Genomic DNA, 57,671 nt, shown 5'->3' on the forward strand with positions numbered 1-57,671 from the left:
TGCAAGATATCCTGCACCAGAACACTGTGATACAGGGGCGTATTTTCCAACGCTCGCACCGACTCGATCGCCCGATCCCATTCCCCGGCTCTATAGGCAACGATCGTCCGTTCCAATAACACTGCCTGTTGTCCCCACCGTTCCCGTAGACTGGTGGCGCGATCGGATTGATCACAGGTGGAAGGAATGCTTTGAAGAATGGTTAAGGCACCGACCAAATCCGCTTGCTGATAGAGCTTGGTCGCCTGTTGCAACAACTCCTGCGACCAGTCATTTTGCAACTGTTGCGCTAACTCATAATGCTGACTGTTCTTAGGAACGCCGGAAACTAGGGTGACGGCCTCTGTAAAGTCTCCCTCCTCTGCGGCAGACTGCGCTTGCTTTAACCGATCCCGATACATCATCTCCATGGAACGCGGTAGACGATCGGTGGCATTACGGCTCCATTGGCGATCAAAGGAAAGAAGCTCCAATGTATGACTAATAACCGGAATGCGATGAATACCCTGTTTATCACGACTACGAGACGAATCCGAGAATTCTGACGGATTTGATCCCGCAGCTTGATTTCCTTCCTCTAAATCATCTATTTGCACAAAAGAAGGATTCCAACTATACAGTGTTACAGCGGAAGTCACGATCGCTCCGCTTCCCAGTATCCATCGGTTCATATTAGCGTCTCACAAAGGAACAATAGAGCGGTAGGTCAGGAGTGAGGAGTTAAGGAGTCAGGAGTGAGGAGTGAGGAGTGAGGAGTGAGGAGTGAGGAGTGAGGAGTGAGGAGTTAAGGAGTCAGGAGTCAGGAGTTAAGGAGTCAGGAGCCGGAAGAATTTTGTGGGGTGGGCATCGCCCGCAATGATTCAACTCAGCTCTTGTACCGGGTTATCTCACCTACCCTGCAATAAATTGCGGGCTAATGGCTCAAACCCATTCAAATGGTTTGAAAACCTTCTTTGCTTACGCCTCTCCCTCTCTCCTCTCTCCTCTCTCCTCTCTCCTCTCTCTCTCCTCTCTCTCTCCTCTCTCCTCTCTCCTCACTTCCTAACCAACACTAAAATCAGCCGCAGTATAATTGGCTAATCCTGCCAGTCCGGCATCCCCTCGTTGATTGTCGAGGTTCGCTAACACACTGATATCGCCACCATTGGCTAAGTCATTGGAATAAACCAGGCGATTCACCCCTAAGGTGCTATTGAAGTAAACAAATACGCCTTCGCGGGTGGTGATGCTGTCGTTATTGGCGATCGCCCGGGCCGCACCTCCAGCGGCAGCAAAGGGATCGGTCAGGATAATGATATTACCATCGGCAATATCTGCGGCAGTGCCTTTTTGGAACCGAACTTCGTTTAGTCTGGAACTGACGCGATCGAACACAAACTGATCCTCGCCGTTGGTGAAATCGCTGATCGTATCGGGCTGGTTCAGGACATTAATATTTGGAGCCGCGGCCAGAGTGGGAATACCGTTGGCAAACAAATCTCCGTTGTAAACAAATTGATCGCGGCCAGCGCCACCAATCAAAGTATCCACACCAGCACCACCCACCAGCACATCATCACCATTACCGCCGAGGAGGAGATCGTTGCCCAATCCACCATTAAGAGTATCATTCCCATTGCCTCCCCTCAGCACATCATCTCCTGCACCGCCCAGGAGCACATCATCCCCGCGTCCTCCAATCAGCGTGTCATTTCCATCGCCACCGATCAAAATGTCATTCCCGCCGCCGCCGCGCAGATCATTATTTCCAGCCCTGGCAACGATAATGTCATCTCCGCCCCGACCTTCAATTTGGTTATCGCGACGGTTGCCAAAAATAACGTCACTTCGTCCGGTACCGCGAAACCGTTGTCCTCTGACCCTCTGAGCAGCCCGGTTCTCTTCTAAGGTCTGAAGAATAGAATCGATCGCATTTTCTGTGATGAAAGACATAGCAAAATCCTTGTCATGAGAATAAGCTGCAATGCGGTTGTGAATCTGGCTTCTACCTCAATTCAGCCTCTGCCAAACCGCAGGATTGACCTTGAATAGAGCAATGGGTAGGCGGAGATACCACAGAATTTGTATACCCCTACTGGGGCATTTAGAACGACATTCGGAATGCCGTTGCAATGGGTATGCTTAACCCGCAGAAAATTGCTGTAAAACCTGAGAACAAGCCGATCGCTTCAAAGCCGATTTAACGCTGGAATAGAGTTTGGCTTTTGCACCCACAGAATAGCGATGGCTAAATTGACCGCTAGATTCACAACTTGGTTGGTCGAAACCAGGTTAGTCGAATATTGTCCCTACACGCGCACTGCTTCAAGTGCAGGTTTTCCATTCACAAAGATAGTTGAGAAAAATTCATTTCGCCAACCTGAATAATGCAGAAAAAAAATCGTTCGTTTGCCACTTTTTATACTTTCTTCTCTCAAAGCAGAAATATTGTTTCCAGGAATAGGCGAATTTGGCTCAAGTATTCAGGTGAGAGGAACCAATTTAAAGCGGAAATGAATGCAAATATAAGACAAAGACAGGTTTCAATTCTGTATTTCCGTACATCACTAGTTATATATGTCACTTAAAATAGCGATCGAGTGATTGAAATCACGAAATTATCCGACCTTATTTTCAGAGCAATTAGAACAGTTTTATCTTTTTGGTTCTAATTATCTAATTCATTGAAAACTTTATGGTATAGTGTGCAGTAGCTCGATCGTGATATGAGTATTTCGTGTGTTTCTGGATATTTCTAGATGTTTCTAGATGTTTCTAGATGTTTCTAGATATTTTTGGGCGATCGGTGATAGGAATCACAGCCTACGTAGCGGGATGTGATTAGAGATTAAAGAATCGGGTGTCAAGGAATCAGGGATTGAAAGAAATTCAGCCGGAGCAGCAGGCGAAAGACCTGGCTGAAGGACAAAATTTGTTCTAAGGTTTGACCCTGGGATGAGGCACGAACAGTTCTGCGCCTCACGCTCAGTCGGTTGCTGCCGCCAGAAATTACCCTTACCATGACTGCTTCTAAATCCACAATGTTCCTGAACGGTTCTAATTAAGGCAGTATGTAGTGGGAGACTGTTCTACCAGCGTTCTACCATCTTGTGATGCAGAAGCATTGCAACTCAGATCTTCTGGTGCATGATTTAGGAAAGTCACCATGAACAATTGCTTGAAAATTGGTAATCGCCTTTTAGATGGCGATCAGATCATCTCTGCCTTAGTCAAGTACAAACTTCTAGAACCATTAGTGGGTCAAATACTACTAGATGAGATGATTAAGAATGTTCCGCTCTCAAAACAAGAGCTATTTCAACGATTAGTCGGTGCGGCTAATGCTCCCTTACCGGACGATTTCAACCAATTCTTAATCCAGTGGTGTCAGCATCAGGGCGTAACCCCCACCTATTTTGAAAATGTTCTATTACGAGATTTACGCATTGAGAAATTCAAGCAAGTTCGGTTTGCCAACCAGGTAGAATCTGAGTTTCTGCGTCACAAGTCGGATTTTGATCAGATTGAATACTCCTTGATTCAGCTCACGGATTTAGCCCTAGCCCAAGAACTGTACTTCCAGCTTCGAGATGATGATGCTGATTTTGCTCGTTTAGCACAGCAGTTTTCGATCGGTCATGAACGACAAACAGGCGGGTGGATTGGTCCAGTCTCCTTATCTACGCTGCCGATCGAAGCGGCAACGCTATTGCGCAGTGGGGGGGCTGGTGTCATTTATGGCCCAATTCCAGTGGCCGATCGCTTCTGGTTAATCCGCCTGGAGCGGTTGATGATGGCTCGTTTAACCAGTGCAACCCGTGCCAACCTGATTGACCGTTTATATCACCAATGGCTGCAAACTCAAGTCAAAGCGTTTATCGCCAGCCCTCAAAGTATTGCCGTACAGTCCGCTCTGCCCGCTAGCTCCCCTGCTCAAGCTCCTGCCCCGCCGCAAATCAGTCCTCAACCTACGGAAATTGCCCCTTAAGGATTTGCCACCATGACCTATGTTGACACCCAACTGCATTCATATCTGGCAGACTTTTTTGAAGCATGGCCCTTTGACCGCTTACCCACTTCACTACGGAGTCAAATCACCCCTAAGTTAAAGCTTTGCTCGTTTCGTCCAGGAGAGTTGATTTATCCTGCCAGGGAGTTACCTTCTGTGATTCATTGTGTCGTACAGGAACAGGTGCGGCTGCTGGGCCCAACGTCCTATCAAAGTCCGACTTTGGCAGTGGTCGGCAAAGGTTCAGTGATTGGCTGGGATAGCTTAGTGCGGCGGGTGGCGGTGGGTTCAGTCCGAGCCACGTTTACAACCATTACCGATCAGCAGGAAGTATTGACGCTTTCCCTCCCTGCGGATGAGTTTGAGGCGATCGCCTTGCAGCATTTAATGCCTGTATTAGCGGAACGAGTCAGCCTGTCCGAGTTGTTTGATGCGCTGTCTCGATTTCTTTCAGCCATGTCCACTCCGTTTGTGGATTTGAACCTGAAGGATCTGGTGCAATACATTGTGCAGGAAGGTTTGGCAGTAGTCGAACACTGGACTCCCAACTCCAGCAAATTCCACGATCCGTCACTACAGCTATCTTCCGATCGCATTTGGTTGGTCAGTGGAGGGGAGTATTTGAACCTGACGATCGGGACTCCAGTGGGTTCCGTCAGTCAGCTTAAACCCGTTCGCCCCTCCAAATTTCCGGTACGGTTAATTGGAATTGATCGAGCGTTTCTGTCATCGGCCCTCCTGAGTGGAGGGATTCCTGCGGGGGCTAGCGATAGGTCTATCAGCCCCGTTGATTCCCATTTCCATCCCGAAGCCCTCGCATTAGATAGCTCCCCTGCCCTGGCCGTTCCAGAACCTTCCCCCCCTACCAATCATTTCCCCATCTGGAAATCCCCCTCTGCTGACCCTGTAGAAGACCTGGTCGCCTGCTTTGGGATGATTTGCGATCGGTTCCAGGTTCCCTACCGTCCAGATGCACTTCGTCGTCGGTTACAGCGATCGATTCACGACTTTGATCGGTTAGATTTATGTATCCGCATTGCAGAGGCGATCGGGCTAAGTGCTCAACGGGTCAAATTCACGCCTACCGCCGGAGGAATTAACCGTCTGGCTACCCCGGCCCTGATCCCATTTCGAGATGTACTGGCGGTACTCCATGATGCCACTGCCAGCATGACGGTAGTGGGTTCCCCTCGAACAGGGCTATTGCGGCTCTCCCCCGATGAACTGGCGGCCCGTCTGGTGTCCAGTACCCCTCCTGGCCGGGAGCAGCCTTCTGCCGATTGTTATGCGATCGTTTTAGAGCGTCTTCCTCAAACGCCCCTGAAACGATTTGGCTTTAGTTGGTTCATTCCCGTTTTAGCCAAGCAGCGCGGCATCCTCACTCAGGTTTTACTGGCTTCCATGTTTGTGCAAATTTTGGGGTTGGCAAATCCCTTATTAGTGCAGCAGGTCATTGACAAGGTAATTGTCAGTGGAAATCTCAGTGCTATGACCATGTTTGGTATTTTGATGGTCATGTTTGCTTGCCTGGAGGGAGTTCTAACGGTTCTCCGAATGTACCTTTTTGCCAGCACAACCCATCGTATTGATCTACGGTTGGGGAGTGAAATCATTCGCCACTTGTTGCAACTTCCCCTGAACTTTTTTGAGAAGCGTCCAGTCGGAGAGTTGTCCTCACGGCTATCTGAACTGGAGAATATTCGCCAGTTTTTAACGGGAACTGCTGTCACGGCTGTTTTGGATGCAGTCTTCTCCTTGTTCTATATCGGTGTGATGGTGCTCTATAGCCCTCGCCTGACTTTGTGTGTTCTGGCAACTATTCCGATCGTTATTCTCTCGACGTTATTTGTTTCTACGATTCAGCGGAAGCTAATTCGGACAAAAGCAGATTACGGTGCAAAGGTGCAGTCCTATCTGATTGAAATCCTGGGAGGGGTCTTTACCGTCAAAGCCCAGCATATGGAATCGTTGGTGGAAGCAACCTGGCGAGAACGGTATGTCCAGTATCTCAGCAGTGGTTTTACCACTTCAACGGTGAATACCATGTTTTCTTCCTTCAGCCAGTTTTTGAACACCATGAGCAACTTGCTGGTGCTGTGGATGGGAGCAGGATTGGTGTTGGAAGGCGAATTAACCCTGGGGGGATTGATCGCCTTTCGGATTTTGACAGGGTATGTGACTGGGCCACTGCTGCGTCTGTCTCGATTGTGGCAACGGTTTCAGGAAACTTCCCTATCAATGGAGCTGCTAGCGGATATTGTCGATTTTCCGGCTGAAGAAATATCCACTGCAACCCCACTACAACTGCCGCTCATCACGGGAAATGTTCAGTATCAGGAGGTTAGTTTTGGGTTTAAGGAAGGGCAACTGCAACTCACTAATGTCAATCTCGATGTGACTGCTGGCTCATTTGTTGGAATTGTCGGTCAGAGTGGTTCGGGAAAAAGTACTTTGCTCAAGTTATTGCCGCGCCTGTACCAACCGAAAGCAGGCAGCATTCTGATCGACGGTTACGACATCAGCAAAGTTGACTTAAATTCCCTTCGATCGCAGCTCGGGATCGTACCTCAGGATGCAGTGTTGTTTGAGGGTACAATCCGGGATAATATCGCCTTGTTTGGTAGCCTTTCGGACGATGAGGTGATTGCGGCTGCGAAGGTGGCAGAAGCCCACGACTTCATCATGCAGCTACCGGAAGGTTACAGTACCCAGGTCGGAGAACGAGGTACATCCCTGTCAGGAGGACAAAGACAGCGAATTGCGATCGCCCGTGTGGTAGCCCGGAGTCCCCGGTTGTTAATCTTTGACGAAGCTACTAGCGCATTAGATTACGAAACCGAACGACGAGTCTGTGAAAATCTAATGGAACGCTTTGGCGATCGAACTGTGTTCTTCATTACGCACCGATTGAATACGATCGCCCGAGCAGACTGGATTTTGTTTATGCAGTCTGGCGTGATTGTGGAGCAGGGCAGCCATGCCGATCTGATGGCTCGTCGTCAGCTTTATTACTGTTTGTATACCCAGCAGGCACGGTTGTAGGAAACCAAACTTTCACATCTATTTTCAATTCTAGGAGGAGCGATGCGTCCACAACGTTTTCTTAATCCACTACAAGCTTTACAGCGCAAGACCTTGGAGCAAATTGAGCAGGATTCGACTGCCTCTGCAATTAATTTACCTCAGCCTGCAATCTGGACTCGGCGGTTAACGCAGGTGATTGTGGTCGGAATGACGGTGGGAATTGGCTGGTCGATTTTTGCGCGAGTTGATGTGGTGATTGCTTCACGGGGTAAATTAGAACCCATTTCTCAGTCCCAGGCGGTGCAGTCCAGGGTTGGGGGAGTCGTGACGACTGTGTTGGTGCGTGAGGGGGAGCAGGTCGAGCAGGGACAGGTCTTGGTGCAGTTGGATAAGACAGAACTGCTGAATCAGCTTCAGGCGCTTTTACTCCAGCAGGATCAGTTGGTGAAGGAAGTAGCCGTACTGCGAATGGCGCGGCAGGGAACTTCGGCAGAAACCCTGTATCAGGAGGTGGCGAACGTTTCACCGGAGTTAATGAATCGGGTTCAGACTCGAATGCTGCTAGTGGCGCAGATCTCTAGAGATCCATCTCCCTTACCTCCAGAACAACGGCAGCGATACGAACTGTTTGAACGTCAGTTAGCCGATCGCCTGTCAATTAATCAGCTCCAGGGTTCCAGTTTAGGGACGCAAATTACTGAACTGGAAACGCAGCTAGATGAAACAGGATTTCAACTGGGTGTCGAGCAAGAGCTTTTGACGCAGTTGCAGCCTTTGATGGATCAAGGAGCCATTTCACGCACCGACTTTTTGCGTCGAGCGGTGGATGTGAACACGCTGCAAAGCCAGATGAACCAAAATCAGTTGCAGCAACGTCAGCTTCAACTGGCCCAGCTCCAGTCACAGGTGGAAGGTAATCGAGTTGTAACGGAAACCTATCAAGACTTACAACGACAGTTGGCTGTCCTGGATTCAGAATTTGATGCCACGATCGCAGCCAACCAACGCCAGATGATTCAGGTTTCCTCTCAACTAAATCAGGTAGAATTAGACCTCAAAAATCAAGATCTCCGTGCGCCGGTGGATGGGGTGGTGTTTAACCTGGGACCAAAGTTGCCGGGTGTGGTTGCGCAACCCGGAGAAGCCTTACTGCAAGTTGTACCCAATGAGTCCCTCATTGCCAGAGTTCAGGTGGCCAATGCGGATATTGCCAATATTCAGGTGGGAATGTCTGTAGATGTTCGCTTAGATGCCTATCCCTTTACAGAGTATGGTTCAGTCAAAGGCACTGTTTCGAGAGTGGGGAGTGAGGCCTTAACAGATCCGACCACTGGACAAACGGCATTTCCAGTTGAGGTTCGCTTAGACCAGCAGTTTCTGGAGCGTAATAACGAACGCTTTGCAATTCTGCCAGGTATGACGTTAGTAGCAAATATTCGAGTCCGAGAGCGGGCCCCATCAGCTATGTTGCAGATGAGCTAATTAAGGCGATCGATGGGTTACGTTCTGTTCGCTAAGGTGTTTTGAAAGATTCAATGTAAGAGTAGGAGAATTTACCATGCAAAAAATATTACTGGCTGGCACACTGGCAGTTTGCGGTTTAACGATCGAACCAGCACTGCATTCATCTTCTTTAATTGCTCACCAGCAGCATCAGGCAGTTCCTTCTGATTCCAGCGGTATCAGCGTCATGATTCACCTTGACCCGGATGATACGCCCCATGCTGGACATGCCAGTGAAACCTGGTTCATGCTGATGCAGTCGGATGGCAGCGTCATTTCCCCATCGGACTGCGATTGTGGAGCCAGGGTTTACGACACTCAAGGAGAAATGGTTTTTCACCATCTGCCGTTATCCAGCACCTGGGTCAATGGATACGAGGCGATCGGCACCAGCATTACATTTCCAACTCCGGGAGCCTATACGGTCGTGCTATCGGGGGAATCGGTCAATAATAGCTTTGAGCCATTTGAAATCGAATTCCCAGTTACAGCAGTTGTTCCGCCTACAAGTGATTAACTGCGATCAATTAACGCGAATTCTCTTCTGAATCAAGTTTAGATTGGCGATCGAACGATCTATAGGCTTTAATGGAATAGTGAAAGCAGTTCATCGCTCAAGAATCAGGGGCATTACCCTTTCCAAACATCTCTTCATTTCATCTGGTAATTGCCCAATGTCGCTACAGCTTCAACAAAACCTAAAGTCTTACGAGAGTGAATTTTCCAAAGCAGAAACTAATCCCAAAGCCCAGATTCGTAAAGAGATCGGACGACGAATTTACGAATTACTCAAAACCGCAAGGGATTTACCGCCACAGGATTGCTTAAATGAAGTCAGAAATACGTTATCCGAAATCCAAAAAACCTGTCTTTCGATTGATAAATCCTTCATTTTCGTAGAAAAAAGAATTACCTGTGCGAATTATCAGTTGGGGGGATCATCCGAAGATCCAGCCATCTTATTTCGCGGGCCTAGGGAAGATGCATCTGTCGCAATTTGCGTTACGGATAAAGGCTCGTTACTCCATCGCAACGGAAGCCCCTGGATCGTGTACCGAGATGCAGGAGATGTATTGAAAGGTAATTATCAGGGAGAGGAGGAGAAGGAAGGGCTTGGACAAAATTAGGTGAGATACCTATTCGAGTGATTGTGAATGCAATACTCCCGTGCAATGCTTCACTCCTCATTCCTTAATCCTCACCCCTCACTCCTCACCCCTCACTCCTCACTCCTCACTCCTCACTCCTCACTCCTACAGCGTTAAATTGTCTGCATAAACTAGCCGAGTCGCCGATCGCAGTTCAAACAGTAAATACTCTTCCATGACGCTCCAGAAGAAGGCCCGGAGCGTTTTTTGGCGTGATTCAGCGGGGATGGTGTATTCAAAGGGGGAATCGCAGGGTTTGAGCTTTGCCAGGTGGCTTTCACAGCCGCAACCATGTTCAATGAAATATCCATGCCGACTGGAAATGCTGTCGATTAACCGCCGCAGCATAGTCACATACCCACCATGCAGAATTGCATCAAACTGCCGCGCAACGGCCAGATCCTGTTCGCTAAAACGGAACGATCGCACTTCAAACAAATCGTTTCGCTGAAGGGGATGCAGGAACGTCCAATAGAACGTCGCTGGGACATCGTACTGAAGTTCAGCAAACAAGTCACTGACCACGTTAATCAACGCAAGGCGATCGGCTTTTTTAGCAACGGGCTGATTACCACTGGATTCCTCCCTGGTTTCCGGCGTAGATTCTACCTGACAACGAATGTTCTCCAAATCTGGATAATGTTCGGGTAAAAACATCTCGCCATAGTGGGAGACTGCTTCCCAGGCCAGTTGCCCATTTCCCTGACGATAGGCATCTCTTAAATGCCCTGTGTTCGATCGCTCCAGGAACAAGAAATGCCCCCCTTGATTCTTCGCCAAAAAGACCTGCGCCAGGGCAGCATAAACACGCGGTTCACTCATCCAACTTCCCTGGGCAACACGCTGCCAGCTAGTCGGCATGGCTTCCAGGGGAACGGCTGGCTCCCCATTGATAGAAATCAGCCTGGAGGCAGTAGTGAAGGTTGATGTCATGGGTTGAAATTTCTCCTTGATGTGGATACTCTTTTCGAGTCAGCAAACATTAAATCTTTCTAGATTTTGATTTGGCTAACACACGAGTTCACTGGTTTTTTCTCAACCGATCATTTTATTGAAGGTTTCCCCGCTCTGCACCAGTCATAAGCAAAGCCTATCAGGATGGATGGATTAACCAGAGGGTACAGGGTGGGAATCGATGCGCTCTCAAGCAGTCTCAGTAGATCGAAAATGGATTGCATTCACGGCAACGCCTGCTTTTGATCCCCCTAAATCCCCCTTAAAAAGGGGGACTTCAAACCTTTTTCGGCTCGGTTCCCCCTTTTTTAAGGGGGGCTAGGGGGGATCTAAACTGGGTTTGCGATCTACTGAGTCTAAATTAATTTCGTGATTGGCTCCAATTGGCTCCATAGGAAAAACCTGCTGAGGAGCCTTGTATCCCCAACAGGTCATCAACTCTGATCTCTTGACTCAAAAAGGCAAATCTAACAATGTTTTCGCTGCATTTCCTCCTTTCACTATCAACTGCTTGAACTCTGCGGCACAGCCGCTCTACACGAATTTAGCGGTGTTAAATTCGACCCGATTCTCACCCACTGGATGGATCGTGGAGTGGAGGTTGCCGTAAAGCACATTCCCCAGCAGAGCCGCCTGTAATTCGGGTTCCAGTTTAAATTCACCCGTCACCTGTCCCGACTTTTCATCGGTTGGATTCACAGTGAAGTACCGCTCTACGGTGGCATCCGCAAATCCTTCTGCACTGTAGTGGATGTGGAATCCGCTGAGAGGGTTACCCTCTGCATCCTCTGGAACTCTCAAGAAGCCTTCAATTAAGGCTTGAGGATCGGCTCCGTTGGGGATCACCGCCTTGGGATCGACTTCGGTTGCTCCATCGCTGAAGAGGGGCAATCCTTCAAAGTCCTTATAAGAACCCTCAACCCGCAAAATGCCGTCTTTTAGCTCCAAATTCATCTCGGTCAAGCCCGGACTGTCGTTAGGGAAGGGGAATTCTCCCGGCCAGTACCGATCGCCGTATCAAATTTAATCCCATCATCACCCACATAGAGGAAATCATCGCCATTCCCTCCGGTGAGCCGATCGCGTCCTCGGGTTCCAGTTAGCTGTTCTCCGCCATCGCCTGCCTGTTGAACAGATGCAAAGCTATTGCCTTTATCGAAGTTCCGCAGAGCATCAGATGTGACTTGAACAAAATTGCTGGCTGACAGTTCACTGGCATTAACAAAGGTCAGGGCCGCCAGGATATGCTCTGTAGATTTATCAATGACGAGTGCGTTATTCTCGCTATCAAACGGTTGCTGCACACCTGCTTTAGTTGGGTTCTTGCCTTGAGCGATAACAATGTCATCCATTGATAAGTTATCGGCAATGGCGAGAATATCTTTGCTGGGATCAAAGTCAAAAATCCGGTTAGTGGTTTCCTTGCCTAAGATCACCATATCTTTGCCAGAGCCTGTGGTGATGGTATTTACCCCACCCCCGGTTCCAACGACAATGTCATTACCGCTGGAACCAATCACAGTGTTATTGCCGCCACCGGGTTCTAACAAATCACCGTTTCCGCCCAGATGGCCGCGCAGATTTGATTTGGTTTGAATGCCACCTAAATCCAGCGATCGCACATCTACTGCATCTAATGAAACATGCAGCGGATTGTCGATCGAATCTGGTCTGGCATGATTATGGAAATCATTCACGTCGAAGCCATCTGAATCAGATGAACCGTGGCTATGTCCCTGATCGTTGTGAGAGCTGGAATGACCGTGATCCTGTTGGCTACTTTCCTTTTCCAGGGAAGAATCGAGTGCCTCTTCAAAGGTTGATTCTTGTACTGAAGTACCGTTTGAACCACCTGAATGATGATCAGATTCATAACCAGAAGCGGAAAAATCACCCGTCTGAGTCAAGTCATGATCATGCAACTCTGTATGATTGTCGAATCCTTCCATGATTACTCCTTGTAACTTGAGCGAAATGACAAACATCATGCAGCAACGACTGCTCAAGAGCAAAGCAATCAACGCTGACTGGTTGTCAACGCAGAGAGAAGCTCTCCAGTTAAAATGCCTGAATTTTAGAAAATGTCAGGTAATACTCGATCGACAACGACGATCCAGGAATGCCCTTATAAAAATCGGAAAAGAATGGTAAATGCGTAGAGATGATCGGGGCAACGATGCCAGGAATGGCAAGCCGTATCGATCTAGACTAAAACTTTTAAGGGCTGCTGTTTTGTCAGAGATTTCTCAGAGATTTCTCAGAGATTTCTCAGAGAACAGCTTTAACCTGGATAACAGCCGATGTCAGGGAACAGCCGTTGCTTGTCTCTATGAACTATAGCAAACTCGATCGAGCAATTGCAACCACAAAATAAAATAATTAGAACTGATTTTGAAATTTGGTTCCAGTTAGGTTTCACCTGGAGCCTCTCCCACCCCAAAATTGAGGCAGAGTGAAGGGGTTCAGAGTATTCATACCTCGATTCAGCAACGCCAATCCGCAATGCCAGGTTTCCATAAAAAATGGGGCGATTCTCTCGGCCCCGTCATAATCCCGCAAATTTTAACTTAAGTCGTTCCATCAATGATTGGTCAAATCACTGAGGAACCAACCTCTAAACTAATCTCAGCTCTGGATACCCAACTAATACATCTTCAGCAGAGAGGGTATCTCCTTCCGCCTGCGGAGTCCAGAGAACTTCCATTGCCAGCAGACGATCGCTAGATACTGCGCCAAGTTGGGAAATTGCTTTACGAAGATCCTGTGAGTCTTTCACATCAGGCAGTTCCAATTTGCCCTGAGTTGCTACCAGTAAAGTAACGACGATATACTCACTGGGATTTTCTGGCATTGCCAACTCTCCCGATGCTGCCAACGCTTTTCTCTTTTCAGCCTCTTGCAGCAGATTGTTGACGTTGGAAAGGGTTTCTTCAGAGAACTTGCTCCGCTCCGCCAGAGTCAACCGATTGAACTGCGCTTCGGCAGATTCCAGTCGAGCTTGTTGAGACTCACTCCCCCCATAGATCCAATACTCCGGATGACGAAGCAGGGAAAGCGTTGTTTCTTGCAGCACCTGGGCTAACCCTTCAGAGGAACTGGTGTCTGCTCTTTGGGCAATGCGATTGAGATCGGTTTGAAGTTCACGAGCTTGAGCCAGCAAACCCACCTGCAACTTCGCTACGGAAACTTTTGGAGAAGTGGTTGTGTAACCATACTCATCGGAACTGGATGCAGCTCGAAAACTCCGAACGATGAAAGAGGCCAGAGCCATAAACAGCAGAAGCGTGAATAGACCGCCGCCACCAAAGCCGAAGATCGGCACAATGAAGGGGAAGCCAAAACCGCCGCCACCAGGGTAATAGCCGCCACCACCGGGAGGAGCATACGTCCGAGGAGCCGGAGCTGTCCGCGTTGGAACCCTAAAGCTACCGCCACCAATCCGACCACCACTTCTGGCAGCCAGAGCAGAGTCCGCTTGACCCAATACCAGCGTGATCACCAGGAATGAAACGAGTAAGGGCTTTAAAAGGGGCTTAATCCATGCAAATAGTCTTTTGTGCATATGCCGTACCTGTCAAATTGACGAGCAACCTTGTCGGCTTTGGATAGGCTGGGGGGCAACATCAGCCCACCGGATTCACCAAACGTTACAGTTTACCAAACGTTACAAATTGTCTACATTTCTAGTCTACCGCCTTACTGTTTGGGTAATGGTGCGGCTTAAGGGGGATTTTAGGGATGGGAGATGGGGGATTACCGTAATGGGGAAGAGGGAGGAGGGAAGAGGGAAGAAACCAGAATCTTTAGCCACCACCAACGATCGTGACAATCTCCAGGCGATCGCCCTCCTGAATCTGAGTACTGTCCCAAAATTGGCGATGCAGAATTTCGCCATTGTATTCAACAGCTACTAAGCGCGGATTCATACCCAATTGCAGGAGTAAATCGGGCATTGCCGTTTGAGGAGGGCACTGCTGGACTTCGCCATTGACGTAAAGGGTGATAGTTTGAGTAGATTCCATGAGTTTAAGGTTTATGGCTTTCTAGACAGTACAGTCGTTTCCAAAATCGTTGCAGCGAGTCATGTTAGGGATATGGGGAAAAATAATATATCCGGTAGGGGGCGCACTGCTGTGCGCCTCTTATGCACCCTCACAACAGCTTCCTTAGTTAATGCTTTCATTCGATCGAAACCGTGTGTGGATTGAATGGAGGGTTTGTTGGCGGTTCAGTTGGGAGATAAAGAACTGAGTCGCCAGAGTGGGCTGTTCCGACTGCATGATGGCGCGCACAACCGCAATGCGCTCTGCCCCTGCTGAGAGCACTTCGTGGAGATTTTCCAGATCAATCCCGCCGATCGCAAACCAGGGAAGGGTAGCATGGTTGACCGCATGACGAACATAATCCAATCCAGCCGCCGCTCGGCCTGCTTTCGTGGGAGTCTCATAAACGGGGCCAACCCCCACATAATCGACTCCTTCCCGCATCGCTCGATCGAGATCGTCTGGTGAGTGGGTCGATCGCCCAACAATTTTTTGGGAACCCAGCAATTGCCGCGCCAGAGCCACCGGAACATCCTGCTGCCCTAAGTGAACTCCGTCTGCATCAACCGCGATCGCCAGATCAATGCGATCGTTAATCACAAACAGCGCATCGTAACGATGGCAAAGCTCCTTGAGGGCCTTAGCGGTATGCAGGCGCGTTAGATCATCCGCCGTTTTATCCCGATATTGCACCAACGTCACTCCCCCCTGAAGGGATGCTTCCACCACATCCAGCAAATTCTCCACCGGGGATGTGATCAGATACAGCCGAGACTGTAATAGCTTTTGCAACCGACGATGGCTGGATAAATGCTCGGTTAACTGACTTTCTAAGCTGTAAACCCGATAACGGATTTGCTTACAGGCTTCTCCCATCTCTGGTGACACAATCTTGCCGTACTCCTCCAACACCCGCAGAGCTTCCTGAACCCGACAAAAGTTTGCCTGTAGGACTTGAGCGACACTCGATCGCACTTGCTCCTGAGGATGGGTGAGATCGGTACCTGGATCCTGCGGCGTATTGCGAGCTGCCCGAATCTCATCGCTGTGCCATTGAGCAATCAACTGACGCAGTTGCTTACATTCCTCCGTCAGGGCACGCTGGTTTAGCCCAAATCGACACCATTCTTCAATAATTCGTAACCCTTCCCGCGATCGATCTAAATTTGCATCTAAAATTCGCAAGACCGCAGGTTGGGAAGCAAAGCCTTGCCCGATCGAGCGTTGGTAATCCGTTTCAGCCATTTCGTTTCCCCCTCTATTTTTCATCCTAACAGGCTGGGTCAAGCGTTGTTGGAGCAGCACTGGGAAAATTATCTGATTAAGTAAAATTTATTCACAAATGCGCTACATATAGAGAATAAATAACTCTTTCGTGGCAAAATAAACCACATATAGCGTTGAGCAACCTGTAGCTGTCCAGTGTCAGGAGAATTTCTATGCGTTTGCGTCCTCCCTCCCATCGTTTCCATTGCTCTGCTCAATCTGTCTTGTTTTTCAGTATTGGGGTTCCCTGGTGGTTCAAAGTTTTTTCAACAACGATCGGCTTGGGGGTTTTTCTTATCCTGGTATCCGGCAGCGAACAGCAAGCGATCGCCCAAACAACGCCTTCTGCGCCTGAATCTTCAACCCAGTCCACCGCTTCCCACCTTTTGTTTGTCAATCCGATCGTCGGCAACAATGCGAGTGGAGATGGCAGTCAGCGATCGCCGTTTCGCACCATCACCCATGCCCTGCAAGTTGCCCAGCCCAATACCGTCATCATGTTAACTCCAGGAACTTATAGTGCGGAAACCGGAGAAGTTTTTCCGCTCGTAATGCAGCCCCATGTGACGATCCAGGGGGATCCGAGCCAGTATGGCCGGGGAATTGTGATTCGCGGTGGAGGCACCTTTCTGAGTCCTACTTCAGCGGGACAGAATATTACCCTGCTGGGGGCCGATCAGGCGCAGCTACTAGGGGTTACAGTCACTAACCCAAATCCACGCGGCTATGGTCTGTGGGTGGAATCGAGTCATCCGATCGTGCGCGGCAATACCTTTACCGGAAATACCCATGATGGTATCTCCACCGTCGGCAACAGTGCGCCGCTGATTCAAAACAATCGGTTTACCCAAAACGGTGCCAATGGAATTACGATTTTTGGGCGATCGCAGCCAGAAGTCCGGCAGAATGCCTTTGAGCGAACGGGCTTTGGGATTAATGTGGCTGAACAGGCGACTCCTCTGGTCGTTGACAATCAGGTGAGTCAAAACCGGATTGGCGTTTTGGTTCAGGGTGATGCCCAGCCCGTGCTGCGGGGAAATCGCATTGAGGCAAACCGAGAAGATGGACTAACCGCCATCAGCAATGCGCAACCCAATCTAGGGACTGCCAGCGATCCGGGACATAATGTGTTTGCCAATAATCCAGTTGATTTGAATGCCAATGCCACAAGCCAGACGATTCCGGCACACGGCAATCAGCTCACAGGCGATCGACTCCAGGGTGAAGTCGATCTGGCTGGAACAACGCCCCTCGCCAGCCCTCCCACTCCCCCAGCTAATCGCTTTGCTGCCCCGGCTGCCAATTCCTCAGAATCTATTACGGAATTACCCCCTCCTGCGGCTTCAAATGTTCAACCTGCCATCACAGAACTTCCCCCCACTCCAGTGGTCTCAGTGAACGCTCCGCCTCCTGCCCCGGCTACGACTGCCACGATCGAGGTTGCCGTTCCGCCTCCTACCCCACCCGTCCCAAGACCCGCCCTCTCACCTGCCCCAAGACCCACCGTTTCCACCTCATCCAACCTGCGACCCGTTGCAGTGCGTCGTCCTCGCTCTACCCATCCCTCGGATATCATCCATGCCGCCAATCGGATCGCTCCCACTGAACCGATCGCCCTGGAAATTCCGGCTTCTCCACCCAGTCAGCTCGTATCAGCAACCCAAGCCCCTCCTCTGCCAACTCCATCTCCCCAATCGCGATCGAGCTTCAATACTCCGATCGATATTCCGGTTCCTGCTCCCGAATCCAGCCCAAGCGCACCCGCGGCCGTCGCCAGTCGGAATCTGCCAACGCCTCCTCCCCAAATGCCCCAATCCGATGTACTTCCGGTTCCAGAAGCTGACATTCCCGTTGGCAATATCGGCAGTTTGCCCACCGTCAATGTTTCTCGCAACGTCGCCTTTCGGGCAGGAGGAGGGGGAGGAAACACGGTGAGTCGGGCTGGATTACGCTATCGCGTTGTCGTAGAAACCAGTGATGAACGGGATCAAACCCACGTTCAATCGATCGTTCCCTCCGCCTTCCGAACTTCCATCAACGGTCGATCGCTGATTCAGGTGGGAGCCTTTAGCAGTCGCGCCAATGCGGAACAAACCGTGCAAACCCTGAGCCAGAGCGGCTTGAGGGCTGTGATTCAGGAGATTGAGTAATAGAGCTAAATTGAGATTGAGTATGTAGAGCTAAATTGAGTAATAGAGTGGGAAAGCCCTGGCATCCTTTGGTTTAACATAAACTCGCTGCTGCGGTCGAAGCTTCAATTGATCAAATCGATCGCGGCTTAGATGGGCCGTGACCACCTGTCCATCATCCAGTACCAGTTCCGCCTGAATTTCCCAGCCCAGATGGATTAAACGATTCACCCGTGCTGGAACCGTTGTGCCATTGGGCTGAACATCCACCATCACATCATGGGGACGCAGGAACACTTCGGGATGGGGCGAATCAAAGCCATTTCCCTGGAAGATGTGCGAACTGCTGGGTAGAACGTTAACTGGGCCGATAAAGCTCATCACAAATGCCGTTGCCGGATTGTCATAAATCTCGGCTGGACTGCCCACCTGCTCCACCTTGCCCTCATTCATCACCACAATCTCATCCGACACTTCCATCGCCTCTTCCTGATCGTGGGTAACAAATACCGTTGTCACATGAACCTCATCGTGGAGCCGCCGCAGCCAGGCTCTCAAATCTTTCCGCACCTTGGCATCCAATGCCCCAAACGGTTCATCCAGCAACAAGACTTTTGGTTCTACCGCCAATGCCCGCGCCAGGGCCACCCGCTGCCGTTGCCCTCCCGAAAGCTGAGATGGATAGCGATCGCCCAATCCTCCTAGCTGCACCAGTTCCAGCAGCTCTTCCACTCGTCGCTGAATCTTCGCCCTGGGCATCTTGCGAATGTCCATCCCAAAGGCAATATTTTTCCGCACCGTCATATGCTTAAACAGGGCATAGTGCTGAAACACAAAGCCAATGTTGCGTTCCTGCACACTTTCGTAGGTGGCATCGCGTCCAGTTAAGAAGATTCGACCTGCATCAGGAACCTCTAATCCTGCAATTAGCCTCAGCAGGGTAGACTTTCCAGACCCCGATGGCCCCAACAGCGCAACCAACGAGCCGGTTTTGATTTCCAGATTCACCTGATCCACTGCCTGAAACTCATCAAACCGTTTGGATACATTTTCAATGACGATGCCCACGATGCAGTTCCTCTTTAGAATGGAAAGTTAGGTTTGGAACGGAGAGAAGGGGAGTAAGATCGGGACTCAGCGACAGTGAATCATCCTTAAATCCCTAGTTAATCGATGTGGTTACTGTAGTTTTTATAGCACACTCTTTCCCGGTTTAATATTTAATCTGAAAACTCTAGATTTTAGACTCAAGCGGTCGTCATACAGATAGCAGCATACAGATAGCAGCCCGCCCCTACTCAGTTAGGTTGCTTCTCCGTAATCCCCTAAATTTGACCTGTGGCACTGGATCCGGGTTGACAGATTCAGTCGATTTGGGATGGCACAAGATCAAACTGCCCTGGACTGAATCTCTTGATTGAACTGCACGGAAGTCCCCTACGGTTGTATGATGCTTTTCAACTTTGCGATCGGATCAACCCAACCATTCAACCCAACCATGCCGGATTTATACGTTTCCTGGTCAGAGTATCACCAAAAAATTACTCAGCTTGCTGCCAAAATTTACGAATCCCAATGGGAGTTTAACCAAATTATCTGCCTGGCTAGAGGCGGGCTGCGCGTCGGAGATATTTTGTCTCGCATTTTTGACAAACCGATGGCGATTCTAGCTACCTCGTCCTATGGCGGTGCAGAGGGAAAAGAACGGGGTTCTATCACCTTTGCCCGTGACTTAACCATGACCACAGCCAATTTAGGCAGCCATATCCTGTTGGTAGATGATCTGGTGGATTCTGGGGTGAGCCTGGAACGTACGCTGGTTTGGCTCGATCGAAAATATGGCTTTTATATTGATGAGGTACGTTCTGCGGTGTTGTGGTACAAGTCCTCATCATCGATCGCCCCAGATTATTACGTAGACTACCTGGCGGATAATCCGTGGATTCATCAGCCCTTTGAAGAGTTTGAAACCATGAATCCGTCTGATTTGGGCAAAGTGCATTCTCCAGCATCATAGAATGCGAATTTCAGACTTTGACTCTTGTGGGGTGGGCATCTTGCCCGCCCAGTTAGCAAAGTAACCTGTCGTGCTGTCCCCGTTTAGAATCTGCTGGAAGCATGCCTATAGGGTGGGCACTCCCCACCAAGCTGTAGTTTCGTCGATCAAACTGCTGTAAGTCCGCACAGCAGTACACCCCCTAACGGGTACATTATTTTTCCGCATTGCCCTAACGGCCGTTTCAATCAGCTTCTGCTCTCCGACCGTGGGAAGTTTGTAGAACTGAAGACTTATAGACGGAAAGGTACTCCGCTAAAAATTTTCGGGCATCCGCTTCTGACGTTAGGCGGTACTTCAGCATATATAAAAAGGGTTTCACCCGCACATCGTTACGTTCGGCAGGCTCCCAAATTCTTAAGAGTACACCCCCTGCAACAGGAGTGATGTTGTATTTAAGCAGATGAGGGACACTAGGGGGATGCATAGATGGTCACTGAGGACGCGGGCAATTCTTCAAAGGAGAAGGCTACATTAAGACTCCTAAAATCACGAAGTCCCTCGAATGATACCCTGCCCAGTATAGGCTTTGGTTTACTGTCATCGAAAACCAGGGAAACACACAGACAGAACCTGAAAGATCAGGAAGTGAACCAGGATGAGACGGTTGATAGCCACCGAGGGCTGCTAACTCATAAATAGTAAATCATTGCTGCTCCTCAGCGAATCATCATCCCAACTGAAACTGTATATACCTGTATAAAAATAACCGATCGCTCAGACTACTCAGATCACTGACGATCGTTCAAGCGCACTCTAATATTCTAAACGGATAGATAAATCAATCGGTAATGGTTGAGAGAATCTTCATTGTGGAGGGGAGTGGAAATTTGTGCAAGCGTTTGACAGGCCTAACTAAGCATTAAACACCAAACAGGCTCCGATCCCTATCTGAATCGCAGAAATGGCGCAGAGATCTCCGCCAAATTACCCAACTGTCTACCCTTGATTAGTCAGTATGCTGGAAGTTACTTCAGAATAATTACTGCTATCAAACGTCTTATTGACTACCTATGAGAGAAACATACCTAGTGGATTTTTACCTGGGTTGGCTAATTGAAGTGTCTCAATCGGGAGAGCAGTTTAAGAGTGTGTGCTACTCTCCCTGCCGCGAAACCTTCAGCCTCCCCAAAGCCTATAGTTCTGAATTTGCTGCAATCTCTGCGGCCAAGCAAATTATCGATCGCTACAAAGCCTGTCATACACTGACTCAAATCCTCAGAGATCTATACGAAAATAATCAGCTCACCTTTGAAGACTGGCGATCGCTGCAACAATCCCTGACTGAAGCAACCAAGATTTTTTAGGTAGGAATGGTTTGTTCAATGCTTAACTTCCATCAGGATTAGCTTAAGAATTTTTTAGATACTGAGGGCAATTGGGGTTTTATGGTGTTGGATGGTTCCCATCTCTGCATCTTCACCCCAAACAACCTGATGGATACAACTCTGCTGCAAAACCGCGACTATACCCTGATCATTGCCAAGACAACGCTGGATGAAGCGAACAAGCCACCTGGATTTGCAGAACGCTGGAATGCAGCGCAAGGGGCGATCGTGTCTCTGGCACAGGCCTGCGAAGCTCATGATCCGGACGGGATTACGTTATATGTCTCCTGTTTGGATCCTCAGGAGTCGTGTCAGTTTAAGAAATATGAGCACGTTACCAGCGATCGCCTGACTCAACTGATTCAAGAAAACATACCGCCGCACCAGATTAACCTGCGGGAAGTGCTGGAATTGGCTTTAGAAGATTACTTTGCTCGGAAAACGGCGGGAACGACGAAGCTCAATGGTGAAATCATGATCGTATTACTCGATGGTGAACCAAGCGATCGGATGGCCGTTGCTAGAGCGATCAAAACGGCAACCCAAAAGATGGAGGTGAATGAAGAGTTAGGCATTGGGTTTGTGCAGATTGGGGAAGATTTGCTGGCGAAGGGATTCTTAACCGCTCTCGATGATCACCTTCAGTCCGTCGGCGCAAAGTTTGACATTGTTCACACCAAATCGCTGGATACCATCAGCCCTGATTCATTGATGGCATTTCTGATGGATACCTTATTTGATTAAAGTGAAACGATCGATTTATTGAGGGTTGTCTTGCAACACGGTTTTGGAAACAATCCGGGTTTTCTTGCGATCGGCTTCTGATAAGTCTTCTCCAGACTGCAGCCGGGTAGCATTTTCCTGAAGTACCGTTGCTGCACCCTGATCACCCATCTGTAAGGCTGTTTTGGCCGCTGATTGCAGCATGGTGGCCGCTCCGACGCGATCGCCCTGCTGTAGTTTGGTTTCTGCAATTTTGGTTTGCCGATATTTTGCCAGTGCCAGAAGGTGTTGCTGGACTTGCGGATTGGGAGCCGCCTGAAACACTCGCTGAATGTCTGCTTCCACCGGAATACGTTCGGAAAGTGAATTTTCCTGTCCTGAAATGGGGTCATCGTAGCGCACCTGAACACTGGCGATCGGCTGGATACCTTCCGGTAGTTGCCCGACGTATAGATTCGCCAATACCACCCGTGGCCCATCCATCATCAAGTCACCCAGCCGAATGGTGCACTGTCCCGCTTCCTGAATGACGGGTAATTCGATCGTATCGGGTACAACCTGCGCAACGGGTTTGAGTTCGGCTAACCGCACATTGTCCGCCAAATTGATTAAAAGATGAGCATTGGTCAGTCCAACCGACTGAATCCGGTTAAACAGCCGACTAAACTCACTCACCGCCGCTTCAGGCCGTTCGATGTAGGACAGCGTTCCACCGCCAGCATCAGCAATTTTTTCCAGCACATCCTGGTTCCAATTGCTCCCAAACCCCAACGTATTTAGAGTAATGCTATACCCAGCCGCCAATTCAGCCAATTTCAGACAGCGATCGTTGTCTCCATGCTCGTTTTCTCCATCGGTCAGTAAGAAAGCTTGGGAGATGGATTCCTTGCGACCTTTGGCCAACTCCTCAATGGCCAACCGCATTCCTTCATCGATCGCGGTGCCGCCACTGGGTTGCAGTCGGTTAATCTGCTGCTTGATGCTTTGAGGGTTGCCAACCATTTGATTGGGCACTAGCACCTTCGCCTTGTGATCAAACACCACGATGGAAAGGCGATCGTCGGGAGACAGGCTATCGACAATCCGATGGGCGGCCTGCTTCACCGTTTCCAGGGGTCGTCCCTTCATAGAACCACTGTGATCCAAAATCAAACACAAATTAAGCGGCGCATTACGTCCTTCAGCGGCAGGATTGGCAGACAGCGAAATGGCGAGTTGCCTCTGGCTACTGGACTGGTTCGCATCCAGGTGAGCATCACTCAGCGCGACTTGCAAACTAACTCTCATAACAACGAAACTCCTGAATGAGGGTGTGAGGACGAACGAATAGAGGTTTGTATAAGGCTTAAAGCTATACGAAGGGTAACTTCAATAACTTCAGTCTCTAATTCTGAATTACGGACTGTACGGATTTCCCTAATTTTCGTTTCAAAGTCCTTGCGCTTCCCCCAGTAATCCCACGGGTTCAGCCGTCCTCCTGCATCAGAAGCTTTCAGTATCACGTTACTATGGTAGAAATGATGCCATTTTTCTAGGCAACTGTGCGATATGAGTACTGTTAAGGCTGTTCAAACCAATTACTACTACGGGGACTCAGGGTATCGGACTCCCCCTCCGGATTTACCCTCCCTGCTGCTCAAGGAGCGGATTGTATACCTGGGGCTACCCCTGTTTTCCGCAGATGACCTGAAGCGTCAGGTGGGGGTCGATGTCACCAAGCTGATTATTGCCCAGTTGCTTTACCTCCAGTTTGACGACCCAGATAAGCCGATCTTCTTCTACATCAACTCAATGGGGACGCTATATGGGGCTGGGTTTGAAACCGAAGCCTTCGCCATTTGCGACACGATCAACTACATCAAGCCGCCCGTTCATACCATTTGTATTGGGCAAGCAATGGGAACCGCAGCCATGATTCTTTCCTCAGGTGCGAAGGGTTTCCGGGCCAGTCTTCCCCATGCCACGATCGTCCTGAATCAGTCCCGTTCCCGCGCTCAAGGTCAGGCGACTGACATTCAAATTGGGCCAAAGAGGTACTGGTCAACAAAGCCGCAATGCTGGATATCCTGGCGAAAAATACAGGGCAAACGGTGGAAAAGATCGCCAAGGACACCGATCGCATGTTCTACATGACCCCCCCAGAGGCGAAGGAATATGGACTGATCGATCGCGTTTTGGAAAGCACCAAAGATCTACCCAAGCAAATCCCTGCTCTGACCTAAATCGTTGCGTCTTCTTCGTGTGGATCACATTGCACTATGCCCTTTAACTCCAACCGTCGCGTTCCCTATAATATGCCCGGTACTCAGTACTGGTCGTGGATCAGCGTCTATGGGCGCATGAGCCGGGAACGAATTTTGTTTGTGAACCAACCCCTGACGGATAGCTTCGCCAACGAAATGATTTCGGCTCTGCTGTATCTGGACTCAGACGATCAGACGAAGCCGATCTATTTCTATATCAACTCCCTGGGCGATCCGGTCGCGGCCGGAATGGGATCGGTGATGTACGGCATGATGTCCATTACGGCAGGTCTCGCCATTTACGACACCATGCGGCATATCAAGTCTGAAATCGTCACCATTTGTCTGGGGCAGTCGATGGGGATGGCAACTTTATTGCTGTCTTCTGGCACTCCCGGTAAACGAGCCAGTCTCCCCCATTCCACGATCGCCCTCAACCATCCCAAGGTGGGAGCATCCGGGCAAGCCACCGATATTCAAATCAATGCCAAGGAAGTGTTAAGCAAGAAGGATTTAGTTCTAGAAATTCTTTCCCAAAACACAGGACAAAGCATTGAAAAAATCACCAAAGACACCGATCGGATGTTCTATATGTCTCCCCAGGAAGCGAAGGAGTACGGACTGATCGATCGCGTGATCGAAAGTTCCAAACTGCGGCAACCGGAAGCCGTTTTGACTTAGGACAAGGAGACTTAGGATAAGAAGACTTAGGACAAGGAGTATTAGTGGATCATTGCGCCTGTCGGACTGGACGGGCAAGATGCCCACTCCACAAGAGTGTTTCTTCCCTCAATCCTTAGTCCAACGGGCTCCGCGCTCACTCCTCACTCCTCACTCATTTACCGTCCCTTACCACCTCTTTTAGACCTATGCCAATTGGTGAACCCAAAGTCCCCTATCGCCTTCCCGGTAGCACCTACGAACAGTGGATTGATCTTGAAGATCGGCTGTTTCGGGAACGGATTATTTTCTTGACCCAGGAAGTAGACGACATGATCGCCAATGCCCTGGTCGCCTATATGCTCTACCTGGATTCCGAAGATCAGACCAAGCCCATCTATCTATACATCAACTCGCCCGGTGGTTCGGTTACGGCTGGGTTAGCCATCTACGACACAATCCAGCACATTAAGTCGGAAGTCGTGACGATTTGCCTGGGACTGGCCGCTTCCATGGGAGCCTTCCTGTTGGCGGCGGGTGCAAAGGGCAAACGATTGGCTCTGCCCCACTCCCGGATCATGATCCACCAGGTTCTGACGGGTTTCCGAGGCCAGGCCACGGATATCGAGATTGAAGCCCGCCGGACGCTGCAAATTCGGCAGCAGTTGGATGAAATGCTGGCCCTCCACACGGGTAAATCCCTGGAGCAGATTCGTAAAGACACCGATCGAGACTACTTTATGTCGGCGGAAGAAGCCAAGGAGTATGGATTGATCGATCGCGTCATTGTGGATCAAAACTAGCGACGGCAAAAGGTGAAAGGCGGAAGGCAAAAGGCGAACCGTAAGAAATAGACAGATTCAGGTCTTTTTTCGGAATTCTTTAGGTTTTTTGCCCAGAGTGTTTCACCTTTTGGCTGAGTTAATGGCAGAATTTGGATAATCCTTGCCATGAATAAACGTTGATGGAGATTGTAGATTGCTATCGGCTATTAGGGTTAAGAACTGGCGCGAGCTATGAGGATATCAAAGCTTCGTACCGTAGGCTGGCGCGAATTTATCATCCCGATGCCAATCCTGACAATCAGCAGCAGGCAAAGGAACGATTCATTCAATTAACGGATGCTTACCGGCGGTTGACAAGCATTGTCAAACCTTCACCATCTAGAACCGCAGGGACGAAACCCGCCAATTCCACACCAAACCCTCGATCGGCAAGTTCCGATGAGCGGAATTTGAATCGATCGGTGCAATCAACTACACCTCCCGCCGCCTCTCCTCGAAAATCGTCATCCCCCAGATCATCTCCCAGATCATCCCCTGCCAAACCACCTCCATCCCCGCCGAATACTCCCTCAGTGCAATTCGCGCCGGATCTCTCTAGCATCGATCGCCGCCTTAAGCAAAATACCTACGAGCAATTGCAGCAAGCCCTGCGGGAACAGCGGTTTCCCAGGGCTATTACCCTGGTGGAGGGGTTAGCCCAGCGGATGCCCAACGATACAGAAGTCCGGCAGTGGCAAGCCATCACCTATCAACGGTTTGGGCGGTATTTGATCAAACACAATCAGCAGGAAAAAGCCAAACTCTATCTCCGCAAAGCCCTGCGCACCGATCCCAATAACCGATCGCTCTGGTACGAGGTGGAGCGAGACTTGCAGCGGATTGAGCAGGTAGAAATCCTTTAAACTGAATTCCCTGTGGGATCAAAAACCTGCGATCGGCTAACCTTAGGTATTCCCGATCAAACTGCACTGTGACTATCCCCCTCTCAGTTCATTACTCAGACATTGAAGCTGCATCCATCAGGCTGCACCATCAGGCAAACTTGACTCCTGTGATCACCTCTCGCACCGTAAACGATCGCACCGGATGTCAGGTGTTCTTTAAGTGCGAAAACTTGCAGCGATCGGGATCGTTCAAGTTCCGGGGCGCGTTCAATGCTCTGTCCAGCCTGTCAGAGGCCCAACGGCAGCGAGGCGTGTTGACCTATTCCTCAGGAAATCATGCCCAGGCAGTGGCATTGGCTGGCAAGCTGCTCAATCTGCCTACCACGATCGTGATGCCCCAGGATGCTCCAGCCGTTAAGCGCGCCGCGACCCAGGGGTATGGTGCCGAGGTGATTTTATACGATCGGGCAGAAACCCGCCGGGAAGTATTGACTCAACAAATTGCCCAGGAGCGAGGGGCGATCGTCGTTCCCCCCTACGACTATCCGCCTGTGATTGCCGGGCAGGGAACCGCTGCAAAGGAATTATTTGAGAGCGTGGGTGAACTCGATTGGCTATTGGTCTGCTGTGGGGGTGGCGGATTGCTCTCTGGCTGTGCCATTGCTGCCCATGCGCTTTCTCCTAACTGTCGAGTAGTGGGTGTGGAACCAGAAACTGGCGATGATGCGACCCGATCGTTTCACACGAAAACCCTGCAAACGGTTCACAATCCAGACACGATCGCCGATGGAGCCAGAACTCCCTGCCTGGGTGACTATACTTTTCCCCTCGTTCTCCATTACGTCCACGATATGGTGACGGTTTCCGATCGATCCCTGTTGCAAACCCTGTTCTTTTTGTGGGAACGGCTCAAGCTAGTGATAGAACCCACCGGAGCCTTGGCTGCTACGGCTCTATTGGAGAAAAAAATTAATCCTGCACCGGATTCGCGGGTAGGGGTGATTCTTAGCGGGGGAAATGTAGATATCCGTCACATCCTGACTTTAAGTGAGGCATTATGACGGATGATCAAACAACACATCCGCCTGCTGCCGGATCGCACTGAGATTCAGCACCAGTCCCCGCTGTAATCGCCGCTCAATCATCCCAACGGGCATCATCCGAGGGGGCAGAATTGAGACTGTGTAGCAAAGTTCCGTCGCTGTACCGTCAGGAGAAGCAGGTTGTAGTGTCCAGCTTCCGGTAAAGGTCTTGAAATCGCCCTCTACCATATTGAAATCAAGGCGATGGGGAAAATGTTCCACCATATCCAGCACCACACGGGCACAGAATTTCAGCTTCAGTAACGACTCCGTTCCGACTTGCTCAATCCGGATCCCGCCCTGGGGATGCTCAATGCGCTGGCTCTTGGTCAAATTAGGAATGAACTCTGCCAGCCGATCGTAATCCGTCAAAATTTGCCAGACTTGCTCGATCGCATAGGGAATTTGAATCTTTGCAGAAATTTGCCGCTGTCGTCCATCGGCCTTGCTGGTTGCCACCTCTACTTCCTCAAAGGGCAAATCACCATACTCATCAGTCAATTCGTCCACCTCACTGTCGTGTAATTCAGTGGATGAAAAAGCTGCTTCAGTTGTGAGATCTTCAAACTCAGAATTCATAGCTACGTAACCTATCAACGCATTTCTAATAGATCTACGAATTGACTGGAACCATTGATACAAATGGAAACCATCGAACAAGATGCACGGCTTTTGTCCTAGATTATCTGAACGTCAGGCAGTCTGTCGCCCCTTGTTCACCAAATCTGACAAATTTCCATCTCTGGACGCACTCTAGACTAAATCAAGTCATGCCCTGCATCAACCCCTCCGGACATTGGGGTAAGGTGACGGTAAAGCAAGTTTGCCAGGATGAACTCTGTTCGAGGGGCTGACTGGATGCTCCGATCGTCCCCCCCAGGTACTCTACCAACCGCTTTACCAGAGCCAGCCCTAATCCGGTTCCCTGAATTGCCTGCTGAGTCACCCCTCGTCCCCGGCGAAACTTATCAAAAATATAGGGGAGTTCATCGGGCAAAATTCCTGCACCAATGTTCCGTAAGGCAATCACCACCTGATTCATCGGCTGGGTCGGATCATAAGATACCTGGAGCTGAATCACACTATCAGAATCTGCATATTTTCTAGCATTCGTCAGTAGCTCCATTAAAATTCGACTGAGGCTGTCAGGTTCAGTGTACAAATTCAATGGCTTTGTGGGTAAGTCAAGCTCCAGGCTCAGGTTTCGCTCTGCCAGGGTTTCGGCGATCGATTGGGCTGTATTGCGAATTAAATAGCGAATATCCAACTTTTGCAAGGGGGCTGTCGTTGTAGTGGACTCCAGTTTTCGCAGATCCAGCAGATCATTAATTAATTGAGTTTCCTGAACACATTGCTGTTCCAGAATGTCCAGATAGCGGGTACGCCGTTCAACGGATAGATCCGCCTGCCGCAGCATCCGAATGGCCAGAGTCATGCTGGTCAACGGAGTGCGCAATTCATGGCTCACTGTGCTGAGAAACTCTTCACGCTCCTCATGCAGTCGTCGGAGTTGCTCAACTTGCTGGCGGGTTTTTTCGTAGAGCTTGGCCTGAACATCCAGACTGCGCTGAAGTTGGGCAGTTCGTTCCTGCACCAATGCCTGAACATGCTGGAGAGTACGAACTTGAATAATTGCCGTACTCAATTGGGCTGCAACCAGTTTGACAAAGGCAATTTCTTCAGGTTCCCAGATCCGATGCTGATGATGTTGAAGCACAAGACAGCCTAAAACCGTTCCCTGATTTTCCAGGGGAGCCAACAGGAGAGCTGGAAATCGATCGAGGGCAAAGAAGGGGGCTGGAGTTTTCCCTTCAATTTCTCTATTGTCCCAGTCCATGTAGGACGTAATAGCGATCGGTTCGCTGCTGGTCAAAACCTGACGACAGAGGCAACAAGTTGAAGCCCAAATAGTTCGATCGCCCAATGGCTCAGTCTGCATCTGCAACCGTTCAGGGAATGGTTCAAACCAGTCAGCCACCACATTGACTTTTGCCTCTGGGATGCCGCGCGACCGGCTTTTGTACATTGGATCGGAATACTTCAGTAGGAATACCAGACCACGACTGCACTGTAACGCCGAAGTTGCCCCTTCAACGGCCAGTTGAAAAATCTGTTCCAACTCCCAACTATTCCGGATAGCTGCCGTCAACTGGTTGACCAGGTTTTGGTATCGGGCTTGCTGCTCCATCTGCCGTTCAAGCTGGTTCTGGGACAGGGCAACTGCAACATGAGGCGAAAGTGACTGGAGTTGCTGCACATCTGTCTCCTTCCAATCATAGGGTTGCGATCGAATTAAAATCACGGTTCCATTGATCCGCCCCTGGTATTGGGTGTTCTGAATTAAAACGGAGCGAACTTGAGATGGAATGGCAGAGGGGGGAGGGGAACTGTTACCAGGCGCTTGCCTGGATTGGGCGGTTGGGGGACTGGCTCCCTTATCTGAGGATTGGCGGAATGAAGCTGTTAATTGGCTGAGGGCTTGCAAATCATCAACAGCGATTGTTTCTGTCGTGGGCAAATTTGCTTGAATCCGGGGATGGCTGAAGAGGGTCAGTAGCTGCTCGGAGTACTGAAATGGCGAGACAATATAGCTATATACCTGTTGGAAAGTTTGCTCGATCGCCTGGGGTGTTCCTCGATCCTGGGGTAGAATCAGGCAGCAGTCTACAGCAAAGGCTTCTCCAATTAATTGAGCAAAATTGAATAGTGCTTCTTGGGTATTCCGATTGGCCAAAAGAGCTTGCGTCAGGGATCGCTCAAGGGCAACGAGACTCACAGGCAGATCTGTAATTTGATGCGCTCCAGTGTGCTGGTTTTCTGAAGGGGACAACAGGGATTGGGGAGAAGTAGGAGGGACTGGATCAATCCACTCGATCGGTTTTTCTGTATCGAGGGATTGGACATCCCTTTCCGTCTTTGAGCGAGATTGACAGTCCATTTTCATCGTTTTTAGAAGGATGGTGATGCCGCGTGCGCTACATCAGAGCTACTTCACCAACACCTGTTGTAGCACACAGGTAGAACTGACCCTCAATAGCAAAATGATAAAGCGCAAAATGATAAAGATAAGGTCAAGTTGAAGTAAGCTGGGTTGGTTCAATAAAGTACAGGCAAGGTAAGCTTAAAACTTGCGATGAAAATGCCAGTCTGTCTATCATGAATGTCCAGGGTAAATATTTCGTTGTGAATATTCCAATCTTTCAGCAATACCAACTCAACTGACCTTAGATTACACGCTCTAATCGCTAACGGTATCCGTGATTTCCTCACGTTTGTCGAAACCTGGAATGCTGATCCTCAGCTAACCCTCGTATTTATCCGAATCTAGCTGTATTCTTCTTTAACTTCCATCTTTCGCGCTCTGATGACTATGGCTTCAGTAAACTCTTCCGTTTTTCTTAACACAATTGGCACAGTAAAGGGACCTGGTGAAAACGGCAATCAGTACGTATTCATTACGGCGGATAATCGTCATGTGAAAATTGGCGAATTTGTCTACTACAGTGCGCAGAAGGTAGAAACAGACGATTCACTTCCCAAAACGCTGCAAATTTTAGGGAAAATATCTGCCCGAAGACTGATTGACCATTTACCCGATCGCATCTTTGCCGATACCGAAATCAGCCCGGAAACGATCGCCGCTCTGGTGGGCTTCGTCCATCCCAATCCTGAACTTTATGAAGTGACGGTGGATGTGATTGGTCACTTCCATCCCATACTGGGTTTCATGAATCCCCGCATTACTCCGGATCCAGGGGCAAAGGTGTACCTGGCGGAGGATGAGATGCTGCGGCAAGTGCTGAATAAGAAGCAGCCAGAGGAGGTAGGTGGAGCATACATTGGATCGCTGCTGCTACGAGATTTGGGATCTGTGCCAATCGCGTTGGATGTGAAGGAGTTGGTCAGTACCCATATGGCAATCCTGGCCGGAACAGGATCGGGAAAGTCTTATACGGCTGGTGTGTTAGTCGAAGAATTGTTGTTACCTAAAAACCGGGCGGCTGTATTAATTTTTGATCCACACGGCGAGTATGACACACTGGCCCAGATGCGGGGGCATCATGCCTTTACTGATTCCAATGGCTATGCACCAAAGGTAAAGATTCTCCGTCCTGATGATGTACGAATCCGCATCTCTTCACTGGACTATTATGATATTTTAGGTTTACTCCCGGAAATGAGCGATCGGCAGCAGTCGGTTCTCCGTAAAGCATTCGATTTAGTACGTCGCCATCGTAAAGGAGATTATCGCTGGAATATTCAAGATCTCATCGCTGCGGTACGAGAAGTAGACAGTCAAGAAACCGATGATGGAGATATCAAACTCGGTTCTTCGGCTCCGGCCCTGGAATGGAAACTCGATCGACTGGATCGATCGCCCTATTTCCACGCCTTTGAGCATCTTTCCCCCAAGGACTTGTTTGAACCGGGTCAAGTAACCGTTCTGCAAATGAACGAGATTAGTCAGGATGAACAGCAGGTGATTTGCGCGGCCGTCCTGCGGCAGTCCAACCATGCCCGCATGAATACTCAAAAGGAGTTAATTGAACCCGGAGATGAGAACTATTTGCCCTATCCCGTGTTCATTCTGTTAGAGGAAGCCCATCGCTTTGCCCCTGCCCACGAACCCTCCCGCTGTAAAGCAGTGATCCGAACCATCTTGAGTGAGGGACGGAAGTTTGGTTTAGGAGTTGGATTAATTACGCAACGGCCTGGAAAGCTGGATTCAGATGTGCTGTCCCAGTGTATGAGTCAGTTCATCATGCGGATTGTCAATCCCGTCGATCAGGATAGCCTGAAGTACGGTGTAGAGGCAGCCGGGCGAGACTTACTCAAGGAACTGCCTGCGCTCACGAAAGGACAGGTGATCATCTCTGGAGCCTGCGTCAATACCCCGGTTCTCTGCCAGGTACGGCAACGACTGACCAAACACGGAGGTGAAACCCTGGATGCACCCCAAGAATGGCAGAAGTATTTCCAAACCCATCAGGTACAGGCACGGGCGATCGAACAGGCTCCGGTGATGAGTCGGAGTCAGGCAGATACGTTTGAGGGAATTAGTATTGAGTGAGGAGTGAGGAGTGAGGAGGGTAGGGGCGATTTGCGTTCGCCCAGAATAAAGGTAGGGGGTATGCGGAAAAATAGCGTCCCCGGTAGGGGCGCACTGCGGTGCGCCCTTACAACCGCCCAGAATAAGGGTAGGGGCGATTTGCGAATCGCCCAGATTTTATTTACCCAGGAGATGATTAGCCCATGACAAAGTTGCGAACCTGAAGGGTGTCGGCCGATCGGTTTCTGAGAACCGCGATCGAGGTGAATGCTGTGCCTTCGCCATTGCCGTCGGCATCAATCCGTACTTCGGTGTTGCTGCCCACCTGCTCCAGTTGAACAAACTTGCGGAACTGAGCAAAGCGGTTTTCGGCAGTGTAGATCGGGTTGGCAAAAATGCGGCGCAGGTCGATCAGGTCTTCGTTGGGATTGAAATCCGTGATTAGATCAACTCCTTCATCTAAGCGATGGAAGACAAACATATCCCGACCTTTACCCCCGGTGAGGGTATCGTTACCTTTACCCCCAATTAAAATATCGTGTCCCTGGCCGCCCACCAGCCGATCGTTGCCCTCGCCCCCAATCAGCAAGTCCCGACCTTTACCACCATAGAGGGTATCATTTCCCTTACCCCCATCCAGGGAATCGTTGCCGTTACCGCCATCCAGGAGATCGTTGCCCTTGCCCCCGTAGAGGCGATCGTGTCCAAATCCAGGCTTACCCCGACCGCCAATCAACGTGTCATTTCCATCCCCACCATAGATCACATCATTACGCCAGTTGCCCCGAATCAGCTCAGGTTTGCTTGTCCCGCGGGTTAGAATTCCATTTTTTTCCTTTCTAAACTTAATTTCAGGTATTGCGTTGCCTGTGCGTCCGGTGATCCAGGTACTGCTGATAGATTCGGTGAGTAAATTGCCAGCTAAATCGGTAATCGTTCCGGTTTTCAGCGTCAGTTGATAAATGCCCTCCATTTCCGTCACGCTGGTCAGGTTGCTGACTGTCCAGGTAATGCGATCGGTTGTCGTGAGAACGGCTCCTTCCAGGGAAATGGGTTGCCCATCCAGCGTCAAATTTAGATCACGGAGGGTAAAGTTAGTGATGGCTTCGTTGAACTGAATCGTGATGACATCCAGACTCGTTTCCCGAAGATTGGGCAGAATCTCAAAAATTGCTCCCGATGAAATCGTTTTGTCAATATAGATAACATGACTTGTGATGCTAGAAGGGGTGGCATTGACCGGATTGCCCATTTTCACAATCAAGGTTTCATCAGATTGATCCTGATTGGACTTCAGCAAGTTCACCGTCATACTGGCACTGGTTTTGCCTGCTGGAATTAAGATGGAATTGCTGCTAATTGCGTAGTCTTTGCCGCTGGTTGCTGTACCTGATAGTGAGAGGGGAACGGTAACATCGACCCCTGCTACCGCTGAGAGTTGTGCTGTGATCAACAGTCGATCGCCTTCTTTGCCAATTTGTTTGTCAGTCGTGAAGGAGACTGTAGGGGGGCGATCGTCGTTGCGGATTGTTCCTGTTGCCAGATTTGCCTGCGGATCAATCACTGCATTGGTAGCCTGATTCAGCTTCACCTGAAAGGTTTCATCCAGTTCAAACCTGTTGTCTCCCTGACCCAGGACAGTAATCGTTTTTGTAGTTTCACCCGCCCGAAAGGTGAGCGTTCCACTACTGCGAAGATAATCCCCATCAGCAACGGTGGCGGTTCCGTCTTGAGTGCTGTAGCTGACTGTGACTGAATTCGCACTGGGATTAGACAGGCTGACGGTAAAGGTGTAAGGGGTTGTGCCACTGTTCCCTTCCAGGAACGTTGCCTGGGCAGGTGCGATCGTCACGACGGGAATGCCGTCATCGTTGAGGATTGTGCCAATGCCAGTGGCCGTTTCAAGCGTGGCGTTTGTGGGATTGCTCAACACCAGATTGAAGGTTTCGTCTGCTTCCCGTTTGGTGTCGCTATTGATGGTAATGGCGATCGTCTGGCTGGTTTCACCCGGAGCAAAGGTGAGTTGTCCGGTTTGGCTTAAGTAATCTCCATCGGCAACGGTGGCGGTTCCATCCTGGGTCGCGTAGTTGACGGTGATGGATTGGTAGCTGGGATTGGACAGACTGACCGTGAAGGTGGCGATCGTGGTGCCGGAATCCCCTTCCAGAACCGAAACATTATCGATGCTGAGGCTGGGGATTGGATCATCGTTGAAGATGACCCCGACTCCCACTGCACTGGCTGAATTGATATTGGCATTTATGGCATCGTTCAGACGCACGGTAAAGGTTTCAGCTTGTTCGTAGGTGGTATCTCCCTTCACCAGGACGGTGATGGTTTGAGTCAGGGGATCGCCGGGATTAAAGGTGAGCGTACCGTCGTTAGCGATGTAATCATGATCGGCAACCGTTGCTGTACCGTCATTGGTTGAGTAGGAAATGGTGATGGGTCTGTCGCTGGGATTGGACAGGCTGACGGTGAAAACATAGGCAACCGTATCGCTGTCGCCTTCCTGATGGCTGACAATGGCTGGACTGATTGACACCGTGGGTATCGGGTCATCGTTCAGAATGATTCCTGTGGCCTGCTGAAATTCTGGATTAATCGTAGCGTTGGTTGAATTGTCGAGCCGAACCAAGAAAGTCTCATCGTCTTCATAGATATTATCGCCATTGACCAGAACCGCAATCGTCTGGCTCAAGGCTGCCCCCGGATTAAAGGTCAACGTCCCACTGGCAGCAATGTAATCTTCGCCTGCGATCGCCGTTCCATCCTGAGTGCTGTAGTTAACGGTAATGACTTCACTACTGGCATTGGACAGGCTGACGGTGAAGGTATAGGCGATCGAAGCACCATTGCCTTCTACACGGGAAACCTCAATCGGGTTAATGGAGATAGCTGGGCGTGAGTCGTCATTTAGAATGGTGACAATGCTGGTCGATTCGGTTGCGCTAACAGTGGCATTGGTTGCGCTGATGAGCTGGACTTCAAATGTTTCATCTGGCTCAAATTTCGTATCGCCGTTGATGTCTACTGTAACGACTTGGCTGAGGGGTTGTCCGGGGTTAAAAATGAGGTTATCAAAAATCTCGTCATAGTCTAAATCGAATGCCCTGCCCGTCCCATCTATGGTCGCGTAGGCAATCTCAATGACTTCATCGCTGGGGTTAGATAGCGTCACGGTGAAGGTGAGGGTTGTTTTTCCGCTATCTCCTTCGTTGACTGCGATCGTGGCTGGACTGATGGATACGATCGGTTGTCCGTCGTCGTTCAAAATTGTGCCGGTTCCGATCGCAGCATCAGGATTAATTGTGGCATTATTTGCTGCACTCAGCTTGACCTGGAAGGTTTCATTCGCTTCGTGTTTATTATCTCCGTTGATGATGACATTAATCGTTTTACTGGTTTCACCAGGAGCAAAAGTCAATGTTGTGGCAGGGATACCTACATAATCCCCATCTGCCGTGGTGGCTGTCCCATCTTCAGTCGCGTAGGTGACAGTAACCGCCTGGCTGGTGGCGTGGGAGAGAGTAACTGTGAAGGATGCCGTGGTCGTTCCCGTGTTGCCTTCTGTAACGCTAGCATTGCTGATACTGATTACCGGAATTGCTCCAGCAGAGTTTGCCGCTTTTGGCGTACCGTAAATTGGATCTGCTGCTGCGTCAATTCCCTCACGAGTTAGCCCATCATTGGTGCGCCAGTTGGAATCAATTCCGGCGATCGTTGGGTCGATCCGCTCCATCGTGAAGCGTCCCGTTGCTGCGTTCACCCCAGCCGCCCAGGCTCCCCCATCTTCATTGACGATATCAACAACTCGACCATCAGCGGCTATCAGCCTTAATGTTTCCCCGCTATTGCTGAGTTCGCCCGTATAGATTTGATCTGCAATGATGTCACTAACGCTTGTATCTCCACGTTCTAGGAGAAAGTAACCCCCTACGGCGATCGTCCCACTTAAGGCGATATTGATATCATTTCCGTCAGTTAATGTCCACCCGGTCAAGTCGATCGCGCTGCCGGTGGGATTGTATAACTCAAGCCACTCGTGGGCTGCATCAGCCTGGGTTCCCATCCAGGCAATCTCATTGATGACAACGCTCAGGAATGGGAGGGTGCTGCCGACGGACACTCCTGCTGAAAATTCTGAGGTATTATTTGCCGAATCCGTTGCGGTGGTTGTAATGAACTGACCAATGGAGATTGAAGTGGGGAAACTGTGAGTAAAGCTGGCATCACCGCTGGCATTTGTCGTGACATCGATAAAACCAATAAAGTTCTGACCTTCTCCATGCCCAGAGGGATCAAGGGCGGAATTGGCAAAGAACTCGATGCGGAAGGTGGAATTGGGGGTACTGTTAAAAGTTCCGGCGATGTAGGTGTTCGTCCCGTCTGTTGAAACGCCAGTGAGAATGGGGAAGTTTTGCAACCCATTGGCTCCGGTATCCGCATCACCGAGATCATTGGCGGTGACTCCATCTCCACCTAAGTCAATGCCTAAGCCTGTGTTGGAGTGAATCGCATTCCTTTGAATGGCGACTCCACTGCCGTAGACGGTAATTCCTGTACCGTTGTTTTCACGAATCGTGTTGCCCTGAATCGTGTGGTTGTCGCCGTTAGCAACAATTCCAGCTCCCTCAAAGTTGTTGATGATCAAACCTTGAATGGTGCTGCCATCCGAACCCACTCCCAGGATCAAACCTGCTGTATTGCCTGCACTGGTTCCGTTTAGCTCAATAACAGGGGTTTCAGCGAATCCCGCCTGGCTTCGACCGTCGATCGTTACAGTTTGAGTAATTTCCGGTAAGCCAGACTGGAGGTTGATCGTGTAGATTTCAGTGGTCGCGTTATAACCTGGATCGGTGGTAGGAATGGCAAAGGTGATCGTACCGCCGCCTAAAGCATTAATGTTGAGCATTGCCTGGCGGAGAGAACCTTCACCAGCGTCGTTGGTATTTGTGACAACAAATTCGTTCGCCAGGATAGTAATGGTGGCATTGTTCGCATCAGGGTCGATCGCATAATCACCAGCCGCCAGTTCCAGTCGCAGGGCTTCGTCCGGTTCGGCTTTGTTATCGCTAATGGCAGTGAGGGTGACATCCACAAAGCTCTGGCCGTCAGGAATGGTCACTGTCACATTGGAACCAGACATTGTGGCATTGCCACTGCTCAGAGTGTAGTCCGTTGCGGATGCGGTGCTCGTTCCTGCAATGGAAAGGTTGACTGTGAGATTGCCTGCGGTTCCGGTACGGCTGATGCGATAGACTCCGGTATCGCCCGCTTCGGTGGCGGTGGAATCAGGAGCAGTTAGGCTAACGGTGCTGACGACTGGTGGTGGGTTAACATCCAGTACCACAATGCGTCGATTTCCATTATCTGGCACATAGGCTTTGGTTTGCCCACCAGAGGTGGAGAAAAAGGCTAAGTCGATCGGTAGACTGAACTGATCGGTACCACTCCCTCCTGAACCAAAGGAAGAGGTGTAGGTTAAATCCCCAGTCACCGCATCAATTTGGTAAATGTCGATGTTATGACCAGAAGAGTCAGTGACGTAGAGGAAGTTGCCATAGATTTCCAAACCACGCTGCCCAGTGATATTGGGAGAGTTGTTTGGCAACGTGCTGGCTGCATCCCAAGTGAGCGTACCTGTAGCTGGGTCAACATTTAACACGGCAATGCGTCGGTTCCCCTGATCTGGCACATAGGCCTTGGTTTGCCCGCCAGACGTGGAGAAAAAGGCTAGGTCGATCGGGTAGCTAAACTGATCAGTGTCACTCCCTTCTGAACCAAAGGAAGCGGTGTAGGTTAAGCCCCCAGTCACCGCATTGATTTGGTAAATGTCGATGTTACCACCAGAAGTGTCAGTGACGTAGAGGAAGTTGCCATAGATTTCCAAACCAACCGGCCCAGAGATATTGGGAGAGTTGTTTGGCAACGTGTTGGCTGCATCCCAAGTGAGCATACCCGTTGTAGAGTCAACATTTAATGCCACAATGCGTCGGTTCCCCCGATCTGGCACATAGGCTTTGGTTTGCCCACCAGAAGTGGAGAAAAAGGCTAAGTCGACCGGTAGACTGAACTGATCGGTACCACTCCCTCCCGAACCAAAGGAAGCGGTGTAGGTTAGGCTCCCAGTCACCGCATTGATTTGGTAAATGTCGATGTTACCACCAGAAGTGTCAGTGACGTAGAGGAAGTTGCCATAGATTTCCAAACCATGCTGCCCAGAGATATTAGGAGAGTTATTTGGCAACGTGTTGGCTGCATCCCAAGTCAAATGAAGGGTATGGGGATACTGCGCTTGGATTTCTGGCTGCAACGCTAACTCCGATCGCACAGAACCCAGATGATAATCCAGTTCCCAATTTCCCCCCAACTCCGCATGACCGATCGCAGTGGTTGAAGCCGCGACACTGGCTCCGGTCAGAAGTTGAATCTGTTTAACAAACGATTTACCCCGATCGCCCTGGGCAACGTTGCAGCCGTAGAGGAAGAGGGAGTGGGGAATGGGGAGTGGGGAATGGGGAGTGGGAAACCAGGATTGCAGATCCCAACTGTAGCGATCGAGGGTTTCCAGGCTGAGAGGCGTATTCCCTAAAGAGAGGCTGCCGGGGGAACCGTGGGCGATCAGGTGGAGGGCGTAGGGAGTGGGGAGTGGGAAGTGGGAGTGGAGGTAATCCGTGATTTGTGTAATGCCATCTCGATCGGGATCTAAGATCAATACCGTTGCGCCTTCAACCACGCCCGCTGCCAGAGTTTGATAGTCTTCAACTCCTGGATCAATCACCACCAGTAAATGCACCTGATTGGCAGCCCGCGATCGTCCCGCTTTCACCTTGCGTTGGGACGGAGTTGATTCAGTAGCCGTTTGAGATGAAGCGGTCAGATGCTTTTGCTGAGTAGTTTTAACGATCGCGCCAGCCATGGGTGAGAAGCCTCCAGGGAAAAAACAAGATGCAGGATCACGTAAAAACCTGGGTATCTAAAAAACCGCAGCACAGAATCGCCAAAACACCACAGTTGTGAATGTAACCACCGATTACATCCAGCACACAACGATTGGCACTGACCGTTCGCTAATTTTTAGATGCCAGAAATTTCTACATTGGAGCAGTTTGAACGCAATTTACAAAATTGAATGAGACTTAAAGTAGCTTGGACGAAAATAGAAGAAACAGCGTTATTCGAGAATGAATCGCGGTTAATATCAACTTTCCCCGAAGAAATACAGAAATATCACTACGCAGTATGTTTTTCAGGAACTTCATGACTTTCAGGCAGAAATTCATCGAAAAGATACGGAGGTGAGCAGGAAAGAATCGGAAGGGGGGAAATGGTGGTTGTCAGGGTTGAAATTCTCAAACATCCATAGCGCCAGCGTTTTGCCTGCCGATCGTCCCTTGCGGGCAATTCACCAAACCCACGCAGCCAGAAATGGAAGGACAAATTTCTCGGTAGGATCAGGAGTAGTGTAATTACACAGTCGATCGCAGAAGGACACCAATCATGGTCAGAACCGCATCCACCATGCTGGCATTGGGCACGAAAGCTCCAGAATTTCACCTACCCGACACCGTTTCAGGCGAAACCATTTCCTTAAGTTCGTTTACTGGCAAAAAAGCCCTGCTGATCATGTTTATCTGTCGGCACTGTCCGTTTGTGAAGCACGTTCAGGCGGAGTTGGCAAAAATGGGTCAGGATTATGTTGATACAGACTTAGGGATTTTGGCGATCAGTGCCAATGATGCCGAGAACTATCCCGATGATGCCCCGGATTCGCTCAAGGCGATGGCAACCGAACTAGGATTCACCTTCCCCCTGTGCTACGACGCAACTCAGGAAGTTGCCAAAACCTATACGGCAGCCTGTACACCGGACTTCTTCTTGTTTGATGGCGATCGCACCTTAGTGTATCGCGGTCAACTGGACGACAGCCGCCCCGGAAACAGTCAACCCGTTACAGGCAAAGATTTGCGAGCTGCGATCGATGCAGTTCTCAGCGATCGATCGGTTCCCTCGGAGCAAAAGCCGAGTATTGGCTGCAACATCAAGTGGAAGCAGGGCAACGAGCCGCCTTACTTTGGTTAACGCCTGGGTTAAAGCTGGCTCAAGACAAATTCCTCGATCGCCGCTGCAACGCCATCCGCCTCTACCGTCGGTGCCACCCAATTCGCAAAGGACTTGACGCGATCGGGGGCGCTGCCCATTGCCACGCCAATCCCAGCATATTCAATCATTTCCAGGTCATTAAAGTTATCACCGATGGTCATCACATTGGCAGCGGTCAATCCCAGCAACTCTTCCGCCAGGTATTGTACAGCGGTTCCTTTGTTGACCAGGGGATGGGTTGCCTCCAGGAAGGTATCCACCGACTTGGTTAAGTACAATTCCGTCGTGGTGTACCGCGTCTTGAGGGAGGTGAGCAGGCGATCGATCAGGTCAATATCTTCACTGAGCGCCAGAATTTTAGTGGGTTCAGCCTTGAGAAATTGGCGAAAATCTCCCACCGGAATCGGCTGTACCTGACTCCGTTCTGCATAATCCCTGGTTTCCGCTCTCTCTTCCTGGACATAGAGATTGTCATCAATATAAAGATGCACCGATAAAGTTTCTTGCAAATCTGGCTGAAGCAACAGATCCAGCAGTTCCATGACTTGGGACTTGGGAACCGTTAAATGCCGATGGAGTTCATCCGTCCCAGGACTTTTGATATAAGCCCCCTGGTACGCCATCAACGGTAAGTTCAAGTCAAGATCTTGATAAAAGCGCAACGCCGATCGATACATTCGTCCCGTTGCGATCGCCACCTGTACTCCCTTTTGCCGCACCGCCTGAATTGCCTGCTTGACCACAGGCTGAATTTCATTGGTTTCTCCCACTGTTGTCCCATCCAGATCAAGGACAATTAGCCGAATTTCCTGGGGGACTGAGGCAAGGGAAGCGGTAGAGGGTTGGGCGGATGGTGTTTGCTCAGATGAAGGACTTTGCGTTACGTCACTCACAATGTTGCTCTCTTGAATATGGCTGACTTGAATATGGCCGACTTGAACATGGCTCATTTAAATCACGAACCCATTAAAGTATGGATGAAAAGGTTGAATCACTAAAGTTGTTGGGAGCACCTGTTATGACCTGTTTATGCCCTGCTCGACTGCCCAGACAAGATTGGGATAACTGGTAGGTGAGGCGAGATTGATTGGCAGGCAAGACTTCGGCGTGAGCTCAGTCGAACGCTGGCTGCGCTATGGCTGATCGGGAACTGGGTTCTGATTCCCCACTTCCTTTACGGGCGAATCACGATTCGCCCCTACTCCCCCCATTCCCTACGCCTCACCTTTCTCCCCCCAGATAAGGCACACTAGAATTCAGCTTGATGTAAGCAAATCGACCACCTCACTCTATTATTTTTGGTTAACGACTCATGGTTTGGCCTTTTAAGCCTCGTTTTCGTAAGCAAATTGCGCGGATTGAAGTATCGGGAGTGATTGCCGGATCAACCCGTAAGCATGTTCTAGAGGCAATTGAAACAATTAAAGAGAGAAAATTTCCGGCGTTGCTGCTGCGGATTGATAGCCCTGGAGGAACCGTTGGCGATTCTCAGGAAATTTATGAAGCCCTGAAGCGGTTGGGCGAGAAAGTCAAGATTATCGCCAGTTTTGGCAACATTTCAGCGTCCGGTGGTGTGTATATCGGCATGGGAGCACATCATATTATGGCGAATCCCGGCACGATTACCGGCAGCATCGGCGTGATTTTGCGGGGCAATAACCTGGAGCGGTTGTTGGATAAAGTTGGAGTGTCATTCAAGGTGATTAAGTCCGGCCCCTACAAGGACATTTTGGCCTTCGATCGCCAACTGACGGAACCGGAACAAAACATTTTGCAAGAGTTGATTGATACCAGCTATCAGCAATTTGTGCAAACAGTGGCGGAGTCCAGAAAATTGTCAGTCGAAACGGTGCGGAGTTTTGCTGATGGTCGCATCTTCACCGGACAGCAGGCAGTGGAACTGGGTGTGGTCGATCGACTGGGGACTGAAGAAGATGCCCGACGGTGGGCCGCCGAACTGGCAGGGCTTGATCCGGAAAAAGCCGAGTGCTACACCCTGGAGGAACGCAAACCTCTGATCAATCGGTTGATTCCTGGACGTGGGCAGGTCGCCAGTGGCGCAAGTGGAACGTTGCTCAACCTGAATCATTTGCCTCCGGGCGTGCTAGCGGGCATGGAATGGTTAGAATTTGAACTGACCACCAGCGGCTTGCCATTGTGGCTATATAGACCGTAAAGCAAGAAAAGGATAAAGGGCAAAGCATTTGAAATAAAAATTGAGCAAAGTCAGCAGCCTGGGGTTTTAGCATACTGGCTTGAGCCGTTAGCATGGCTGAAGGTTTGCTTTGTCCTTTATCCTTTGGATACTTCATTCTTATTTTCTGCAAACTTATTTTGCAAACCTAAAAAACTCAAATTAATAAAAAGGAGGATACGCGCGTGGGCTGGAAAGTGAGGGCAATTCGGGGGGCGACAACCGCATCCGAAAATTCGATCGAGGCAATTCGGGAAGCGGTTATAGAGTTACTGAATGATCTGGAGCGACATAATCAAATTGACCCCGACGATATTGTTAGCGTCACTTTTTCCGTCACCCGCGATTTAGATGCCATTTTCCCCGCTTCGATCGCCCGGGAACAGCGGCCCCACTGGCAGAATGTACCGTTATTAGACGTACAGCAGATGTACGTTAAAAATAGCCTGGAACGCTGCATCCGCTGCCTGATCCACATTAATGTTCCCGATCCATTTGTGAAGATTCACCACTCCTATCTGCGGCAAGCGCAACATTTACGCCCTGATTTGAGTGTGGCCACTGTGGGGGATTAGTCAAACAACAAAGCGTGGGAAGTCAGTGATTGAGTGGCTTACAGCTTGTAGGCTGATCTTTTGGGGGCGGTGAATTGAATCAAGGCAATTGTAAAGACTCTGCACGATCGCTGTTGTTTTAGTTACAATGCGTTGCGGTCGTCTACGATAGGCGATCGTCCCCGATGTCTGTAACTTACATAAGCAGTATTTGCACTTGATCAGGCGAAAGGTAGAAGGCGAAAGTCACACCCCTCATCTTCTATCCTCTCTTCTAATTTCCTACTCAGTCCTCAGTCCTCAGTCCTCCTATGATCGAAGCTGAACACTTAAGCAAAATCTACGGCACAAACCCTGCGATCGAAGATGTCACCTTTTCGGTGGAAAAAGGGGAAATTTTGGGGTTTCTGGGGCCAAATGGGGCTGGAAAAACCACAACGATGCGAATTTTGACGGGGTATCTTCCGGCAACGAGTGGTACGGCCCGAATTGCAAAGTTCGATGTGCATGAGCATTCCATGACGGTACGCCAACAAATCGGCTATTTACCGGAAACCCCACCTCTTTACCCCGATATGACGGTGGAAGCCTTCCTGCATTTTGTGGGACGGATCAAGGGAATGGCCGCAGGCGATCGCCCTAAGCGAGTTGTATCCGCGATGACCCGCTGTAATTTGCTGAGTAAACGAAATGTGCTGATTCGCAAGCTGTCTAAAGGGTTTCGGCAGCGGGTCGGCATTGCCCAGGCGATCGTCCATGATCCGCCAGCGATTATCCTGGATGAGCCAACAGTCGGTCTGGATCCGCGCCAAATTATCGATGTACGCAACCTGATTAAGAGTTTGGCGGGCGATCACACCATCATTTTGTCTACTCACATCCTGCCAGAGGTCAGCATGACCTGTGACCGTGTCGCCATTATTAATCGAGGCAAGATTGTAGCCACGAACACGCCGGAACAACTCCTGGCCCAGTTGGCAGAAGGAACCGGGTATGAGCTAGAGATTGACGGCAATATGGAAGGCTTGGTATCGCGCCTCCAGTCCCTGGCGGGAATTCAAACCGTTGAAGTGTTACGCGATCGGCGGATGGGAAATCGTCGCCATCGATTGCGGGTGACCACTCAATCTGGATTTGATCCGGGGCGTGAATTGGCAGCTATGGTAGTGCGTTCTGGATTGGGATTGTATGAAATGCGGCGATTGCAAGCCAGTTTGGAAGATGTGTTTCTGGAACTCACAACCGAAGAAAAAATTGCCGGAGAGCCAGACAGGAATAGTGCAGAAAACGCAGAAGAACTGCGATCGAGTGTTTCAGAGGCAAACCTGGAAACGAACCTTGATTCACCTGAGGATGCCCAGGCCAATTAATCAGGAGGAAAAGTCACTGAAATGGGAATGATTTTTGCCAACGTCATGGCGATCTATCGCCGAGAACTCCAGAGCTATTTTGCTTCGCCCTTTGCCTATTTGATTGCAGGAGTATTCTGGCTTCTGAGCGGCTTTTTCTTTATGGCAATTCTCCTGGGAGAACAAGGACTGATTGCCCAGGCGGCCTTACGCGATCAGTTAGGCATTACCGATCCGCCGATCGATGTGGCGTATCAGTTTCTCAGCTTTTTTCTGGGGGTGCTTGGCTCGCTATCGCTGTTTGTCCTGCCGATGCTGTCGATGGGGCTGTATGCCGAAGAACGCAAGCGCGGCACGTTGGAGCTATTAGCAACTTCACCCATTACGAACTGGGCTGTGGCATTAGGTAAGCTTCTGGGCGTTGTCACCTTTTTCGTTTCAATGGTGTTTCCCCTGCTGATTTACCAGAGTATTGCCCTGGGCGCGGCAGATCCCCCTGTTCGACCCGATGTCCTGATTATGGGGCACATTGGGTTAGTTTTAATGGCAGCGGCGATCTTGTCTCTGGGAATGTTTGTTTCCTCCCTAACCGATAGCACCATTCTGGCGGCAATTCTCACCTTTGCGCTGATTCTGCTTCTGTGGGTTATTGATCTAGTTGCCGCCGGAATTGGTGGGCCGATCGGCGATGCCTTAACCCATCTCTCCTTGATTCGCAACTACAACAACCTGACGCAGGGAATCCTGGATGTCAGCAGCATTCTTTTGTTCATTAGCTATATTTTGCTGGGCGTATTTCTGACGGCACAATCGATCGAAGCCTTACGATTCCAGCGTTCTTGACGTGCTGCGACCCGGTTCCACTGGGTTCAGCCCAACGTAACAGTATTTTCCTCTTTTTCCTATGGCAAAGAAGCTCAAATCTTTCAATTGGAAGCCCCTGAATTGGCAGGCTCTAAAGTACCTGTTTTGGCTCAGTCCGGTGTTGATTGTGATGGGGCTGACCGCAGGCGCGATCGCAGGTTGGACAGGGATTCCAGCCGGATTAGTGGTGACAGGGGTACTGTTGGGACTCGTCTGGCTAGTATGGCAAGGGGCAACACAAAGGGGGTTCTGGGCCCGGCGATCGACCCAGGAAGGAACCAATGCGATTATTGCTACTCTGGCGATGCTGGTGATTCTGGGGCTGATTAACTTTTTGGCTGCCCGTCATGGGGCCCGCATTGACCTCACTGAAAACCAGATGTTTACCCTGGCTCCTCAGTCCCAACTGACGGTCCAGCAGTTAGAGCAACCCGTTCGAGCCGTCATATTTGCCCAATCGCCCGACCCGATCGATCGCCAGTTGTTGGAGAACTACCGCCGGGAAACGGATCAGTTTAGCTATGAGTACGTTGATCCGCAGGCCCAGCCCGGTGTGGCTCAACAGTTTGGCGTACAGACCTTTGGTGAAGTCTATCTGGAGTCGGGCAATACTCAACGATTTATTCAAACGATTAACGCTCAGGAACGGCTCTCGGAACGACGGTTAACCAACGGGTTAGCTCAAATCAACAGCATTCAAGAGCAAAAAGTGTACTTCCTGCAAGGGCATGGCGAACGGGAATTAACTGAAGGACAGGGCGGCTATGCACAGGTGCAGGCGAGCCTCAGTGAAGAGGGCTTCGGGGTAGAGCCATTAAATTTAGCGGAGAATCCCGTGGTTCCAGAGGATGCTGGCGTAGTGGTAGTGGCCGGCCTCAGCGACCGTTGCTGGAAGCTGAAATCAATGCCCTGCGATCGCACCTGCAACAGCGGGGCGGTGTGCTGCTCTTGATCGATCCCCAAACTGAACCGAATAATCCTCAGGTGGACTTTGGCTTGAACCCGTTATTGGAAGAATGGGGAGTCCGACTCAACGATCGGATTGTAATCGATCCGGCTGGAGAAGCATCGGGGTTAGGTTTGGGTGTAACGATCGTGAATCAGTATGGGGATCATCCCATCACCCGCGGCTTTGGTAACGGCATTTCTTTCTTTCCCCTTGCCCGTCCTCTGGAAACGGCAGAGATTCCCGAAGTGGAGGCTGTGCAGCTCCTTGTAACCAGCGATCGAACGGAAGCCCATCGATTAGGAGAATCGGGAGAACTAGAATTTGACCCAGAAACCGATCCGAGGGGGCCATTCAATTTAGGGTTGGCTTTGAGCCGGGATTTGCCGAACGAAACGGCGGACGGGGCAACGAATGAAGCAGATGAAGCAGATGAAGCAGATGAAGCAGGGGAAGCGTTAGAAGAACCGGAAGGTACAGAGGAACTGGAAGACCTGGCGGGAAATCCGCAGGCACGGTTGGTGGTGATTGGCAATGCCAGTTTTGCCGGGAACCGCCTGTTTGAGCAGCAGTTGAACGGGGATGTGTTTCTGAATTCGGTCAGTTGGTTGAGTCAGAACGATGATGAGGTGCTATCGATTCGTCCCAGGGAAATGACCAATCGGCGGATTCTGATGACTCCCATCCAGCAGCTTTCGGCGGCCCTGTTGGCGATCGCAGTTCTTCCCCTCGCTGGCATTCTGGCAGCCGCCTTTGTCTGGTGGCGCAGAAGATAGTTCAAAATCCAAAATCTAAAATCCAAAATCCCCATGAAGGTTAAACCTACAACGATCGGTTTAGTACTGGTGGCCTTACTGCTTGGACTGGTGACAGTGGTGACGGTGCAAACGAATGAACCCAGATCTGCCCAGACGGAGGAGGAGGAACCCCAGGAACTTTTTTCATTTATTGAACGTGAAGTTCAGTCCGTGCGGTTGGAAACTCAGACCGATTTGTTTGAATTCGATCGCACCGATGCGGGCTGGCAAATGGTATCTCCTGAACAAACTCCCGCCAGTGATGCCTCGATCGCATTTCTACTGAATCAGATGGCAACAGCTCGAAGTCCGCGATCGGTGACGGTGGCGGCAGCGGATGTAGCTGATTTTGGGCTGGATGAACCTCTGGCAACGGTGGAGGTGACGCTGGAGAACGAAGAAACCCATAGGCTTGTGCTGGGTGGATACGACTTTAACCAGACTTCCCTCTATGCTCTGGTTGATCCACCGGAAGCGGCAGAGGAATTGGACGTGTTTTTGGTGCCACCCAACTTTGAAAATGCAGTGGGTCGTCCCTACGAAGAGTGGAAACAACCTGTGGCGATCGAACCAGAGGTTGAGCCGGAAGCTGAACCAGAAGAGGCAGAAGCTGCGCCAGAACCAGAAGCATCCCCAGAAGAGGCAGAAGCCACGCCTGAAGCAGAAGTATCTCCGACACCAGAGGCAGAATAATCGGAATAATTGCTCTGAAATAAATTCCTCCAAGAAATTACTGATGGTTCTGATACCGATTTGCGAAATTCCGCTACAGATCAGAAATCCATTCTGACTTCGATCGTCTTAACAAACTATCAAGCACCAAAAAGGGTTCCCCCTTTCGGAAGAACCCTTCGGACTAATTTTGTGCTCGGTCGAAGTCAGCTACCTAGCCAACAATCTCAGGAGCCTTCACCGTTGCCAGGTCGAGGGGGAAGTTGTGCGCATTCCGCTCGTGCATCACTTCCATCCCCAGGTTCGCACGGTTCAACACATCCGCCCAAGTACCGATCACTCGTCCCTGAGAATCAATGATGCTCTGGTTGAAGTTGAACCCGTTCAGGTTGAACGCCATCGTGCTGATACCCAATGCCGTGAACCAGATCCCTACTACCGGCCATGCACCCAGGAAGAAGTGCAAGCTACGGGAGTTGTTGAAGCTCGCATATTGGAAGATCAACCGTCCAAAGTAGCCGTGCGCTGCCACGATGTTGTAGGTCTCTTCTTCTTGTCCGAACTTGTAACCGTAGTTCTGGGACTCGTTCTCGGTCGTCTCACGCACTAAGCTGGAAGTCACCAACGAACCGTGCATCGCACTGAACAAGCTGCCGCCGAACACGCCAGCTACGCCCAGCATGTGGAACGGGTGCATCAGAATGTTGTGCTCTGCCTGGAACACAAACATGAAATTGAACGTACCGCTAATACCCAACGGCATCCCGTCTGAGAAGGAACCCTGTCCGATCGGGTAGATCAAGAACACTGCAGTCGCTGCTGCTACAGGCGCAGAGTAGGCGACGCAGATCCACGGACGCATGCCCAAGCGGTAGCTCAGTTCCCATTCCCGTCCCATGTAGCAGAACACGCCAATCAGGAAGTGGAACACGATGAACTGGTAAGGACCACCGTTGTAGAGCCATTCGTCTAAGCTAGCGGCTTCCCAAATCGGGTAGAAGTGCAGTCCAATGGCGTTGGAGGAGGGGACTACTGCGCCGGAGATGATGTTGTTGCCGTACATCAGGGAACCTGCAACAGGCTCACGGATGCCATCAATGTCCACAGGAGGAGCAGCGATGAAGGCGATGATGAAGCAGGTGGTGGCAGCCAGCAGGGTGGGAATCATCAGTACGCCGAACCAGCCAATGTAGAGGCGGTTTTCGGTGCTGGTCACCCAGTTGCAGAACTGCTCCCACAGATTTGCGCTTTCGCGTCTCTGTAAGGTTGTTGTCATAATTCCAATGAGTGCTTGAACAATCAAAATTTGATGAATTCGGGTGAGGTAATCACCCATGTAAAGAATAATAAGGGAAATGTTACGGTCTGTAAAGTAAACCTGAGAAAGATTTCAAACTCTACAGATTTCCTTAATAATCTTTACGACTTAGCCGGGTGGCCAGCCCATCTGACGACCTCCCAGGATGTGCAGGTGTAGATGGTAGACGGTTTGCCCCCCATCGTTTCCAGTGTTGATCACCACCCTGTAACCATTGGTTAGCCCCAATTGGTCAGCCACTCTCTTTACAGTTAGTAACAAATGGCCCATCAAAGCATGATCCTGAGATTCAGCATCCGCTAGTTTGGCGACCGGCTGTTTGGGAACGACGAGTACATGGACTGGAGCCTGGGGATTGACATCCTTAAAGGCCAGGCACAAATCATCCTCATAAATAATGTCAGCGGGAATTTCGCGGCGAATAATTTTGCCGAAGATAGTGTCTGATGATTCAGTCATGGGAATTTACAAAATTAAACTTCAAAGGCTGGCGTTTGCTGCAATTCTATAGGGTGAGTCGGTAAGGTGTGCGCTTCAGCTTGTAAATCGTAAGCATTTTTTCTACGGTGCAAGTAATTGTGAGCGTGGAAGGAGCAGGTTGGCGCATCGAGCCGATTTCACAATTTCGATGAGTGCTTGAAGCTCTCTGGCTGCTAGGAACAGTTTGGGGAGCTTTTTTGTGTCAGCTTCCGGACTGGATACAGGCGGCATTGATCTGGACAACTATCTGTGGGATACCCCCCGCAAAGACTGCGATCGTTAAAATAGCGATCGGTAAAAAGTAGCGATTGGCAGAATAGCGATCGCGCCAAGACGGCTGAATATAGTCATACTTCATTTAATGCTGAATCAGAGTTTCTCCTTTCGCTGCCAGGCTCAGTGCAGCCATACCCATGCCCGTGCTGGCGAGTTTTTGACTCCCCACGGCATTATTGAAACCCCTCGGTTTATGCCAGTGGGAACCCTGGCAAATGTCAAGACGGTGACCCCTGCTCAGTTGAAAGACACTGGGGCCCAAATGATCTTGGCTAATACTTATCATTTGCATCTGCAACCGGGGGAAGAGATTGTCTCCAGGGCTGGGGGACTGCATCGGTTTATGAACTGGAATGGCCCAATTTTGACGGATTCAGGCGGGTTTCAGGTATTCAGCCTGAGCGAAATTCGGGCCATCTCTGAGGAAGGGGTGACGTTTCGATCGCCTCGGGATGGGCAGATGATTCATCTCACGCCGGAGAAATCCATTCAGATCCAAAACGCGCTAGGGGCTGATGTGATTATGGCCTTTGATGAGTGTCCACCCTATCCCGCCGATCGAGACTTCATCATGGAATCGACGCAGCGCACCTATCGCTGGCTCAAACGCTGTATTGAAGCCCATCAACGATCGGATCAGGCCCTGTTTGGGATTGTGCAGGGGGGAGTATACCCTGATTTGCGACGGGAAGCTGCCGAACTGCTGGTGGGTCTGGATTTGCCGGGTTATGCGATCGGTGGGGTGAGTGTCGGAGAACCGCCCGACTTGATTGCGGCGATCGTCCACGCCACTACGCCAATCCTGCCACCGACCAAGCCTCGTTACCTGATGGGAGTTGGAACGCATCGAGAAATGGTGCAGGCGATCGCAGCGGGAGTTGATTTATTTGATTGTGTCATCCCAACTCGTCTGGCACGTCATGGCAACGCCCTGGTGAAAGGAGAACGCTGGAACCTGAAAAATGCGCGCTTCCGGGAAGACTTTACTCCCCTGGATCCAGATTGTTCCTGCTACACCTGCCAAAACTTTACCCGTGCCTACCTGAGCCACCTGTTGCGATCCCAGGAAGCATTGGCTCATACCTTGATTTCCATCCATAACATCACTGAACTGGTTCAGTTTACCCGTCGAATTCGAGAAGCCATTCTAGCCGATCGATTTGTGGAAGAGTTTGGGGAGTGGGGGGCAGGCGATACTCCAGGTGAATTCGTCAAGCCAGTTTGACGGCAAAGCGAAAGCCACGAAAATTAAGCAAATCAAAAATTAGCCAAATTGAGTCAAACTGGAACGCGAGATTTCCTCATCGAGTCGATCAACCAGGAGTAGACAAATCGTATAGTGGTTCATAGCACAGGGCTTCTGTCCCATTTAGTGGTGAAATAGAGGCATGGGACTCAGACGACGAACTTTCTTACAGCGATCGGGAGTAGTACTGGCTGCACTGGGATTAAGTGAAGCTGGGTTATTAGCGTTGACAGACCGTTATCAGCAGGCTTTGGCCCAACCCACCCGTCGAAAACTGGCATTGCTGGTGGGAATTAATCAGTATCCAGAGCAGGCGTGTGATTGTGTACCAGTTCGGGGGACAGCCCTGAACGGTTGCCTGACCGACGTGGAATTGCAGCGAGAACTATTAGTGTATCGCTTTGGGTTTAATCCCACTGATATAGTGGCTCTGACGGATCAGAAAGCAACGCGAGATGCGATCGAGGATGCCTTTCGGTTTCACCTGATTGAGCAAGCCAGTCCCGGCGATGTGGTTGTCTTTCACTTTAGCGGGTTGGGCAGTCGGGTTCAGTGGACGGGAGCAGGTGAAGATGAAACAGGAAACACACTGGTTCCGGTGGATGGGACGTTATCCACTGAAGACAATGCTGCTATCAATGACATCCCCCACGAAACCCTGGGGTTACTATTGCGATCGCTCAATACTGAAAATGTAACAACGGTTCTGGACGCGAGCTACACTAACCTGGGACGCACCTTTCAAGGCAATCTACGAATTCGCTCTCGACCCAATGCACCGAGCGGTAGATTACACGAAACCGAACTGGCTCTTCAAGAGCGGCTCATGGCTGAATTGAAAGTGTCGAAGGCGCAAATTCAGGCACAGTGGCGATCGGGTCAATTACCAGGCACGTTGTTGTCAGCGACTCGGCAGCAGCAGGTAGCGACCGAAGGACAGTGGAATGGATTTTCGGCGGGGCTGTTTACCTACGCCCTGACGCAGCAACTTTGGTGGAGCACTCCAGCCACCACCGTACGAACCAATTTGACGCTAGCGACTGGAACGGTGCGGCAGTTTGCTGGGGTGGAACAGTTGCCTGCCTTGAGCGGACAGAAGGTTCAGAATCAGCGAGTTTCTGCCTATTATCTGTCCCCTGCCACACCGGATGCAGATGGGGTTGTGCGGGCAGTGGATGAAGATGGCAAAGTGCAGTTATGGCTGGCAGGATTGCCCACCCCTGTGCTGGAAAATTATGGCACCTCAGTCCTGTCGATCGTTCATCCCGCTTCAGATCGTCCCCCTGCAGCAGAGATCCAGTTGCCCGACACGCCGCCTGCCAGTTCTAGCCCCGCGTTCAGTCCTACTGAACCCCCAACGCCAGAAGCATCTCCCCCTGAGCCTGCGACGACTGCAACCCTATCCACACCGCTGCTGCAAATTCGTTCCCGTGATGGTCTCACCTTTAGGGCGCGCCCTTGCTGTGGCGATCGATCGATTGATCTTCACCCAGGTCAGTTGGTGCAGGAAGCCGTTCGGCTATTGCCACGGAATATTGGGCTGACGGTTGCTTTAGATGCCAGCCTGGAGCGGATTGAGCGGGTCGATGCGACGAGCGCCTTTTCTGCGGTTCCCAGAGTATCTTCTGTGATTGCTGGGGAACCCGCTGACTTTTTGTTTGGTAAAACCCTCCCCAATTCCCCCGTTTCTCCTACCCTGACCGCCTCTCTGACTCCTACCCCCGTCTCGCTTAAGCGGGGCTATGGTTTATTCTCTTTAGGACGAGATGCAATTCCTAACACGCTAGTTCAGGAAGAGGAAGCCGTTAAAACCGCTATCAACCGGATCACGCCTCAACTTCGCACCTTGCTGGCTCTCAAACTGCTGCGACTCACAGCCAACCGGGGATCCTCGCGTCTACCGATCCATGCCACGCTGGAAATAACCGATCCTCAGGAGCGGATTGTGATGCAGCAGGAAACGGTACGAGGACAGCCTGCAAAGAGGCGAGAGGCGAAGGCGCGGGTGTATACGGCTGATTTGTTCACCGGGGATGGCGCAATTACAATTCCTACGGGCAGTCGGATCCGCTATCGTTTACAGAACAATGGTGAGCAGCCAGTTTACTTCATCTTGCTGGGGTTGGATACTAGAGGCAACCCGATCGCCTTCTTTCCAGCCTTAGAGAATAATCTGATTCCTCCAGGGGAAACGGTCATTGTGCCCCAGGCAATTTCCGAATGGGTAATTCAAGATCCACCCGGATTAGTTGAAACCCATCTGGTATTCAGTCGATCGCCCCTGACTCAGTCCTATGCTGCCCTCAAGTCTTCTTCTAAGGAGAGCCGCCAGATTGGAGTGGTTCACAATCCCTTAGACCTTGCCCAGACGATTTTGCAAGATCTCCATGCCGCCAGTGCAGATATTTTGCCTAAAATTGACCTTCCTACCGATACCTATGCCTTAGATGTCAATGCCTGGGCAACGCTGGGCTTTCTCTATCAGGTCAGTGAAACTTGATTGGAGGCATGATCCTAAGCAACCTGATGACCCCGAACCACGTAGGCATAGTGAAGTGGATAGCCATTGACGTTATAGAGGGCATCTACCCAGCGAATAGCAGTTTCCCGATTTTTGAAAGAGCGCAGGACTCGTTCGCTGCCGTTGGCGTATTGAATACAGAGTTGCCAGATCATCCCTATCTCCTCTTAAAACCACACTTACTGTTTGGGGCAGTTCCCACACCCAGGCTGATTCAGCATTAAAATCACGGAGGCTCAGTGCAACGGGTTGTTGACTCGATCCTGTTGTATCAATGCTTTATCCGTTCTTCATCGATATCCTACTGGCTTTACATAAACTTTGCATTCAGTACAACTGGGGAATTCCGCTTCTGGTTTGGATACGATGGATAACGGTGAAGATACGATCAGCAAATACCGACCGCTTCTGGGTTGGTGACAAATTCCCTTGGAAATTGGCTAACGGAGGAGTGATCCACCTTTATGTACGACTGCATTATTGTAGGAGCTGGCCCCGCTGGTGGTAGCGCAGCTTATCATCTGGCGAAACGAGGGCGATCAGTTCTAGTGATTGAAAAAGAAGCACTCCCACGTTACAAACCCTGTGGAGGTGGAGTGTCTCCCCAGGTGGCAGAATGGTTTGATTTTGATTTTAGTCCTGCCGTTTCCCTCAAGGTCAATGCCATTCGCTATACCTGGAAAATGGGCGATCCGGTGGATTCAAGCCTGGACAACATGGAACCGATCTGGATGGTGCGGCGGGATGTGTTCGATCACTTTTTAGTTCAGCAGGCCCAGAAACAGGGGGCTGAACTCAAGGACAGCCTGGAGGTTAAGGGGATTGAGTTCCAGAGCGATCGCTGGCAGGTCAATACAGTAAACGGCAGTTTTTCAGGTCGTTATTTAATCGCTGCGGATGGGACGAAGGGGCCAACGGCAAACTGGCTGGGGTTCAAACAGCGCAAACGGCGGCTGGCTGGGGCATTGGAAGCGGAAGCTCCGGTGGAGAATGGTTCCCAGGTGATTCACTTTGATTTTGGTATGGTCAAGAACGGCTATATCTGGAACTTTCCCAAGGCAGACGGCTATTCCATTGGCATTGGCACCTTCCGAGGCGGCGAACCCCAGGACTTCAAGCAAATCTTAACGGAGTACGCCAAAACCTTTGATGTCTCCCTTAGCTCGTGTAAGCAGTATGGCCATCCGATCGGACTATGGGATGGAACCCAGACGTTGCACACTCAGAATGCAGTGCTGGCCGGTGAAGCGGCCTGTGTCGTTGATCCCTTTACGGCAGAGGGGATTCGTCCCTCTATATTTAGCGGGGTGAAAGCGGCAGAGGCGATCGATCGGGCTTTGTCGGGGGATGCCAATGCCCTGGAACACTACACGGAAATCATCAATCAAGAGTGGGGCGATGACATGGTGTGGGCCCAGCGGCTCGCCCAGGTGTTTTATCGAGTTCCAAATGTTGGCTACAGGCTCGGCATCAAGCGGCCTTCAGCGACGGAACGGATGGTGCAAATTCTCTCTGGGCAATTACGGTACAGTGATGTTGCAAATCGAGCTTTAAAGCGGTTGAGTTCAGGATTGATTCCGGGAATGAGGGGGTGAGCTGCTGCTTACTGAAGATAGGCGGGTAAATCAGGTCGAGGACGAATCAGATCCGGTAAGGCCGTCACCATCTCAGGGCTTTGAGACGGCTGATAAACCCCTGACCATGCGGCGAAGAGTCGATCGGCTTGTTCAATCAGCTTTGATTCAGACGGCAGATTCCCCACTATAGGTTGTGTTCCTACTCCATTCAACCTCGTTCGCCAGCCGATCGGTAATCCAGCCACGCTGTTGTAAACACCCGATAAAGCTCCCACCAGACAGCAAACGATCTGAGGATGGGAAGTTAGACGGATCGATCGTCGCAGGGAGAGCTGGAAGAAGTTCGGTGTGCTAAGAAACCCGTATAGGGCCATCGCAATGGGGGCGGGATCGATCGCTGGATTTTGGGAAACTGGCATCAGGCTTTTTATCATTGCTAAACCATAACCCTGTTCCAAACAACTCTGAACTTGCTGCAATTGCTGGGTTAGGAGGAAATCTCGATCGTGCAAATCCAGATCGGTTAACAAACGGGGGATCAGGTCATGGGGGTGGAGCTTTTCTTGAAGCGCCAGGGCGAGGGTGTATCCAATCACGATCGCTCCCGTTGCCAGGTTTGCTGAGTGCTGCCTGCGGGTCATGGATGGTTCAGTGATGGTCTGTTCAATCCGGTGGGGGAGATGGCGAAGATGGTCGTGGTGAAAGAGGGCGATCGGGATGGTTGTAATCGCCAGGCTGCCCTGAACTGAAACCGTAATCGGCTGCCCCTTCGCATCCAACGGAACGCTTTCTGCCCTATCCTCCAAATGACTGGAATTACATGGATCACCATCTTTTGCTTCAGAAAGCGGTTGCACCAGGTCTTCTGTTTGTTGAATCAGGAGCTTGCCCCAGCCGTTCTGAGATCCCCAGTCCTTCTTTGCGATCGGATCGATCCGATCTGAAGGAGGAAATTCCCACAGTTTTTCCCTTCGACCGGGAATAGAGGACTGGGCAGAGGAGAGAGCGGCGTTCGGGCGGATTGAGTGGTCAGTACCAATCATTTCCCCAATGGCTGCCCCCAGGAAGGCTCCTCGAAACCGATCGCGCAGTGAATATTGCATTCTCTAAGGGTCAAACTCTAAGGGTCAAACAAAATGATCAAGGCAAGTGGAACTCAGAAACAAAATCCGCGTCGGTCATACCGAAGCCAGCATCACTCGAAGCGATACAAATTATGAACGATGTTCCCAAGGTGAAAAGTTGGGGTATAAAGTTGGGGTCTGAACGGGTTTCCCTTGCAGTTCGTTACGATTAGCCTTTAATCTGCCAAAAGATTGAACCACATTTTGGGTTCATTGGAATATTGCTTGGAATTTGAACAGTCCGCCGACCCGTTGCCAGAGCTATGCGTATTCGACTCCCAATCCCTACCCTCAATTCTCAGACTTCTAGTTCTCGTCCTCCCAGTTCCTTGTTTACTCCTATCTTATTGAGATTGTTCTTGAGATTGTTCAAAATTACCCGCATTAGCCATTTACCGATCGCATTGTTGCCGATCGCGCTGTTGGTGTTTAGCCTGGGACAGATTCCTGCCAGTAGTCAATCCCCTGAGGTCAGCGATCCAGCCAGCGATCCGGTTACGGAACCCGCCCCCGCAACCTCTCCTTCAAACCGGATTCGTCCTACCCTCACCTTAGGCAGTGAAGGGGATTCAGTTTCAGAACTACAAGCCATGCTGAAACTGCTGGGATATTATTCGGGGGCTGTGGATGGAGTTTATCGGGCAAGTACGGCGGCGGCGGTTTCTGCCTTTCAGCAAGCAGTAGGACTACAAGCCGATGGCATTGCTGGCCCGGATACCTGGGGTCGTCTTTTGCCACCCTCTCCTCCTGCGGATACAACGGCAACGGCTTCTGAACCAAC

At 50.4% G+C, this 57,671-nt stretch carries 47 protein-coding genes and 1 pseudogene (2 of these 48 cut by a window edge); 27 read left to right on the top strand and 21 right to left on the bottom strand.

Translation table 11 applies throughout. The features are described from left to right. The 3 genes from ACM1PF_RS06435 to ACM1PF_RS06445 all read right to left on the bottom strand — a co-directional run. On the bottom strand, positions 1–671 hold the 5' portion of the coding sequence (locus tag ACM1PF_RS06435) for a hypothetical protein (protein ID WP_416673280.1). It extends 250 nt beyond the left edge of the window; 671 of the gene's 921 nt are visible here — the first part of the coding sequence; it begins with the start codon at positions 669–671; its stop codon lies off the left edge, out of view. Positions 672–1,041: 370 nt separating this feature from the next. Next, the gene (locus ACM1PF_RS06440) at positions 1,042–1,932 is read right to left on the bottom strand and encodes a calcium-binding protein (protein ID WP_416673282.1); all 891 of its coding nucleotides are present in this window, start codon (positions 1,930–1,932) and stop codon (positions 1,042–1,044) included. Between the two features lie 910 nt (positions 1,933–2,842). Continuing rightward, complete coding sequence (locus ACM1PF_RS06445) at positions 2,843–3,001, bottom strand: hypothetical protein (protein WP_416673283.1); 159 nt, start codon at positions 2,999–3,001, stop codon at positions 2,843–2,845. A gap of 144 nt (positions 3,002–3,145) precedes the next feature. Between ACM1PF_RS06445 and ACM1PF_RS06450 the strand changes: the two genes are divergently transcribed. The 5 genes from ACM1PF_RS06450 to ACM1PF_RS06470 all read left to right on the top strand — a co-directional run bounded on the left by ACM1PF_RS06450 (position 3,146) and on the right by ACM1PF_RS06470 (position 9,642). Beyond that, the gene (locus ACM1PF_RS06450) at positions 3,146–3,967 is read left to right on the top strand and encodes a peptidylprolyl isomerase (protein ID WP_416673284.1); all 822 of its coding nucleotides are present in this window, start codon (positions 3,146–3,148) and stop codon (positions 3,965–3,967) included. Between the two features lie 12 nt (positions 3,968–3,979). Next, positions 3,980–7,030 (top strand): peptidase domain-containing ABC transporter, encoded by a 3,051-nt coding sequence (locus ACM1PF_RS06455; protein ID WP_416673287.1) that lies wholly within the window; start codon positions 3,980–3,982, stop codon positions 7,028–7,030. Positions 7,031–7,072: 42 nt separating this feature from the next. Next, positions 7,073–8,494: an HlyD family type I secretion periplasmic adaptor subunit gene (locus ACM1PF_RS06460; RefSeq protein WP_416673289.1), complete on the top strand. Its 1,422-nt coding sequence runs from the start codon at positions 7,073–7,075 to the stop codon at positions 8,492–8,494. Positions 8,495–8,570: 76 nt separating this feature from the next. Further along, on the top strand, positions 8,571–9,032 hold the full coding sequence (locus ACM1PF_RS06465; protein ID WP_416673290.1) for a hypothetical protein: 462 nt from the start codon (positions 8,571–8,573) through the stop codon (positions 9,030–9,032). Between the two features lie 43 nt (positions 9,033–9,075). Further along, positions 9,076–9,642 carry a hypothetical protein gene (locus ACM1PF_RS06470; RefSeq protein ID WP_416673292.1) on the top strand — a complete coding sequence of 189 codons (567 nt, stop codon included), beginning with the start codon at positions 9,076–9,078 and terminating at the stop codon, positions 9,640–9,642. A gap of 126 nt (positions 9,643–9,768) precedes the next feature. Here ACM1PF_RS06470 and ACM1PF_RS06475 read toward each other — a convergent pair whose 3' ends face one another. From ACM1PF_RS06475 to ACM1PF_RS06500, 6 genes are all read right to left on the bottom strand, one after another. Further along, positions 9,769–10,596, bottom strand: coding sequence for a hypothetical protein (locus ACM1PF_RS06475; protein ID WP_416673294.1), 828 nt, complete (start codon positions 10,594–10,596; stop codon positions 9,769–9,771). A 555-nt stretch (positions 10,597–11,151) separates the two neighbouring features. Further along, positions 11,152–11,580, bottom strand: a complete 429-nt coding sequence (locus ACM1PF_RS06480; protein ID WP_416673296.1) for a hypothetical protein — start codon at positions 11,578–11,580, stop codon at positions 11,152–11,154. Further along, positions 11,577–12,566, bottom strand: coding sequence for a hypothetical protein (locus tag ACM1PF_RS06485; protein ID WP_416673298.1), 990 nt, complete (start codon positions 12,564–12,566; stop codon positions 11,577–11,579). Before ACM1PF_RS06485 ends, ACM1PF_RS06480 begins: the two co-directional genes overlap by 4 nt. A 665-nt stretch (positions 12,567–13,231) precedes the next feature. Next, complete coding sequence (locus ACM1PF_RS06490) at positions 13,232–14,179, bottom strand: DUF1517 domain-containing protein (protein ID WP_416673301.1); 948 nt, start codon at positions 14,177–14,179, stop codon at positions 13,232–13,234. 241 nt (positions 14,180–14,420) lie between these two features. Then, positions 14,421–14,639 (bottom strand): sulfur carrier protein ThiS, encoded by a 219-nt coding sequence (gene thiS / locus ACM1PF_RS06495; RefSeq protein WP_416673303.1) that lies wholly within the window; start codon positions 14,637–14,639, stop codon positions 14,421–14,423. A gap of 144 nt (positions 14,640–14,783) precedes the next feature. Then, positions 14,784–15,905: a thiamine phosphate synthase gene (locus ACM1PF_RS06500; protein WP_416673305.1), complete on the bottom strand. Its 1,122-nt coding sequence runs from the start codon at positions 15,903–15,905 to the stop codon at positions 14,784–14,786. A gap of 194 nt (positions 15,906–16,099) precedes the next feature. On the opposite strand from ACM1PF_RS06500, the gene ACM1PF_RS06505 reads away from it, so the two are divergent. Continuing rightward, positions 16,100–18,076, top strand: coding sequence for a DUF1565 domain-containing protein (locus tag ACM1PF_RS06505; protein WP_416673308.1), 1,977 nt, complete (start codon positions 16,100–16,102; stop codon positions 18,074–18,076). Between the two features lie 30 nt (positions 18,077–18,106). Here the strand turns inward: ACM1PF_RS06505 and ACM1PF_RS06510 are convergent, their stop codons facing one another. Beyond that, a complete protein-coding gene (locus ACM1PF_RS06510) occupies positions 18,107–19,123 on the bottom strand; it encodes a sulfate/molybdate ABC transporter ATP-binding protein (protein ID WP_416673311.1) in 1,017 nt (338 codons plus the stop codon). 430 nt (positions 19,124–19,553) lie between these two features. Here ACM1PF_RS06510 and ACM1PF_RS06515 point away from each other — a divergent pair, with 430 nt between their 5' ends. Then, positions 19,554–20,072 carry a phosphoribosyltransferase gene (locus ACM1PF_RS06515; RefSeq protein WP_416676585.1) on the top strand — a complete coding sequence of 173 codons (519 nt, stop codon included), beginning with the start codon at positions 19,554–19,556 and terminating at the stop codon, positions 20,070–20,072. Positions 20,073–20,295: 223 nt separating this feature from the next. On the opposite strand, the gene ACM1PF_RS06520 is transcribed toward ACM1PF_RS06515, so the two are convergent. Then, complete coding sequence (locus ACM1PF_RS06520; protein WP_416673313.1) at positions 20,296–20,538, bottom strand: hypothetical protein; 243 nt, start codon at positions 20,536–20,538, stop codon at positions 20,296–20,298. Positions 20,539–21,124: 586 nt separating this feature from the next. Between ACM1PF_RS06520 and ACM1PF_RS06525 the strand changes: the two genes are divergently transcribed. Next, positions 21,125–21,418 carry a hypothetical protein gene (locus ACM1PF_RS06525; protein WP_416673315.1) on the top strand — a complete coding sequence of 98 codons (294 nt, stop codon included), beginning with the start codon at positions 21,125–21,127 and terminating at the stop codon, positions 21,416–21,418. A gap of 129 nt (positions 21,419–21,547) precedes the next feature. Beyond that, on the top strand, positions 21,548–22,183 hold the full coding sequence (locus ACM1PF_RS06530) for a hypothetical protein (RefSeq protein WP_416673317.1): 636 nt from the start codon (positions 21,548–21,550) through the stop codon (positions 22,181–22,183). A gap of 15 nt (positions 22,184–22,198) precedes the next feature. Here the strand turns inward: ACM1PF_RS06530 and ACM1PF_RS06535 are convergent, their stop codons facing one another. Next, positions 22,199–23,449: a vWA domain-containing protein gene (locus tag ACM1PF_RS06535; RefSeq protein WP_416673320.1), complete on the bottom strand. Its 1,251-nt coding sequence runs from the start codon at positions 23,447–23,449 to the stop codon at positions 22,199–22,201. A gap of 261 nt (positions 23,450–23,710) precedes the next feature. Here ACM1PF_RS06535 and ACM1PF_RS06540 point away from each other — a divergent pair. From ACM1PF_RS06540 to ACM1PF_RS06560, 5 genes and pseudogenes are all read left to right on the top strand, one after another. After that, a pseudogene (locus ACM1PF_RS06540) lies at positions 23,711–24,384 on the top strand (ATP-dependent Clp protease proteolytic subunit). A 36-nt stretch (positions 24,385–24,420) separates the two neighbouring features. Further along, on the top strand, positions 24,421–25,086 hold the full coding sequence (locus ACM1PF_RS06545) for an ATP-dependent Clp protease proteolytic subunit (RefSeq protein ID WP_416673323.1): 666 nt from the start codon (positions 24,421–24,423) through the stop codon (positions 25,084–25,086). Between the two features lie 188 nt (positions 25,087–25,274). After that, positions 25,275–25,868: an ATP-dependent Clp protease proteolytic subunit gene (locus ACM1PF_RS06550; RefSeq protein ID WP_416673326.1), complete on the top strand. Its 594-nt coding sequence runs from the start codon at positions 25,275–25,277 to the stop codon at positions 25,866–25,868. A 161-nt stretch (positions 25,869–26,029) separates the two neighbouring features. Beyond that, entirely contained in the window at positions 26,030–26,752 is a 723-nt protein-coding gene (locus tag ACM1PF_RS06555; protein WP_416673330.1) for a J domain-containing protein, read from the top strand. 68 nt (positions 26,753–26,820) lie between these two features. Then, the gene (locus ACM1PF_RS06560; protein WP_416673333.1) at positions 26,821–27,795 is read left to right on the top strand and encodes a threo-3-hydroxy-L-aspartate ammonia-lyase; all 975 of its coding nucleotides are present in this window, start codon (positions 26,821–26,823) and stop codon (positions 27,793–27,795) included. Here the strand turns inward: ACM1PF_RS06560 and ACM1PF_RS06565 are convergent. Together ACM1PF_RS06565 and ACM1PF_RS06570 are read right to left on the bottom strand one after the other, a co-directional pair. Next, positions 27,790–28,395 carry an SRPBCC family protein gene (locus tag ACM1PF_RS06565; protein WP_416673336.1) on the bottom strand — a complete coding sequence of 202 codons (606 nt, stop codon included), beginning with the start codon at positions 28,393–28,395 and terminating at the stop codon, positions 27,790–27,792. The two genes, ACM1PF_RS06560 and ACM1PF_RS06565, sit on opposite strands and share 6 nt — an antisense overlap. Positions 28,396–28,579: 184 nt before the next feature. Next, on the bottom strand, positions 28,580–30,760 hold the full coding sequence (locus tag ACM1PF_RS06570) for a GAF domain-containing sensor histidine kinase (RefSeq protein ID WP_416673339.1): 2,181 nt from the start codon (positions 30,758–30,760) through the stop codon (positions 28,580–28,582). Between the two features lie 426 nt (positions 30,761–31,186). Between ACM1PF_RS06570 and ACM1PF_RS06575 the strand changes: the two genes are divergently transcribed. Next, positions 31,187–32,887, top strand: coding sequence for an ATP-binding protein (locus tag ACM1PF_RS06575; protein WP_416673342.1), 1,701 nt, complete (start codon positions 31,187–31,189; stop codon positions 32,885–32,887). A 175-nt stretch (positions 32,888–33,062) separates the two neighbouring features. Here the strand turns inward: ACM1PF_RS06575 and ACM1PF_RS06580 are convergent, their stop codons facing one another. Continuing rightward, the gene (locus tag ACM1PF_RS06580; RefSeq protein WP_416673345.1) at positions 33,063–39,788 is read right to left on the bottom strand and encodes a Calx-beta domain-containing protein; all 6,726 of its coding nucleotides are present in this window, start codon (positions 39,786–39,788) and stop codon (positions 33,063–33,065) included. Positions 39,789–40,369: 581 nt separating this feature from the next. Between ACM1PF_RS06580 and ACM1PF_RS06585 the strand changes: the two genes are divergently transcribed. Beyond that, positions 40,370–40,951 carry a thioredoxin family protein gene (locus ACM1PF_RS06585; protein WP_416673348.1) on the top strand — a complete coding sequence of 194 codons (582 nt, stop codon included), beginning with the start codon at positions 40,370–40,372 and terminating at the stop codon, positions 40,949–40,951. An 8-nt stretch (positions 40,952–40,959) separates the two neighbouring features. Here the strand turns inward: ACM1PF_RS06585 and ACM1PF_RS06590 are convergent, their stop codons facing one another. Next, positions 40,960–41,922 carry a Cof-type HAD-IIB family hydrolase gene (locus ACM1PF_RS06590; RefSeq protein WP_416673351.1) on the bottom strand — a complete coding sequence of 321 codons (963 nt, stop codon included), beginning with the start codon at positions 41,920–41,922 and terminating at the stop codon, positions 40,960–40,962. A gap of 362 nt (positions 41,923–42,284) precedes the next feature. On the opposite strand from ACM1PF_RS06590, the gene sppA reads away from it, so the two are divergent. The 7 genes from sppA (at position 42,285) to ACM1PF_RS06625 (ending at position 48,369) form a co-directional block, all read left to right on the top strand. Beyond that, positions 42,285–43,148 (top strand): signal peptide peptidase SppA, encoded by an 864-nt coding sequence (sppA, locus tag ACM1PF_RS06595; protein ID WP_416673354.1) that lies wholly within the window; start codon positions 42,285–42,287, stop codon positions 43,146–43,148. A 203-nt stretch (positions 43,149–43,351) separates the two neighbouring features. After that, the gene (aroH, locus tag ACM1PF_RS06600; RefSeq protein ID WP_416673357.1) at positions 43,352–43,741 is read left to right on the top strand and encodes a chorismate mutase; all 390 of its coding nucleotides are present in this window, start codon (positions 43,352–43,354) and stop codon (positions 43,739–43,741) included. Positions 43,742–44,031: 290 nt separating this feature from the next. Then, the gene (locus tag ACM1PF_RS06605; RefSeq protein ID WP_416673360.1) at positions 44,032–45,090 is read left to right on the top strand and encodes an ABC transporter ATP-binding protein; all 1,059 of its coding nucleotides are present in this window, start codon (positions 44,032–44,034) and stop codon (positions 45,088–45,090) included. 21 nt (positions 45,091–45,111) lie between these two features. After that, positions 45,112–45,912 (top strand): ABC transporter permease, encoded by an 801-nt coding sequence (locus ACM1PF_RS06610; RefSeq protein WP_416673362.1) that lies wholly within the window; start codon positions 45,112–45,114, stop codon positions 45,910–45,912. 61 nt (positions 45,913–45,973) lie between these two features. Next, a complete protein-coding gene (locus ACM1PF_RS06615; RefSeq protein ID WP_416673365.1) occupies positions 45,974–46,885 on the top strand; it encodes a DUF7088 domain-containing protein in 912 nt (303 codons plus the stop codon). Then, a complete protein-coding gene (locus ACM1PF_RS06620; RefSeq protein ID WP_416673367.1) occupies positions 46,819–47,655 on the top strand; it encodes a Gldg family protein in 837 nt (278 codons plus the stop codon). The genes ACM1PF_RS06615 and ACM1PF_RS06620 overlap by 67 nt, the downstream gene beginning before the upstream one ends. A gap of 33 nt (positions 47,656–47,688) precedes the next feature. Then, the gene (locus ACM1PF_RS06625) at positions 47,689–48,369 is read left to right on the top strand and encodes a DUF4340 domain-containing protein (protein ID WP_416673369.1); all 681 of its coding nucleotides are present in this window, start codon (positions 47,689–47,691) and stop codon (positions 48,367–48,369) included. A gap of 193 nt (positions 48,370–48,562) precedes the next feature. On the opposite strand, the gene psbA is transcribed toward ACM1PF_RS06625, so the two are convergent. The 3 genes from psbA to ACM1PF_RS06640 all read right to left on the bottom strand — a co-directional run bounded on the left by psbA (position 48,563) and on the right by ACM1PF_RS06640 (position 50,504). After that, on the bottom strand, positions 48,563–49,624 hold the full coding sequence (psbA, locus tag ACM1PF_RS06630) for a photosystem II q(b) protein (protein WP_416671627.1): 1,062 nt from the start codon (positions 49,622–49,624) through the stop codon (positions 48,563–48,565). A 150-nt stretch (positions 49,625–49,774) separates the two neighbouring features. Beyond that, entirely contained in the window at positions 49,775–50,125 is a 351-nt protein-coding gene (locus tag ACM1PF_RS06635) for a histidine triad nucleotide-binding protein (protein WP_416673371.1), read from the bottom strand. Between the two features lie 223 nt (positions 50,126–50,348). After that, on the bottom strand, positions 50,349–50,504 hold the full coding sequence (locus ACM1PF_RS06640; RefSeq protein WP_416673374.1) for a hypothetical protein: 156 nt from the start codon (positions 50,502–50,504) through the stop codon (positions 50,349–50,351). 3 nt (positions 50,505–50,507) lie between these two features. Between ACM1PF_RS06640 and tgt the strand changes: the two genes are divergently transcribed. After that, on the top strand, positions 50,508–51,647 hold the full coding sequence (tgt, locus tag ACM1PF_RS06645; RefSeq protein ID WP_416673377.1) for a tRNA guanosine(34) transglycosylase Tgt: 1,140 nt from the start codon (positions 50,508–50,510) through the stop codon (positions 51,645–51,647). A 163-nt stretch (positions 51,648–51,810) separates the two neighbouring features. Further along, positions 51,811–54,168: a caspase family protein gene (locus ACM1PF_RS06650; RefSeq protein ID WP_416673380.1), complete on the top strand. Its 2,358-nt coding sequence runs from the start codon at positions 51,811–51,813 to the stop codon at positions 54,166–54,168. 14 nt (positions 54,169–54,182) lie between these two features. Here the strand turns inward: ACM1PF_RS06650 and ACM1PF_RS06655 are convergent, their stop codons facing one another. After that, a complete protein-coding gene (locus ACM1PF_RS06655; RefSeq protein ID WP_416673383.1) occupies positions 54,183–54,344 on the bottom strand; it encodes a family 2 glycosyl transferase in 162 nt (53 codons plus the stop codon). A gap of 309 nt (positions 54,345–54,653) precedes the next feature. Here ACM1PF_RS06655 and ACM1PF_RS06660 point away from each other — a divergent pair, with 309 nt between their 5' ends. Further along, entirely contained in the window at positions 54,654–55,784 is a 1,131-nt protein-coding gene (locus tag ACM1PF_RS06660) for a geranylgeranyl reductase family protein (protein ID WP_416673386.1), read from the top strand. Between the two features lie 8 nt (positions 55,785–55,792). Here ACM1PF_RS06660 and ACM1PF_RS06665 read toward each other — a convergent pair whose 3' ends face one another. Further along, complete coding sequence (locus ACM1PF_RS06665) at positions 55,793–56,869, bottom strand: hypothetical protein (protein ID WP_416673389.1); 1,077 nt, start codon at positions 56,867–56,869, stop codon at positions 55,793–55,795. A 380-nt stretch (positions 56,870–57,249) separates the two neighbouring features. Between ACM1PF_RS06665 and ACM1PF_RS06670 the strand changes: the two genes are divergently transcribed. Next, positions 57,250–57,671, top strand: the beginning of a protein-coding gene (locus ACM1PF_RS06670; RefSeq protein ID WP_416673391.1) for a peptidoglycan-binding protein. Its footprint extends 424 nt past the window's final position; only the first 422 of its 846 coding nucleotides appear in the window; its start codon is at positions 57,250–57,252; the stop codon falls past the right edge of the window.

It is taken from the genome of Egbenema bharatensis FJBBOT/2019, from assembly GCF_048077055.1.
GTDB lineage: Bacteria > Cyanobacteriota > Cyanobacteriia > Elainellales > Elainellaceae > Egbenema > Egbenema bharatensis.

What these genes read in the sequence shown, in the direction of transcription:
- ACM1PF_RS06555 (WP_416673330.1), top strand. Translation starts at nt 26,030, where the DNA reads ATGGAGATTGTAGATTGCTATCGGCTATTAGGGTTAAGAACTGGCGCG.
- ACM1PF_RS06500 (WP_416673305.1), bottom strand. Translation starts at nt 15,905, where the DNA reads ATGGCTGAAACGGATTACCAACGCTCGATCGGGCAAGGCTTTGCTTCC.
- ACM1PF_RS06525 (WP_416673315.1), top strand. Translation starts at nt 21,125, where the DNA reads ATGAGAGAAACATACCTAGTGGATTTTTACCTGGGTTGGCTAATTGAA.
- ACM1PF_RS06660 (WP_416673386.1), top strand. Translation starts at nt 54,654, where the DNA reads ATGTACGACTGCATTATTGTAGGAGCTGGCCCCGCTGGTGGTAGCGCA.
- ACM1PF_RS06570 (WP_416673339.1), bottom strand. Translation starts at nt 30,760, where the DNA reads ATGAAAATGGACTGTCAATCTCGCTCAAAGACGGAAAGGGATGTCCAA.
- ACM1PF_RS06460 (WP_416673289.1), top strand. Translation starts at nt 7,073, where the DNA reads ATGCGTCCACAACGTTTTCTTAATCCACTACAAGCTTTACAGCGCAAG.
- ACM1PF_RS06455 (WP_416673287.1), top strand. Translation starts at nt 3,980, where the DNA reads ATGACCTATGTTGACACCCAACTGCATTCATATCTGGCAGACTTTTTT.
- ACM1PF_RS06520 (WP_416673313.1), bottom strand. Translation starts at nt 20,538, where the DNA reads ATGCATCCCCCTAGTGTCCCTCATCTGCTTAAATACAACATCACTCCT.
- ACM1PF_RS06605 (WP_416673360.1), top strand. Translation starts at nt 44,032, where the DNA reads ATGATCGAAGCTGAACACTTAAGCAAAATCTACGGCACAAACCCTGCG.
- ACM1PF_RS06545 (WP_416673323.1), top strand. Translation starts at nt 24,421, where the DNA reads ATGCCCTTTAACTCCAACCGTCGCGTTCCCTATAATATGCCCGGTACT.
- ACM1PF_RS06550 (WP_416673326.1), top strand. Translation starts at nt 25,275, where the DNA reads ATGCCAATTGGTGAACCCAAAGTCCCCTATCGCCTTCCCGGTAGCACC.
- ACM1PF_RS06575 (WP_416673342.1), top strand. Translation starts at nt 31,187, where the DNA reads ATGGCTTCAGTAAACTCTTCCGTTTTTCTTAACACAATTGGCACAGTA.
- ACM1PF_RS06445 (WP_416673283.1), bottom strand. Translation starts at nt 3,001, where the DNA reads ATGGTAAGGGTAATTTCTGGCGGCAGCAACCGACTGAGCGTGAGGCGC.
- ACM1PF_RS06465 (WP_416673290.1), top strand. Translation starts at nt 8,571, where the DNA reads ATGCAAAAAATATTACTGGCTGGCACACTGGCAGTTTGCGGTTTAACG.
- ACM1PF_RS06580 (WP_416673345.1), bottom strand. Translation starts at nt 39,788, where the DNA reads ATGGCTGGCGCGATCGTTAAAACTACTCAGCAAAAGCATCTGACCGCT.
- ACM1PF_RS06485 (WP_416673298.1), bottom strand. Translation starts at nt 12,566, where the DNA reads ATGGAAGGATTCGACAATCATACAGAGTTGCATGATCATGACTTGACT.
- ACM1PF_RS06515 (WP_416676585.1), top strand. Translation starts at nt 19,554, where the DNA reads ATGCCGGATTTATACGTTTCCTGGTCAGAGTATCACCAAAAAATTACT.
- ACM1PF_RS06535 (WP_416673320.1), bottom strand. Translation starts at nt 23,449, where the DNA reads ATGAGAGTTAGTTTGCAAGTCGCGCTGAGTGATGCTCACCTGGATGCG.
- ACM1PF_RS06590 (WP_416673351.1), bottom strand. Translation starts at nt 41,922, where the DNA reads ATGAGCCATGTTCAAGTCGGCCATATTCAAGTCAGCCATATTCAAGAG.
- ACM1PF_RS06625 (WP_416673369.1), top strand. Translation starts at nt 47,689, where the DNA reads ATGAAGGTTAAACCTACAACGATCGGTTTAGTACTGGTGGCCTTACTG.
- ACM1PF_RS06475 (WP_416673294.1), bottom strand. Translation starts at nt 10,596, where the DNA reads ATGACATCAACCTTCACTACTGCCTCCAGGCTGATTTCTATCAATGGG.
- psbA (WP_416671627.1), bottom strand. Translation starts at nt 49,624, where the DNA reads ATGACAACAACCTTACAGAGACGCGAAAGCGCAAATCTGTGGGAGCAG.
- ACM1PF_RS06490 (WP_416673301.1), bottom strand. Translation starts at nt 14,179, where the DNA reads ATGCACAAAAGACTATTTGCATGGATTAAGCCCCTTTTAAAGCCCTTA.
- ACM1PF_RS06665 (WP_416673389.1), bottom strand. Translation starts at nt 56,869, where the DNA reads ATGCAATATTCACTGCGCGATCGGTTTCGAGGAGCCTTCCTGGGGGCA.
- ACM1PF_RS06650 (WP_416673380.1), top strand. Translation starts at nt 51,811, where the DNA reads ATGGGACTCAGACGACGAACTTTCTTACAGCGATCGGGAGTAGTACTG.
- ACM1PF_RS06450 (WP_416673284.1), top strand. Translation starts at nt 3,146, where the DNA reads ATGAACAATTGCTTGAAAATTGGTAATCGCCTTTTAGATGGCGATCAG.
- ACM1PF_RS06635 (WP_416673371.1), bottom strand. Translation starts at nt 50,125, where the DNA reads ATGACTGAATCATCAGACACTATCTTCGGCAAAATTATTCGCCGCGAA.
- ACM1PF_RS06585 (WP_416673348.1), top strand. Translation starts at nt 40,370, where the DNA reads ATGGTCAGAACCGCATCCACCATGCTGGCATTGGGCACGAAAGCTCCA.
- ACM1PF_RS06615 (WP_416673365.1), top strand. Translation starts at nt 45,974, where the DNA reads ATGGCAAAGAAGCTCAAATCTTTCAATTGGAAGCCCCTGAATTGGCAG.
- tgt (WP_416673377.1), top strand. Translation starts at nt 50,508, where the DNA reads ATGCTGAATCAGAGTTTCTCCTTTCGCTGCCAGGCTCAGTGCAGCCAT.
- ACM1PF_RS06640 (WP_416673374.1), bottom strand. Translation starts at nt 50,504, where the DNA reads ATGAAGTATGACTATATTCAGCCGTCTTGGCGCGATCGCTATTCTGCC.
- ACM1PF_RS06655 (WP_416673383.1), bottom strand. Translation starts at nt 54,344, where the DNA reads ATGATCTGGCAACTCTGTATTCAATACGCCAACGGCAGCGAACGAGTC.
- sppA (WP_416673354.1), top strand. Translation starts at nt 42,285, where the DNA reads ATGGTTTGGCCTTTTAAGCCTCGTTTTCGTAAGCAAATTGCGCGGATT.
- ACM1PF_RS06565 (WP_416673336.1), bottom strand. Translation starts at nt 28,395, where the DNA reads ATGAATTCTGAGTTTGAAGATCTCACAACTGAAGCAGCTTTTTCATCC.
- ACM1PF_RS06610 (WP_416673362.1), top strand. Translation starts at nt 45,112, where the DNA reads ATGGGAATGATTTTTGCCAACGTCATGGCGATCTATCGCCGAGAACTC.
- ACM1PF_RS06530 (WP_416673317.1), top strand. Translation starts at nt 21,548, where the DNA reads ATGGATACAACTCTGCTGCAAAACCGCGACTATACCCTGATCATTGCC.
- thiS (WP_416673303.1), bottom strand. Translation starts at nt 14,639, where the DNA reads ATGGAATCTACTCAAACTATCACCCTTTACGTCAATGGCGAAGTCCAG.
- ACM1PF_RS06440 (WP_416673282.1), bottom strand. Translation starts at nt 1,932, where the DNA reads ATGTCTTTCATCACAGAAAATGCGATCGATTCTATTCTTCAGACCTTA.
- ACM1PF_RS06505 (WP_416673308.1), top strand. Translation starts at nt 16,100, where the DNA reads ATGCGTTTGCGTCCTCCCTCCCATCGTTTCCATTGCTCTGCTCAATCT.